The sequence below is a fragment of the Gilvimarinus agarilyticus genome, assembly GCF_000832015.1.
Lineage (GTDB): Bacteria > Pseudomonadota > Gammaproteobacteria > Pseudomonadales > Cellvibrionaceae > Gilvimarinus > Gilvimarinus agarilyticus.
Genome location: NZ_JXCJ01000001.1, coordinates 1074970 through 1132640 on the forward strand (window position 1 = coordinate 1074970; position 57671 = coordinate 1132640).

Here is a 57671-nt window from a genome sequence, read left to right on the forward strand (position 1 = left end):
GCATGCCAAATTTTGTCGCGGCGCGGTCGATGGTTTCGGGGGCTATCCCCTCGTCCATTAACACCATGGCCTCAAGTAAATAGGGCGTTAGGGCGCGGTTGACTAAAAAGCCCGGCGTGCCGGTAACCGGCGTAGGCAGGCGTTTGATTTGGCCGGCAAAGGCTAGCGCTTTTTGATAGGTATCATCTCCCAACTTGTTGTGGCGTACGATCTCTAGCAGCTGCATTTGGGAGACTGGGTTAAAAAAGTGCAACCCAACTAAGCGGCTCGGGTCTTGTAGCTCTTGCTGCAATTCATCCAGCGGAATGCTCGATGTGTTGGTGGCGAGAATAGCGCCGGGTTTTAATAATGGCTCTACCTGGTTGTACACTTGCCGTTTGATGTCGATTTTTTCAGGTACTGCTTCAATCACGATGTCAGCGTGACGAGCACCGTCGTGGGTTAAATCGGGAATTAAACGATCCAGTACGGCGCGCTTGTCAGCCGCCCCCATGCGTTTTTTATCACACAGTGCAGCGGTACGTGCTACCGCTTTACCGATGATTTCCGCTTTCATGTCAAACAGCGTAACCGTTAAGCCCTGCAGTGCGCACCAGCCAGCAATGTCACCACCCATGGCGCCGGCACCGATCACATGAACGTGCGTAGCCTTTGTTACGCCCTCTACGCTGCTGGCGAGCTTTTTCATCTTTTCTTGCAAAAAGAAAACCCGCACCAGGTTACGCGAGGTGTCGGTAAGCAATAGCTCAGAAAAAGAGTCGACCTCGGCGGCGAGCATCTGCTCGGGGTTGCCGTCGGCGCTTTGCCATAAGTCCACGAGCTTGCCCGGCGCCGGGTAGTGTTGTGGTGGTGCTTTGGCAGCGGCTTTTTCGCGCATTTTTTTCGCGATAAAGTTGCGGGCAGGCCCGGTATTCATGAGCTTTGATTTAAAGCCGGGTTGTTTGTGCTTTAGTTTTCCGGCAATGGCGGCATCGATAGCGCCATACACATGGCGCTCGGGCACGAGCGCGTTGATTAATCCTAAGCTCTTCGCGCGTTTATCGCGCACGGTTTTGCCGGTAAGCATCATGGTCATGGCTTCGACCGGATCGATTAGCTTGACGCTGCGGCCGGTGCCGCCAAGGCCTGGGTGTAAGCCCAGTAAAATTTCCGGAAACCCAAAGCTTGCGCCAAACACACCAATGCGATAGTCGCATACCAACGCCAGCTCTAAGCCGCCGCCAAAACAGTGGCCGTGTACCACGGCGACTTTAGTAAAAGGCAGCGCAGCAAAGCGGTTGGCAACGGCGTGGGCGGCGTGCAGCTTATCGCGCGCGGCATCGATGGTGTCGATTTGACGAAACTCTTTAATATCCGCGCCCACACAAAAGCTATTCGCTTTTGCGGAGCGCAGCACGAGCGCTTTAGGTTTGTCGGACTCAAGCGCCATGACGACTTCGTTGAGCTCTTCGAGTGCGGCTTGCGATAACACGTTTACGTCGGCATCGGCGCAATCAAACATCAGCCACGCCACGCCGTCGTCGGCTATACGTAATTGCCAGTGCTGCCAAGGGTTGGTCGCGTCGCTGCTGGCGTTGGTGAAGGGGCCAATGGCTTTTGCCCGATCGCTCAGGGTTTTAAGGACTAGTCCGTTCATAGTAATCTCCTGGCTTAGAGCATTTCGATAAGCATGGCGCCGGCTTGGCCGCCGCCGATACATTGAGTGGCGATACCGCGCTTGAGGCCTTTTCGCTCTAACGCGTTAACAAGGTGCAGCACAATGCGGTTGCCGCTAGTGCCCACCGGGTGGCCCAGGCTAACAGCGCCGCCGTCAATGTTAAGGCGATCTTGATCGAACTCACCCAGCACATGGTCGATACCAAATATGCTCTGGCAAAAGTCTTTGTCGTTCCAGGCGGCCAGGCAACCCAATACTTGCGCGGCAAAGGCTTCATTGAGTTCAAGTAGGTCAATGTCATCGAGCGACAGCTGGTTACGCAGCGCCAGTCGGCCGGCACTAACCGCAGGGCCAAGGCCCATAATCTCGGGCTCGAGCCCAGACCACTCGCTATCGCGGATAACCGCTTTAGGTTTTAAATTGTATTTATTAACGGCTTCTTCTGAGGCGAGAATCACCCACGAGGCGCCGTCGGTAATTTGCGAGCTATTGCCCGCCGTTACTTTACCGTAGGGCCGCTCGAACACCGGTTTTAATTTGGCTAAATGCTCAACCGAGCTGTCCGGGCGGACGCCATCATCTAAGCTGTAAACGCTGCCGTCATCGGCCACCATCGGCATTACTTCGTTGTCGAGCCAGCCGGCTTTTTGCGCCTCGGCAAGGCGCAAGTGGCTGCGTACGGCATACTCGTCGGCTTCGCGGCGACTGATATTGAATAAGTTGGCGACCACCTCGGCGGTTTGCCCCATATTGAGCTCTACCACTGGATCGGTAAGGCCTTTTTTAAGGCTGATCTCGGGCTTTAGATAAGCGGGCTTAAGCTTCATCAAGTGCTTGAGCTTAGCGGGTACGGAGCGGGCTTGCCCCAGCTCGGCGAGCCATTTGGTGGCTTCGTCCTGCAGTATTAGCGGGGCGTGACTCAGCGCCTCGGCACCACCGGCCAGAATGAGGTCATCGTTGCCTTCGCGGATGTAGCGAAACGCTGTTTCTATTGACTGCATCCCCGAGCCGCAATTAATTTGCATGGTAAACGCGGGCATGGTTTCACCCAAGCCTAAGCGCAGTGCGGCAATTCGGGCCGGATTCATCTCGGCGGCAATGACATTCACGCAGCCTAAAATTACCCGGTTAAAGTGCTCGGCGGCTACAGGTTGGCGCAACAGTAGAGGTCGGCCGGCCTGTACGGCTAAATCGACGGGGGTAAAAGGCCCCGGCTTACCGCGCGCTTTAATAAAAGGAGTGCGGGCGCCGTCAACGATGTAAACGGGGCGGCCGCCTTGATTATTGGCCTGAGGTTGCAAACTCATAGGGTATCCTTTTGTGGTTCACTCACAGGTTTTCAGTATGGCAGTAAAACATTGTTTTTGCAGTCAATGTTGTGCGTTTAAACAGCGCATGCCGCGACTACTGGGTTAACCCTAAGCAGGGCTATATAGCACTATTGCTTAGCAGGATTAGTGCCGATGTGCTTGCGTTGCCTGGGGCTGGCGTTGCTGGGCGTCACAGCCCCGGTAATAGCCTTTTCGCTTTGCAAAATTTACCAGCGTTGCAGGGTTTGCCACGATTTTACCGGCTATCTGGGCGGGGGGCGCTCACTAGCAGGCTGTTGAAAAACCCCTTACGTCCTCAGCCTGGAAGCCCCGTAGGGCGAGGTCTGAAGCGTGCAGCTGCTGTGCAAGTAAGAGGTTCGACATCAGTCTGCTAGGGTTAACCGCGTGTGGCATGGTGTTTGCGGCTCTTCGGTTAGCTCGACAGGCGGGTAACTTGTCTCTAAGCCCCGCCTGACTATCTGTAACTTAGTGAAGTAGGAGAGCGTTATGAAAGTTCAAGACGTTATGACCGAGAAGCCCGAGTACTTAGACGTGAATGCCAGTATTCGTGAGGCGGCGATGGGAATGCGCGAGTCCGGCCGCGGTTTTACGCCGGTGGCCGATCACGAAAAAATTGTGGGCATTCTGACCGACCGGGATATTGCGGTGCGGGCCATGGCCAACGGTAAAAGCCCTGATGATAAGGTGGGCTCGATAACCAGCGGCAAAGTGCTTTATTGCTATCAGGAGGATCAGCTGGCCGATGTGCTGCAGAACATGCAAGACCAGCAAGTGCAGCGTCTGGTGGTGCTGAATAACCCCAAGAACAAAGATTTTGTTGGGGTGGTGAGCTTAGCTGATATCGCGAGCCACTGTACTACTGATGATTTGAGTCGCCGTGTGGCCAATGCCAGTCGCCACTATCATTAGTGATAGGGTTTTAGGGCTTGGGGCGCTTTGCCAGCCAGCGGTCCAGCTCGTTGGCAAAGCGCTGGCGGTCGGCCTGCGACAACGCGGGTGCGCCGCCGGTATCAACACCACTGGCTCGTAGGTTTTCTAAAAAATCCCGCATGTTAAGGCGGGCGCGAATATTCTCTCGGGTGTATAACTCACCGCGACTGTTAAGTGCGGTGGCGCCTTTGTCGATGACATCGGCGGCCAGCGGAATATCCCCGGTGATGACTAAGTCTCCCGCCTGTACCCGTTGATGAATTTCATTGTCCGCTACATCAAAGCCGCGCGCGACCTGACGAAACTGAATGTAAGCCGAGGCCGGCACTTGCAGTGGCTGGTTGGCTACCAGTGTGGTTAATACCTGGGCGCGATTAGCGGCGCGAAACAAAATCTCTTTCATGGCCACGGGGCAGGCGTCGGCATCGACCCAGATCTGTGTGCCGTTAGCGGCCGGTTCTGTCATTTAAATATCCACTTTACCGCGCAGCTGCTTGGTGCGCCCGCGCTGGGTCTTTTTGTCCATACGCTTTAGCTGTGAGCCACGGGTGGGTTTGGTGGGGCGCCGTGATTTACGTTGCACACCGGCCTGCTTAACCAGCGCCTGTAAGCGCGCCAGCGCATCGTCCCGGTTTTTTTCCTGGGTACGAAACTGCTGCGCCTTGATGACGATAACGCCCTCTTTAGTAATGCGCTGATCCGTCATCTTAAGCAATTGCTGCTTGTAAACATCCGGTAGGCTTGAGCGGCGGATATCAAAACGCAGGTGTACCGCACTGGACACCTTATTGACATTTTGGCCGCCGGCCCCCTGGGCCCGGATCGCAGTCAGTTCGATCTCCCAGTCGGCGATTTGAATATTGTTACTGATAAATAGCATGGCGCTACGTTAGCCGAACATGGCGTCAAAATAAAGCGATGAGGCAAAAATATCGCTATTGTCGATTGTGGTTGTACGCGGAAGTCAAACTTCTATTGCGTGCCAGGTCACATCCCGGAGATGAGTTCGGCGTCGAAATTGCGTGGTTTAGCGGTAATCGTCTAAGCGCTATAAGCCTTAATAAATTTATACTCTTTAAAACCCCAAAACGGCACTAGCAGGTGATTTTTAGCTGGTATAGCATAATGGTATCGTGCAGTGAAAACTCCTTTCACTTAGTTATCAATACGCCTTCAGCGTTATTGGCACGTACCCCTTATCAAGAGCTCATCCAGAAGCTCTGCTTACGGTCTCTGTACGGGATCCTTTGATTGTCGATTATGGCTGCTCGAGTCTGAGCCCCCTGAGCGATATTACGCGCGTTACCTTTTAATTAATGATGGTTTCTCTACTCCTGGAGATGGTGCGGAATATGAAACTCTTGCGGGTGTTTTTCATCATGTCGGGCGTTGTCTGTAGCGTGGGTGCAGCAGCAGATGTTCTGTTGCAAATGGCAGATGATCAAGCGGTTGTCGACAGCTACGTCGAGGTCAGCCCACAGGCAGAATTTGATTTGGTGTACGACGTGAGCGTTCCGCTGAATGCACCTCCGGGTATGACGTTTACGGCTCACTACTTTTTTATCAACGGCAACTATGTCGCCAAACGCAATACGCTGCCAACGGCGGCGGGCCAGAGTTGGCGCTTGACACACCCCGCTTCGCTCGGACTGTACGTTGGCGAAAAGGAGCTACTGAAAATTTGTATCGGCGACATTTCGACTGTTGCCGATCATCCATTGCAATACTGCCATGAGGTGGTTATACGCGGTCGGGTGGATAGTGCCACATTACATAGTCGCTATGTCACCAGTCAAAGCCTCGCCGACGGACAGAACTACAGTGGATGCGATACTGCTTACCGCTGTGCATTCTATAAAGATGTCTTCTTTGGCTCTGATCAGCCTTGGGTCAACGACTACCGCACTTCGCCGGACTTTCCCGGGCCGATGGGCGAGCCCGCAAGTCGTCATATTAATAATCTGAGCTTTGATTTTTATTACCCGAACCCTTCCGGGGGCGGTGCCATCGACAACAGTGCCGCTAAAACCCTGATTGTTGTAGGCCACTCGGCGAGTAAAAGTAAAGAGTCTATTCGGGTAGGTTCGGCAAGTGTGATTAAGTTCTTACTCGCTAATAACTATGCTGTGGTTTCGCCTGATTTTCGTCACCCATTAAAAGAATTAGATGACGATGATAATCCCTTGGCGACAAAAGATATGGCAACGTTGGTGCAGTTTTTAAAGCGCTACGCCACGGTGTTTAATATCGAGCGCAACAGGATTGTACTGGCCGGAAACTCGTTGGGCGGGGGCGTTGCGGTCAATTCGGCGTTTGGCGATGTTGCTCAGCTCAACAGTTCCGATCCTATGTTGCACGAATCCTCGCAAGTGGCCGGAGTGTGGGTGCTCGATTCGGCGACGGTGTTTTCACCTAACTGGGTGCGGTCGACCTTTTTAGAGATGCCTACCGAAGACACTCTCCCGTGGAATAACGCCTACCTATGTTACTACCCCGGGATTGATGACGGTGGTGATTACTACAAATACGGATTCGCTGTGGGAGAGGTCGATGTTAATGCCCCGTTTATTGGTATGTACTATTTAGCAGAGCCCGCTGATTTAAGTATGGGAAAACTCGGTGTCGACGATATTCTATTTTGCCCCACCAGTACCTCAGGGGGAAGCCACGACATTATCCATTTGCCCAATTTTGGCGAGCAGATGTATCAAGCGTATAGCGCTTTGGGTATCTCCGACCGGGTGACGCTCGGTTATTCAAAAACCAGTACTAACTATTACTACGACCTGATCGACTTTGTGAACAGATTACCGCCTTAACTGTGTGGCTAACACATAGGGGAGGATGTGGATTTTTTGGATTAATGGATCTTAATAGAGGTCGGAAGATGGGTGTGATATTTGGGAGGGTAATTCGCGCGATTTTCTCACCGGGGCTGATGATTTTACTGATTGTTAGTGCGGCAGCGCCGGCCGAGACTGTAAAAATACAAACGGTGGCGGGTTTAACAGTGGTTGATCGTTTTGCCGTGGTACCGCCACAAGAATCATTTAGGTTGACCTACGACGTGAGCTTGCCAGCAGAGCCGCCGGAGGATATGAGCTTTAACTTTCATTATTTTTATCGCAACGGGAAGTACTTAACCAAAACCTCCCGCGGAGAAGGCTTGGGCTGGGCTATAAATCATCCGGCGTCCCTGGCGTTGGCTGTGGGTGAGCACGAAATCTTGGAAATATGTATCGGCGATGTGGCGACGCTTGCGCAGAAGCCGCAACAATACTGCCAGTCGGTAGTGCTTCAGTCTGACGTTAGCCGCACTACATTGGACTTACATTACGTACAAACCGCGGACCTGGGTGACGGATACAGCTACGTAGGTTGCGCGGTATTTGGCTGTGCCTTTTATCAGGATGTATTCTTTGATAGTGATCACCCGTGGACAAATGACTATCGCGTAAGCCCCGACTTCCCCGGGCCAAGGGGCGAGCCTGCGGGGTATCACCGCAATAATTTAACGTTTGATTATTACTATCCGGGCTCCGGCAACGCAAAAATAGATTCCTCCTCACCTAAAACACTCATTATTCTCGGCCATCCTGCCAACAAAACTAAGGAGATATTCCGGGTTGACTATGCATTGGCTATCGAATTCTTAATCGACAATAATTATGCAGTAGCGGCGGTGGATTTTAGGCACCCGTTAAAAGAGTTTGACGCACACAGGCAGCCTGTTGCTAAAGATGATATGGCCCGAACCGTTCAGTTTTTTAAACAGTATGCGACAGAGTTTAATATCAACCCTAACAAAATTGTACTCGCCGGAACCTCGTTAGGAGGTGGCATGGCTGTGTACACAGGGTTTAGAGAATTACGTGATCTATCGAGTGCTGATCCGATTGCGCGGCAATCGTCTCGGGTCGCGGGTGTGTGGGGCTACGATGCCTCTACGTCGTTTTCACCCACCTGGGTCAGGCAGAACTTCCTAGAGCCTCCGACCCCTACGACACCGGCGGAGCTGAATGCCTACTACTGTTATTACTCGTATTTGGAAGATTACGGTAACCTGCAGTTGTTTGGCCACGCTTTGGATTTAGTAGATGCAGCCGCACCGAAAATTGGTTTGTATTATGCCGATGAGCCAGTGGATTTATCAGAGCATAAGCTAACCGTCGAGGATGTACGTTATTGTCCCGATAATACGTCCTCAGGCACTTACGATTTAGTGCATCTACCGAATTTTGCTGAGGCGATGATAGACGCCTACCAGGCCCAGGGCCTAGGGGATCGTATTGAAGCAGCCTACGGACAGCCGATTACACAGTACTATTATGACCTTGTAGGCTTTGTGAATGGCTTGTAAGCAATCGCCCGCCTCTGGATAACCTAAAGGCGGGCTAATATTGCGCCACCCTTGAGTGGGCAGCAGAGTTAAGCGGTAGCTTTTAATTGTCACTCAGAAATGGGTAGTCGATATAGCCGGCGCCGTCACCGCCGTGAAAGGTGCTCGGGTCGGGCTGGTTTAACGCCGCATTTTGCGCAAAGCGCTCGGGCAAATCCGGGTTGGCGATAAACTTAACCCCAAAGGCGACGGCGTCGGCTTTGCCTTCGGCCAGCCATTGGTTCGCCTGATCTTTTTCAAAGCCTTCGTTGGCAATGTACACACCGCCAAACAATTGTTTTAAGTCAGGGCCCAAGCTGTCGTCCGCCTCGTGCTCTCGGCTACAAATAAACGCTAGTTGGCGTGTGCCCAGCTCGCGAGCGATATAGCCAAAGGTTTCGGCGGGGCTGTCATCGCCCATATCCTGGCCATCGCCGCGTGGTGCCAGGTGCATGCCGACCCGGCCGGCGGGCCACACCTCTAGCACGGCGTCGGTCACCTCAAGCATCAATCGCGCGCGGTTTTCGAGGGAGCCGCCGTAACGATCGGTGCGCTGGTTGGTGCTGGTTTGTAAAAACTGATCCAGCAAGTAGCCATTGGCGCCATGAATTTCTACCCCGTCAAACCCGGCTTTTTTGGCGTTTTCGGCGCCCTGTTTGAATTGTGCGATTACCTCGGGAATTTCTTCCAGCTCGAGTGCTCGCGGGGTTACGTAATCTTTTTTCGGGCGCACTAAGCTCACGTGGCCGGCCGGTTGAATGGCGCTGGGGGCGACAGGCAATTCACCATCCAGATAAAGTGGGTCGGATATACGTCCTACGTGCCACAATTGCAGCAGTATTTTGCCGCCCTTGGCGTGTACTGCATCGGTAATTTTTTTCCAGCCCGCCACTTGGGCCTCAGACCAAATGCCCGGCGTGTCTGGGTAACCTACGCCCATGGGGGTTACCGAGGTCGCCTCGGTTAAAATCATACCGGCGCTGGCGCGCTGGCTGTAGTACTCCAGCATTAGCTCGTTGGGCACCCGGCCTTCACTGGCGCGACAGCGGGTGAGCGGCGCCATAATAATGCGATTGGCAAGCGTTAGCTCGCCGAGGGTAATTGGATCTTGCAGGCTGGGCATGGTAGCTCTCCGTTCTGGTTGGGGCTAAAGTTCACGCAAGGCAGGTTTCTATCGGTTGCCTGATAATAGATATGGGGCGCTTGTTGGTCATATCAATCCTTGATCAGCATGGTTAACGAAACTTGATTGTCGCTCTGCGCCGCTAAATGCGGTTGTATCTGTTGCGCTAAAAGGTGACGCCAAGATAAACGTAGGCACTTTTTTTACCTGTGTCGGATTCGCCGTAGGCTAGGTAGGTGGGGCCTAGAGGGCTGTCCCAGCCTAAAAAAGCGCTGCCGCTAATAATCAAATCGCTGTAGTCGATTGCATCTTGTTCAAGCCAGGCGTTGCCCATTTCGTACGACAAGCCAAAATACAGCGGAAGATCGAGAATACGGTAGTCGTTGTCGGCGATCCGGTAGGTATAAATTACGCTGGCAAAGCGTGTGTGCTGGCCGCTAATCGAGTCGGCGTCGTTACCTGATAAGTTTAAAAAGCCCCCGAGGCTGGCGCTTCCTATCAGTGAGAGTGGGTCGTCGTTAAAGGTGCTGTGCATGATAATACGACTGCGAACGCTGTGTCGCCCCAGCGAGAAAGCTCCGTTAAGGTCCAACTCTGCTTGCGTGGCCTGACCTTTTTCACTGAGCACTGAAATATTAGTGCGCTTGACGCTGGTATTAAACTTCCAGCCTTGGCGGGGGAAGTTGGCGTTATCCAGGCTGTCAAAGTCCAACGAGAAAATGCCGCCGGCCTCGCTGTAGTCCACCTCGGATTGTTCTAGCTCGGCGGCGATAATGGCCGGCAGCGTTAAATTACCGTCACTGTAGGTGAAGCCGGCAAATAGATCCAATCGATCAAAAGCGTCCCAGCCGATGCCGCTTACGGCGCCGTATTCGTTACCAATTACCTCTCCTAGCGAGGCGCTGTCGATGGTGTAGGAGAATACATCGAGCTCGGCAAACACCTCACCGCTGGCGTAAAATCCTGATGTTTTAAGGGGCCAGTAGAGTTCGGTGGCAAAGTTTTTCTCGGTGCCAAAGGCGGCCGTTGTGTACCACTCGGCGCCATAGGATGATAAATTTGTGCGCCGATACGAGGCGCCCACCTGGTAGCGGCTAAACGATTTTAAGTTATCTTCGAACAGTAATTTAAAATCTAAATAACCTGGGCCCCACTCTTTTTCATCGATCACAGAATTTAGTCGGGTTTTCCCCGCTTGCTTGTCGATACTGGAGCGCGCTCTGGCGATGGTGCCTTGACCGTAGAGCCGCTCAATACCTTGTCGAATCTCTTGGGGGGAGTATGCCTCGCCGGAGGAAATACCCATACGGTGTAAAATATAATTGTCACTGAGCCTGGTATGGTTAGTCAGCGCGATATCGTCAATGAGAATTTTTTTATCGCTTAGCAAAAAATCGGCGGGTGTTTTTGGTCGGGCCGTTGCGTTTAGCTGGGCGATACTTGGGCTGCTTTCAAAAGCGGCTGCGCTGGCAAGATACCCTTGGTCGGCCGCGTCGGCGGCTTTGTCAAAGCTCAGTAAGGTAACGTCGGTGAGTTGCGGGCGAATCAGTACGTCTTGCTCGCCCAGTAATTGAGTTTGTTGGTGCACGTTGTTCACGGTTAAAAAACTGGTGAGCTGGCGCAAAATGCTAAGACCGGATTGCAGCTCGTCGCGGGTCATGGCCGGCGAGCCGATGTCCACAGCAATAACCACATCGGCGCCCATATCTTTGGCAACGCTGATGGGTAAATTATTGGCAATGCCGCCGTCCACCAGCAGCCGACCATCGCGCTCGATGGGGCGTACTACCCCCGGCAGCGACATAGAGGTTTGCAGCGCGGTGGTAAGATCACCGCGATCGAGTATAACCTGCTCGCCGGTTTCGATGTTGGCGGCGACTGCGCGAAACGCAATAGGGAGGTCGTCAAAGCTGTTAAAGATGACGTGGGTGCCCATTAGCTCGTCCAACAGGGATTTCATGCCCTGACCTTGCAAAAAGCCTTGCGGCAGCTTCAAGCTCGTGCCGTCAAACCCTAAATTCAACTGGATGGGGAATTCGTCCATCTGTCGTTTGCGGCGGTTGGGTATTTGGCCGCGGGGTAGATCGTCGTGGTAGCCGGCGTCCCAGTCGGCTTGCTCAAACAGGTGCAGGATTTCATCGTCGGTTTTGCCGCTGGCGTATAACGCCCCGACAAAGGCGCCAATGCTGGTACCCACAACCATATCGACGGCGATCCCGCGCTCTTCCAGGGCCCGGATAACCCCAATATGGGCGCCGCCACGGGCACCGCCGCCGCCAAGTACCAGTGCCACACACGGCCGCTCGAGTTCGGCGGGGCAGGGGGGTGGGTTGGCAAACGCTTTGGCCGAGCACAGGCAAAGTAGAGCCAAAACCGTGGTTGCGATTCGAGTCATGCCGCTCCTGGTAGATTTTTAAACGTACCGGCTATTAAAGAATGTTCGCGTTTAAATTACCAGTGATGCGGCGCAACTAATGCCCCGCCGGAAAAAATGCCCGCTGGATTAAGTCGTGGCCTACCGGGTCATACTCGCCAAGCTCTTGCTGATCAAAGGGGTAGTGATAGTTATTGTAAAAATAAGTCTTGGCCAGCTCGGCAAAATACTCGCGCTGGTTGGTAAGGGCGTAGGCCTTGTCGATCGACTTGCCGCCCTTAGTTTTGGCCTGGTAATACAGCCGTTGCCGATTGGCGTTGATAAACGCCTGCTTGGTCGGGTGGTACAAGGTTGGGCGGTGGTAGTAATAATACGCGTGGCTTAGTTCGTGTATCGCCGTGCGGGTGGCCTGTGTGTCGTTGTAGCGGTTCACGTAATCGTCGGCCGAGCGCACAATAATAGCGTCGTCAAAACGTGTGGACACATGATTGCCTTTACGGAAATACCACTGGCCACCTTTGCGTCCACCGCTGCTGGATTCATCACCTAAAAAAATATAGTAGCGGATGCCACTCATCTCGGCGCGCGCGCTGGCCGGAAAGTAAAGCTTTGCTTTGTTGATGATTCGCTCAAGCTTCTGCGCCGCCTGTTGGGCCAGCGTAGGGTTGTTGTCCCACAGTGATTGCTCGACGGTAATAGGGATGCTGAAGCCGCTTAGCTCTTTGTAGTGACGGTAGCGGTAGTTGTGATACTCCTCGCTGACCACTTCACCAAACTGCGAGTGAATATTGGCGCTCGGCAGGTCGAGCTCGTCGGTTTGTTGTGCGCTGAGGCAGTTGCGGGCGCTATCGGTAAAGGTGATGTTGCCGCTGGCATCTTCGCAGCGAAACATCGATTGGGCGTGGGTGGCTAGGGGAATAACGAGTGCCAGTACCAGGGCCAGCTTACGGTACGGTTTGTGGCAGCGGGTAAATAAAGCCATGCAAGTCATTTCCTATGAGCTTACGCAGCGAGGCGAACACCACCGGTAAATAAACGTGGTGCTCGCCCGTGCAGGGTTACCCTTTAAGCGGCTTGTACTTAACCCGCTTAGGTTGGGCATCGTTGCCTTTACGCTTCACAAAATCTTCATGGTAATCGGTGTAGTTACCTTCAAAGAAGACCGCCTCTGAGTCGCCTTCGTACGCCAGAATATGGGTGGCAATCCGATCCAAAAACCAGCGATCGTGCGAAATAACCATCACGCAGCCGGGGAAGGCTAAAATCGCGTCTTCCAGTGCGCGCAGGGTCTCAACGTCCAGGTCGTTTGATGGTTCATCCAGCAGCAAAACGTTGGCGCCTTGCTTTAGGGTGTTGGCCAGATGCAAGCGGCCGCGCTCACCACCGGATAACTCGCCGACGCGTTTTTGCTGATCGGAGCCTTTAAAATTAAAGCGCCCCACGTACGAGCGGCTTGCTACTTCGTAGTTGCCGATGCGCAAAATATCTTGCCCGCCCGAGATTGCCTCCCACACGGTTTGTTTGTCTTGCAGGTTCTCACGGCTTTGCTCTACGTAAGCGACATTAACCGTCTCGCCCAAAGTAATGGTGCCGCTATCGGGTTGTTCGGTGCCGGCAATCATACGGAACAAGGTCGACTTACCTGCACCGTTACCGCCGACAATGCCCACCACGGCGCCTTTGGGTACGCTCATGGTTAGGTTGTCAATCAACAAGCGATCGCCATAGCCTTTGCTGACGTTTTCCAGTTCGATAACTTTATCGCCCAAACGCTCACCGGGCGGAATGTAAATCTCGTTGGTTTCGTTGCGGGTCTGAAACTCCTGGCTTTGCAGCTCGTCAAACCGTGCCAAGCGCGCTTTGCTTTTAGCCTGGCGGCCTTTAGGGTTGGTGCGCACCCACTCAAGCTCGGCTTTAATGGCTTTTTGGTGCGAGGCTTCGGCCTTAGCTTCTTGCTCCAGGCGCTTTTCTTTGGTCTCCAGCCAGTTCGAGTAGTTGCCCTCGTAGGGGATACCGTAGCCGCGGTCCAGCTCTAAAATCCACCCGGCGGCGTTGTCCAAAAAGTAGCGATCGTGGGTAATGGCCACCACGGTACCGTTAAAGTTTTGCAGAAACTGCTCTAACCAGTGAACACTCTCGGCATCCAGGTGGTTGGTAGGCTCATCCAATAGCAGCATATCCGGGCGCGATAACAGTAACCGGCACAGGGCGACACGGCGACGCTCACCACCGGATAGCTTGGTGACATCGGCGTCCCAGGGCGGCAGGCGCAAGGCGTCGGCGGCGATTTCCAGGGTGTTGTCCAGATTGTGGGCATCCCACGCCTGAATGATATCTTCGCAGCGCGCTTGCTTTTTGGCCAACTCATCAAAGTCGGCATCGGGCTCGGCGTAAGCGGTGTAAATACCCTCCAGCTCGGCCAGTGCATCCACGGCCTCGCGCATGCCGTCTTCCACATTACCGCGCACGTCTTTTTCCGGGTCGAGCACCGGCTCCTGCGGCAGGTAACCGATTTTAATGTCCGGCATGGGGCGGGCTTCACCGTTAAATTCGGTGTCAACGCCGGCCATAATGCGCAGCAGGGTGGATTTACCCGAGCCGTTTAAACCCAGTACGCCGATTTTGGCGCCGGGGAAAAACGACAAAGAGATGTCTTTTAGAATTTCACGCTTAGGCGGGACGACTTTGCCCACCCGATTCATGGTGTATACGTACTGTGCCATTTAGCTTGCCTCGTGCTGGCCGCCAGCGGGCGGAGAGGGCCGGAGTCGGCCGATTGCAGATAAACGCGCAAGTTACCGAAAGGCGCCGGTGTTTTCAATCTTTTATGGCCTGCTGGCAGCCGGAATGGGGTAGAGCCGCTGCCCCACCGTTTTCACGCTTGTTCGCTGAATATGGCATAGCGCCCTAGTGAGCTCTTCATTTACCTAAACGGCGCGCAAAAAAAAGCGAGCCTTTAATGCTCGCTTTTAACGCCAAGAGCTTGTAAACCAAACATTTCATGCGCTCTTGCAAAACCGCTAGCGGCAGATACATAACAGTCTGATCTGCCTGATTCCATGTATTAATTACAGAGAAACAGTAGGCATTAGTTCATCTGAATCAAACCTCGCCAGTGTCCATTACGGGTTACTGCTCGGAAGCAACGCCTGCTCCGGCCTAAACAGTGTATTCGCGGGCGGATTCGTTAGCGTATTGCAGCCGTCACTATAACAGGCAAGATGACACGTAATATCGCCAGTATTCGCTGAGGGATCAAAGTTTAAACACTCCTGCCTGCCTGCCGTATCCAGTGTGTAAAGTCTGTACGCCTCTCTGGCATTGACACAGCGCCGAAACTCTAGCACCCGGTCGCCGATCTTGATGATATCGTTCATAGCATAGGGCAAGGTATCCGGGCACCGGTACGTCATTGCCAACACCAGGTCAAGGTCTGTACAGGGCACCTGATTGGGTAAGTCACCACACTGCAAAGCATCTGTGCCCGGCAGATTCAAGTCGGTATTAATCTGAATGTCGCCACTCGCCTGAGCAACCCGGCCGACAGAGTCGGTCACGCTCAATGTTACGGCCAATTTATACTCCTGAAACACTCGATTGTAAGGATCAACGTCAGGAAGCGTGACCACCGGGTTGTTACCGGTTGCCTGTATATCGCCCGCTGTGATCGCCGGTGTTGCGGATATGATGGGATGGATATCCCAACCATACTGGTATGGCGGCGTACCGGCCGTGGCGCGCCCCTGCAAGGTCACGGTAAGGTCTTCAACTTTAACCACCGACGGCAAGCTGACCGCCGCAACCGGTGGTGGCCCCGTTGGAATTGGCGGCGCACTTACGGTAACAACTTGCGAAACCGCCACACTGTTACCAACTCGGTCGAGTGCCAGTATCTGAAACTCCAATACATCGTCCGCCGCGCCGGCAGCCAAAGTTGGGGCGGTAAACGTCCAGTTACTTTGCCGCTCGGCAGGCTTACTGGAGTCCGCCCCCTGCAAGGTGGCAGCTGAACCGTGCACCTGCGTAATAAAGTAGTGGTAGTGATCCTCATGGGGGAACTGCACCCCACCGGTTGGGCTGGGGGCGCTGATCGACACCAACTGGCCGCTGTCTACAGTCATAGGCGTGAGGGTGCCTACATTGAGCGTTGGCGCCAGGTCATTGACCTGAACTAACACATTGCGCTCGACGTTTTGGGCGCCATCGTCAACATGCACATGAAATTGCAATAACGTAGGMCCACTTACAGCAGGCGCTTCAAAGGTAGCCACTCGGCTATCGGCGTTTCCTAGCCGTATATCCGGCCCTCCCGACACCTTAAGATATGTCCACTCATACTGATACGCAGAGCTACCCTTACCCCCAGCGACGTTTGCCGCTAAATTCACGTTATCGCCTTCGGAAACCACCAGACCTTCAGCTCCACCGCTGAAGATGAGTGGGTCATCGTGGCGCGGAACACGTTGTGGCGGTAAAACTTGTGGGGGCTCGGCCGGTGCGGGAGCAATCGAAGGTGGCCGCACCACAACCACAGGCAGGGCTTGTGTAATTGTGGCGCCTTGAGCATCAAGGCCTGTGATCTCAAAAGTCGCGTGCGCACTGTCCTTCTTAAGTGCTGGAGCCGTCACCGCTATATCAGTGAAACCACTGCCCGCCGGGACAGTTTCTACTGTCATGGCCGGTCCTGAGGTTTGGGCCACCGTTAGGTTACTCAACATTGTATTGAGTATCGTCACGCGCTCACCGCTAATGATCAGCCGTTCTGACAGAGGGGTTACCAGCAGCGGAATATCGCCCGTACTGGGAAGGGGTTCAGGTGTCACCTGAACGCTGGCCTGCGCAGTGCGCTGCGTGCCATTGGCATCCGTGAGCGTCGCCTCAAACGACAGGGTTTCTGTTGCGCTGACCACTGGTAAATCAACGGTTACCAAATTCAGTGCCGTATCGGACAAAGATGCCTGCGTACCGCTTGTTTGTGCCCAAGACCAATTATAGGGCTTAACCCCACCTCCGTAGGTCATACCCAGCTGCACGGTTGTGCCGCCCGTTGCAATCAAGACGTGCGGGGCCAGCAGGCGTAACGCCTGTGGTGGCACCTGTGGCGGATTCAGTATCGGATGAGGCACAGGCGCGACTTGTGTATCCGGGCGAGATTGCAACGGCTGCTCAACCTGTAATGGGTGTAGCTGGGGAAACGCAATAGGGAAGGGTTGCGGTACAGCATCCGGAACTTGGGGGGGAGCTGCAACAGGAACCAGCTGAGGGGTGGGCGGCTGCACCTCTACGCTATGATGAGCAGTCGCAGTATCACCAGTCGTTGGGTTGTGTGTTTGTACCTCAAAGTGTAAGACTCCGCCCTGAGGCAAGTTGGGTGCTACAAAACTTGGGTTCGGTGTGTTAGCGTCCGTTAGGCTCACCTGGGGCCCTGCAGGCGAAATTTGTTGCCAAGTATAATTCTGCCCTGTGCCACTGCCACGAGCATGCAGCGACACGTGATGCCCCCCTTGTACCACCCGATGAGGACTGCCTACAGTGACAATGTCGCTTTCCTCGGGCAATACCGTGACTGCGATTTTACTGGGCAAGCCCGGCCCTTGAGAATCGGTAATTCGCAACTCAAACGATAACAGTGTGTTGATGCTCACTACCGGAGCTGTGAAGGTCAAGGTCGCGGTACCTGCCCCCTGCAGAGTGACTTTCGGGCCGCTCTCCTGGCTCCAGCTGTAGGTGACGTCTCCCTTGGCCTGTTCGACAAAAGCATGCAACGTAGTAGTTAGCCCCGAGAACACCTCTTGCTGATCACCGCCGGCGATAACCGCTTTCGCTTCAAATGGCAATGTCTCGATCCGGCGAGCCGCGGGCACCCACGAAGATCTATCGCCACAGGATTCCCCGGCTTCATCGGCACATGCATTGACGCTATAACAGTAGGCTTGTGGGGCGGCTAACGGAGGGTAATCGTCCAGTAGCGGTGTGTTTGTTATCTGTCTAGCTCCACTACAACTATCGCTCGTTACCCCGGCACACAAATCTTCAGTCTCTCCCTCCGGCGCCTCGCAGCGCAGAACAGTATAAACCTTGGCATTTTCGACTTGCGACCAGGTTAGCTCCACACCATCGACGCTTCCCTTCGCCTGAACATTTACCGGAGCCTCGGGTAGCTCCTCGGGCAGCTCAGGTAACGGTGGATTAACCGGAATCTCTTGGTGCGAATCACTACAGGCACTAAGAAGCAGCGTCAAAAGTGCTGCAACCGGCAAACGCCATCGGGAAGGGGCAGTGTTCATCTGTTATCACTCTTTAGGGAAAGCGTAAATATAGCAAAAAGGCCAACTACCGTACACTTAATGTCTAGAGTCAATGGGGCAATGTGTTGGTTGTTGTCCCTCTGCTGCAGAACGGGCGAAAGCTCCGTTTAGTACGAAAACGCTGCTATCAGATCTTGATTTCCGAGAAGGTGCCTGATGCCGTGACAGGCTGTCGCCACAAACTTGTAACAATCGCTTAGTAGGCTCTTGCGCACAAAAATCAATCTGGAGTCTGTTATGAGAAAGAGTTTTCCTTACATCCTGGCGGCGTGTAGTGCCTTGGCGCTGGTTGGCTGTGGTAGCGATGATGACGATGAAAGCAGCGAAATTGTCGTCGAGACCCCAAACTCAATCGAACTGCAATTTGCCGGCCGTTACAGCGCGGGCCAATTTGACGAGAGCGCGGCTGAGATACCCGCTTACGACGCCGCGAGCCAGCGCCTGTTTGTGGTTAACGCCGAAAAAGGCATGTTGGATGTATTGGACTTATCGGACCCAGCCAACCCCAGCTTGATTGATACCATTGCTGCCAGCAGCGTGATTGCCGACGGTGAAGTTAACTCGGTGGCGGTGCGCGACGGTATTGTGGCCGTAGCCATTGAGGCCGACATTAAAACCGATACTGGTGCGGTGGCACTGTACAACGCCGATGATCTGAGCATGATCGCGAGCGTAGCCGTAGGTGCGCAGCCCGATATGCTGATTTTTACCCCAGACGGCAATTATGTATTAGTGGCCAACGAAGGCGAGCCGAGCGACGATTACCAAATCGATCCGCAGGGCTCGGTGTCGATTATCGACATCACGGATATGGCTAACCCTAGTGCCATGACCGCTGGGTTTACCAGCTTCAACAGTCAGCGCGATTTGCTGATCGCGGACGGCGTGCGCATCTATGGCCCCAACGCCAGTGTCGCCCAAGATTTAGAGCCCGAGTACATTGCCGTATCGGCCGACAGCCAAACCGCCTGGGCGGTGCTGCAAGAGAATAACGCTGTTGCCCGTATCGATATTACCTCGGCTCATGTGCAACAAATTCTCTCGCTCGGTTACAAAGATCACGGCCTTGATGGCAACGGCATTGACCCGAGCGACGACGGCCAGATTGCAATTGCTACCTGGCCCGGTGTGCGTGGCCTGTACTTGCCCGATGCGATTACCGCCTACGAAGCCAATGGCATGACCTACCTGGTTACCGCCAACGAAGGCGATGCGCGCGCTTGGGGTGAAGATAACGACGACTACTGGGCTGGTGACTCCAGCAAAGGTTTTGTCGAAGAGTTTCGTGTAAAGCACTTGGTACACGCCGATGGCTTTGATCGTCGTGCCAACGATGACTTGCCACCACAACTGCGAGAGCTGGCGGCCGGTGCACTGCTTAACCCAACCACCTTTAGTTACTGTGGCGCCACCGCAGGTGACCCGGGCGATTGTCGCGATGATGAAACGCTTGGACGCTTAAACATCACCTGGACCGAAGGCTATCGCCAGCATGCCGATGGTTCACCGGTTATGTTTGATGCCGCCGGTAACGAGTCGAGCGACGGCGACCGCATTATGTACGACAACCTTTACAGCTACGGCGCGCGCTCGTTCACTATTTGGGATGATGAAGGCCAACTAGTGTGGGACTCGGCCGATGCTATAGAGCAGCTGTTAGCCGGCGACGATTGCATGTTAAGTGCCACGCGCGACATCCCGTGCAAGGACTTCTTTAACAGCGCCCACGACGAAGGCAGCGCAATCGATAGCCGCAGCGATGCCAAAGGCCCCGAGCCCGAAGGTTTAACCATCGGCAGCATCGGCGATAAAACGTTTGTGTTTGTTGGCCTGGAGCGTATGGGCGGTGTCTTGGTATACGACATCACCAACCCCGACGCGCCCGTGTATCAGGATTACTTAAACACCCGTGAAGACTGGGTAACCGAAGACGCCGAAAGTATTTTGGCCAGCATCGGTGACCTGGGCCCAGAGGGCTTAGTGTTCATCTCCGCCGAAGACTCACCCACCGACGATGCGTTAGTGGTAGTGGGGAATGAGGTGAGTGGTACTACGGTGATTTACAAGATCGCACAAACGTTTTAAATCGTTTTTGATAGTTCTAAAAAAGGGGCGTCGACTTGAGTCGACGCCCTTTTTTAATTCAAGAGTCCTGTACTGATCGTCTTTTTAGTTAGCTAAACTTTGACGCGCTATAGGGCGTTGATTGCGCCACTAAGCGCACCGAAACGCTTTGTCGTTTTTTGGGGGGGCGCTTTTGCATCATGTTTTATTAAGCGCACTCGCTAGGGTTCTTGCTGCGGCTCACTAGTGTGTGAGTGCGGTAAGTCATTGGGAGTCAGGCGTAGTTGCCTGCAGAGCTTTTCTTGCTCCAGGGTGTGGTCACCCTCCATGGCAATACATGCGGCCAAGCGCATAAGTAATAGCTCGGGGTTAACTTGGCCACTGGTGGTGGAGTAAGTTGCGCCGATGCGCTCTCGTAAGGTTAGCGGTACGCGCCATTTGATTTTTAGTCGGTTGCCATATTCGGCGGCGTATTTTTTGAGTGCGCTTGCTATCTCGTCGTCGCTCGCTTGTCCGCCCGAGTCGATGTAAAGCTGCACCGCATCCAGTACCGCGCAATCTCCCAAACGAACCATTAATCCGGCGGTATAACAGTTGGCGACGTTAAGCTTTAATTGTTTGGCGAGCAACGCTGCGTACTCGGCCAGTTGCTGTGACTCTCGGGCGAACTGCTGCGCCAGCGTTTGCAGCGGCGCATGCTGCAAACGAGACTCACCCGCTAGCGAGAGCGCCAACACCTGGGTTAACGCCATATCGACGCCCACCGCTGAAATAGCCTCACGCAAGGTGGCAATGGCACGTCCAGCACGCGTCATAAGGCTGCTATTGGCGAGACCTATAAGGCGCGCGGTAATGGCTGGGTCGCGCTGCCATTGTTGCGCAAGCTCTGATGCTGAGGGTTGATCTGCCTGGGTAATAGTGCAAAGTGCCGCCTCGGTGCCAGGCATGATGGTAAGGCGTTTAAGCACTTGTTCGACGTCGCCGACAAAAGCGTCAAGTGGAGGAACGTCTGGGGCATCGTCGATGTTTATGGGCGCGTTATGGCCCGCAAAGTAAGGTTTCAGCCGTTCCATGACAATGTCCGGCGCGAATGGTTTGACAATAAACTCGTTAACTTTATATCGGGCGCTGTCGGTAACGGTTGCCCGGTCGCCGCGGCCGGTAATCATAACAATGGGTAGGTCGGTGTCTTTGGCTCGAATCGCTTTGACGAGCGCTGAGCCCGTTTGTTGGTTGGGCAAATTCCAGTCGCACAGTAATAAATCGATAGGGTTTTTCTGCCAAAGGGATAGCCCTGCCTCGACTGTTTCGGCAATGTGGATATAGACACGACTATCGAGTCCACGCAGCAGCGTTGCTAGTAGCTCTTGCATGGCTAGATCGTCTTCAACAATTAAGACGTGCATAAACTAGTCTCGGGCTCGGTGAGTGTGCGTATTCGTCATTAGTGTTGCCGTAGCCCGTTGTGTTGCCCAGTCGGGCTTATTTATTGCCCCAAATCTTCGCCACCGCCCGGTCCTCGCCCAGTAACCCCACCAGCAGCCCATAGCTGCCCGCTAAGATAAAGACGACCACCGGGAAATAGTAGCCCGGGTCGGCATCGGCGGGAATTAGCCATGCGGCCAGTGCGCCTAACCCGACAAAGATTACGCCAAAAAACAGCAAAATTTTGCGGCTTAATGGTTTGTAGTGGTAGGGCTCGGTACCAGACTCGAGCCCATTTAACAGTGGTGCGAAGATTTTACGCAGGGCGTTTTTCACGGGGCGGCTCAATCTTCGGCTTCGATGGCATTTTGGTAGCCATCGGCGTCCAGCGCGTCATCCAACTCAGACAGGTCGGTTGGCTTTACTTTAAAAAACCAGCCGTCGTCGTAGGGCGATTCATTCACTTGTTCGGGCGAGTCTTCCAGCGCTTCGTTTACGGCGATGACTTCGCCGGTCACGGGCGAGTAGATGTCCGAGGCGGCTTTTACCGACTCGACGACGCCGGCTTCTTCGCCGGCGGCCACATTGCTGCCTACCTCTGGGGTTTCGACGTAGACGACGTCGCCCAGGCTGTCCTGGGCGTGATCGCTGATGCCGACGGTGACCGTGCCGTCTTCTTCAACACGAGCCCACTCGTGGCTGGGCAGGTACTTTAATTCTTTGCGAATATCGCTCATGGTTGTGTCCTTAAATAGAAAGTAGGCTCAAAAAGTGTAGACCTAAGTGATCGATTAAACGAGCGCCTCGCCGTGGCGCACAAAGCTGGGTTTAACCACCTCGACGTTAACGGTTTTGTTGCGCAGGTTGACCTCGGCGGTGTCGCCAATGGTGCCAGGCACGCGGGCCAGGGCAATGGAGAAACCAAGAGTGGGTGAGAAGCTGCCGCTGGTAATCATACCCGAGGCGTCGTTACCCACGACGCTGACCGCCTGGCCGGCACGCAGTACACCGCGTTCGCGCATGACCAGACCAACCAATTTGGTATCTGGCCCGCCGTTGGCCTTTATGTCTTCGAGAGGCGCGCGGCCAATAAAGTCGCGCTGGTCGTCCTCGAGGGCGATGGTCCAGCCCATGTTGGCCACCAGGGGTGAGGTGGTCTCGTCCATCTCGTGGCCGTAAAGATTCATGCCGGCCTCCAGGCGCAGGGTATCGCGCGCGCCCAAACCGCAAGGTGCTACGCCGGCCTTGACCAGAGTTTGCCACAGCTGGCAGGCGGCATCGCCGCTTAACATAATCTCCAGGCCATCTTCACCGGTGTAGCCGGTGCGGGCAATAAACCAGCCCTCGCACTCTACACCGCAAAATACCTTGAGGTTGCTGATCGCCTCAGCTTGCGCATTGCTCGCGGCAGCTTGTACTTTGTCGATGGCCTCGGGGCCCTGCACGGCGATCATCGCCAGTTCGGGGCGCTCGGTAACGCTGACGTCAAACTCGCTGGCATGCTCGTTCATCCATTTTAGGTCTTTGTCGCGCGTGGCGCAGTTGACCACCACGCGATACCAACCGTCGAGGTTGTAAACGATTAAATCGTCTATCACGCCACCGGATGTGTTGAGCATGCCGCTGTATAAGGCTTTGCCGGGCTTGTCATCGAGCCGCGCGACATCGTTGGCCAGCAGCTTGCGCAAGTAGGCGCGGGCATCGGCGCCCGTGACGTCGACAACGGTCATGTGAGATACGTCAAACAGGCCCGCAGCGCGGCGCACCTGATGGTGCTCTTCGATTTGCGAGCCATAGTTGATAGGCATATCCCAGCCGCCAAAATCCACCAGTTTGCCGCCGGCGGCTTTGTGCAGATCGTATAGTGCGGTTTTGTGTCCCATGGAGTCACCCTCAGCGCTGCGCAGGTGGCAGCCTTAAAGAGCGCTATTTTAGCGCGAGCGGGGCCGCTATAACCACCCGTAGAGCGTATTAGTGGATAGAATTCATGGCTTTTGTGCCTGTGGCGGCCCGGAAGTTCACTCGCGCAGGGCGCGAATTTATTGCTGAGTGCACTGGCGCGCAAAATAGCGTGTTTGTCACGCGGGCGCCCGCCACAAGTGCTATGCTCTGGCTTTACCCGATTACTCAAGGAGATGGTGGTGAAAACGCTATTAAAGGTTCTGGTCGTGTTGCTGTTGTTGGTCGTGCTGGCCGTTGCCGCATTGTTTTTTTGGCTGGACCCCAATATCTTTAAGCCGCGCATCAAAGCGCTGGCGGCCGATCAGGGTATCGCTCTGGAGATTGCCGGCGACATTGGTTGGCAGTTTTGGCCCAGCATCGGCATCGAGGTCGAAGACATTAGTGTTGCCGCCCTCAGTACGCCCGACGAGCAACTGGCGCAACTCGGCAGCGCCAGTTTACTGGTTGCTACCCGGCCGCTGTTTGATCGCGAGCTACAGGTCGAGCACCTTATTATCGATGGCGCGGAGCTAGCCTTTGAGGTAGATAGCTCGGGTGCCAGCAATTGGAACCGTCTGGCTGAAGAGGCTAAGCGCAAAGCGGAACAAGCCGGTAGCCGCGCTGATCAAATACCAGCAGATGCCGTAGCGGCGGTGGATAAAGGCGAGCGCCAAGCTGCCCCAGAGGTGACCCCCGAGGCCGATACTAGCGCCGCCAGTGGCGGCGAGCTAAATCTGGCGGTAGAGGCCATTAGTATTACCGATGCCGCGGTGCAATACCGCGATGCCACCACCAACCGCAGCGCGGACTTCACCATAGGGAGCCTTAAGCTCACCGACTTTAATGTCGATAACCGCCCCTTTGCGCTAAACGCTCAGTGGCAGGCCAATGTGAAAGATCCCGCTATGTTTGCCGAGCGCACGTTACAGCTAGGCGGCGAGCTTAGCGCCGAGGTGCAATTGGCCGCCGACTTGTCGCAAGTGTCGATTGCCGCCGGTGAGCTGGCACTGGATATCAGCGGCCTTGGTGAAAAGGCTTCGCTTAACGCCGGGTTTGATATGCAGTTAGAAAACCCCACGCAAGAGCTGGTGTATCGCGGCCAGTTAGCGCTATCGCCGGTTAATCTCAAAAAACTGCTGGCGAGTTTGGGGCAGAGCGTACCCATAACAGCAGAGGCCGACGCGCTGACGCACCTAAGTCTAAACACCAGTGTGTCGGGCAGCACCAGCTCGATCAGTCTTGCGCCGATTACTCTGGAGCTTGATGAGACGACCGTAAATGGCGAGCTGGCCGTGACGGACTTTAATCGTATGGCGGTTGAGGTCACCCTGACCGGGGATCGAATTAACGTCGACCATTACTTGCCGCCTAAATCCGAGCAGCCTGAGGTGGCAAAAGCAGATAAAGCACCGGCTAAACCCAAGGCGTCGGATAATGCTGGTACACAAGCGAAACCCGCCGGCGATGAGCCTTTAATTCAGCTCGATACGGTGAGGGCGCTTAACGCCCGGGTGCGTATCGATTTGGGTGAGGCGATTGTTAGCGGTTTAACCACGCAAAATTTGCGGTTGCGTTTAAACGCCGCCAACGGTTTGGTGCAATTATCGGAGGTGAGTCTTGACGCTTATCAAGGGCATTTGCAGGCATCGGGCAAGCTTGATGGCCGAGGCCCCACGGCACGTATCAGCAGTGTGGCAAAGATGAATGGCCTGAATGTGGCGCCACTGCTAAGCGACTTAGCGCTGGATGAAAAAATGCAATTAACGGGTTTGATGAATCTGGACGCTACGGCTAATACCAGTGGCCTGACCATGAACGAATTGATGCAAACGGCGGTGGCCGACGCCCAGTTTGATGGGGTGCAAGTGACGGTGGCCCCCATAAACGTCGAGCAGTATTTTTGTCAGGCGATTTCGTTTGCCAAAGATTTACGCGAAAAAGATGAGGCCGATACGGGCGCCAGCTCTGAGCCCTCTGCAGCGCAAAATGTAAGCGAGCAAGATTGGCCCGAGCTGACGCAGATGCACGATTTGCAAGGGCGGGTAAAACTGCGCGAGCAAGTCATCACCATCGAAAGTTTTACCGCCGGCGTCGAGCAATTATTGCTGGGGCTAAATGGTCAGGTTGATTTGGCCGGGCAAACGTTTGATTTACGTTTACCGCTAACCTTAGAGCAGCGCTCCACCAGTGAACAGGGCTGTACGGTGAATAGCAATTATTGGGTTAACCGCAGTTTGTCGCTGTTGCGCTGTCGCGGCTCAATCACCGAGCTTGCCCCGGCTAAAGATTGTCGGCTGGATTCAAAAGCGTTAGAGTCGCTGCTCGGTGACTACACCAAGTATCGCCTGCAAAAAGAGTTGACCCGCAAGCTCGGCGCCGATGAGGCCGACGGCGATGAAGAAACCGACCCGACCAAAGCGGCCGTTAAAGGTTTGCTTAACCAATTTTTAAATAAAGACAAAAGTCAGGACAAAAAACAAACAGAATGACCGATAATTTTTCGGCGGCCGTGCTCGATTGGTTTGATCGACATGGCCGCAAACATTTACCCTGGCAGCAAAACATCACTCCCTACCGTGTCTGGTTGTCTGAGATCATGCTGCAGCAGACCCAAGTTACCACGGTTATCCCTTACTTCGAGCGTTTTACCGAGCGCTTTCCGAGTGTTGCCGATTTAGCTGCGGCACCAGTGGATGACGTACTGCACCTATGGACCGGGCTTGGCTATTACGCCCGCGCGCGCAACTTGCATCGCTGTGCCCAGCAAGTGGTGAATGATTTTGCCGGAGAATTTCCCTCCACCGTAGACGAGCTAGCCTTGCTACCCGGTATTGGCGAGTCCACCGCCGGCGCCATAGTCAGTATCGCTTTTGGTAAAACCGCCACCATCTTAGATGGCAATGTGAAACGGGTGCTCGCCCGCTATCACGCTATTGAAGGCTGGCCGGGCCAAAGTGGGCCGTTAAAGGCCTTGTGGCAGGTTGCGCGGCAGCACACGCCAGCCGAACGCTGCAACCACTACACCCAGGCGATGATGGATTTAGGGGCTACTGTGTGTACCCGCACCAAACCTCAGTGCGAGCGTTGTCCATTGGGCGATGGTTGCGTGGCACGCGCCACTGGCACCCAGTTACAGTACCCGGGTAAAAAGCCGAAAAAAGACAAGCCGGTTAAAGCCACCTATTTGCTCATGTTGCGCGCCCCCAGTGGTGATCTCTTGTTGCAACAGCGACCGCCGCAGGGTATCTGGGGGGGGCTATGGAGTTTTCCGGAGTTGGCGTTAGAGCAGTCGGTTACGCAATACTGCGATCAGCATTACGGTGCGACGGGCGAGATCGAGTACTGGGATAGTTACCGCCACACGTTTAGCCACTATCATTTAGATATCACGCCGGTGCTAATACAATTACCCGAGCCGGCGACCGGCGTTATGGCGCCCGGTAAGGCGCTTTGGTATAACGTCAGTCAGCCGCCCAATGTGGGGCTCGCTGCGCCGGTAAAACGCCTGCTCGAGCAGCTACACCAATTGGCGCCACTGTCTGTTAACATGGCGCGGTAGATTTTTGCGTAGACATCAGGAGATTTTATGAGCCGAACGGTCATGTGCCGCAAGTACAAACAAGAGTTGCCGGGCCTTGCTCAGCCGCCGTTTCCTGGCCCCAAAGGCCAAGACGTTTACGATAACGTGAGCCAAAAAGCCTGGCAGGAGTGGATGAGCCACCAGACAATGCTCATCAACGAAAAACAATTAAACCTTATGGACACCGGCACCCGGGTCTATCTTGGTGAACAAATGACCAAGTTTTTGTCTGGGGAAGACTATGATGCCGCCGAAGGCTATGTTCCCCCCACAGAAGACAAATAATTTGCCTTTGACCCCTTGACTCAAAGCGACTCAAACGGTTTAATACGCGCCTCTTGTGACAGCGGCTGCACAGCTGCCAACGCAAAGCCCAGATAGCTCAGTCGGTAGAGCAGTGGATTGAAAATCCTCGTGTCGGTGGTTCGATTCCGCCTCTGGGCACCATACAAGTTAAAAGGCTCGGTCTTCGGATCGGGCCTTTTTTGTATCTGCGGGTTTGGTTCGGGCGTAATCGATTCAGCTTTTTAGGGGGGAGCGGTTGATCTGAGTCTCAGGCCAGGCTGCTCTACCTACGTTTTAGCGTTGGTGCTTCTCCTCCTTTTGTATTTCCCCGCCGCTATTCCATTCGTTTTTAATCCGCTCGTTGTTTTATTGGGTTAACCTGCCAGTTTAATGTCACGGGGTTTGTGTTTGGTGACTAAGGTGCCGAAGCAGGCTTTGGCCAGTTTACGGTTGTTGCGGCTTACGGGTACCCGCTGGCCGTTACTCATAATGCAGCAGGCGTCTTTGCCGGTTACGGCTAGGCGCTCGACGTGGGCTTTGGCCACCCAGTGAGAGCGGTGCACCTGTAGGCCGTCATCGTCAAAAGCCTCGGCGTAATATTTAAGGCTGCCGAGAATCATGGTTTTACCCAACGTTGTGTAGACATTGAGGTAGTGTAAATCTGATGAGATGAGAATAAGGTCCCGCCCCAAAATTTCGGGCAGGGCCGCAAAAAATTCATCGCGGCGAGCTTGCCGTTCATTGTTTAGCGTCTCATCGTTGGGGGGATCTTCCGGCGGTGTCGGTGGTGTGTTGAGTGTGGGCTTATTCAGCAATAGCGGTAAGTTGACTAAGCTCCAACCTGCCAGCACCAGCGGTAGCACCTGAAAAAACTCGCTAATCACGGCGTGCCAAGGGCCTTTCAAGGCGTATCGATCCCAGAAACTGTCGGGTGGGTCGGGCGGTATAAGTGAAGGTAATAACGCCTCAATGGCAAGATACGGCGCAGTGGCAATGGCGGCGCCTAATACACCGGTGGTTAGTAGTAACAACCACAGCGGCCAGCGCGCTGGGTGGGCGCGGCGTATGAGTAAGCTGACCAGTAGTATGGCGCACAGAGCGATACCAATATGCAGTATCCAAAAACACAACCGCGCAAGCAGCCCCAGGCCTTGAGAAGCCTCGGGCTCGACGATAGTAAACAGTAAACTCAGCAGCGCGCACACGCCTAACAAACTGGTGCGAATGGGGGCGACGCCTAATATAGTCCGGTCTATCACATGCATCGGCGGTTAAGTCCTTTTGCCTGATTTGTGCCTCTATTTTGGCAAATAACCCCGCAATTGTAAGGTTAATTTCATAAACGGTTGTTTTATTTCATCGGTGGTGGCGCGGTCAGCGGCTATCTCCTACTGTACTAATGGCCGTGTGTAAGCGGTTATTCGTCAGTGCTGCATAATTATCACCATTAATGCAGCGAGTAAGAACCGGGCGAGTCCCACTCCCGTATAGTCCGTCAGGTCATCCATTCTGGGTTTAAGGATAATACTCACTATGAACATTGGTACGTTTCGTCCCCTTTGGGTAGCAGGACTCTTTATGACCGCGGTAGTCCCCGCGGTGGCGGCCGACTTACTGGTCGAGGTTCAGAATCAAACCACGCTGCGCAGCTTAGCAAAAGCCCGGGTGGTGGTAACCGACCGGGCTGGACGCCAGCTTGAGGCTGAAAGTAGCCCTCAGGGCCGCGCTCGCTTTAGCGACTTGCCGCCGGGTTTATACGAGGTGCTGATTACCCAACCGAGTTACAACAGTGTGCGGCTGCCGAGTGTGCGTGTGGTGGAAGATAAAACCACACCGATTAATGTCGCGTTGTTGGCGGCCCCCAGTGGTGTGGAGGAGGTGCTGATTTTAGGTAGCAGTAGCCAGGGGCAATGGCTGAGTTCGGCCGGGGCGACAGAGCTCGATCGCGAGGCGCTGCGCAGCTCGGCCGGTAGTGGCGGGGATGTGCTGCGCGCGCTGGATGGTTTGCCTGGGTTGTTCTCCGATGGTGAATACTCCAGCTTTACCGTGCGAGGTAACGGCCCGCGTGATAACCAAATATTGGTGGATGGCGTACCCTTTGATAGCGTGGTGCACTTTAGCGACAATTTTGGCGAGCTAGAGGACGTAGAGGGCGGCGGGCGCTACAGCGTGTTTGCGCCTAATACCATTGGCAAAGCGGACTTTCAGCCCGGAGGCTGGTCGGCTGCTTACGGTGGGCGAGCCGGCTCTTTGTTGCAGCTAGAGGTGGCCGAGGGTAACCCCGAGACACCCTCGTACAGTGCCCGGATCGATATAGCCGGGCTCGAGGTGGGCTACGATGGGCCGACGGGGGTACTGGATAACACCAGCATGCTGTTTTCGGCGCGGCAACTTAATTTTGGCCGGCTGTTTGAAATGGTGGGGCTGGACGACGTGGGTGAGCCCGAGCTTACCGATATCATTTTAAAAACCACCACCGAGTTTGACAGCGGTGATACGTTTAATTTTCTGGCGATTTACGCCCCGGAAGAATACACCCGCGACATTAACCATGTGCTGGCCTCGGACGAAGACGAGCCGGGTAATTTTGAAGATGTTGGGCTGGTTTCTCAATCGGCGGACAACACTTTAGTGTCACTTAGCTGGACGCACTTATTGGGTGAGAGCGCCGACTTAACCAACCGTTTGTACTATCGCCATTACGGTGAAGACTCGCAAAGCGGTGAGGCCTATCCGGATTTAGTCTCACTGGATACGCCGGCGTCTGATGTGCCGCAGCGCTTTCCTATTATTACCTCAAAACGCGATGAATCTGAAATCGGATGGCGGCTGGACTTTGGCTATGACAATGTCCTGGGGCGCTTCAATGCCGGGCTGCGAGTATTGCAGCTGGACTTAGACCTTGGGTTGGCACTGGACGATGACTGGATTCGCTACGAGTACGATCAATCTGATTATCGCCCTTCGCCCGAGCAAAAGTATATTGTGTTAACGCCCGAGTCTCTCGATTCCAGCTATTCCGATAAATCCGTGCAGTACGCAGGCTACCTTGAGCAAAACATGGCGATGGGGCCGGTGGATATGCGTGCCGGGCTACGTTTTGATGCTGACGAGCTGACCGGCCACGATGCCGTTTCGCCGCGCTTAGGTGCATCCTGGCCCTTGGGCGAGTCTGTTACCTTAACGGCGACAGCTGGCCGTTACTTACAGGCCCCGCGCATCGATGAGCTGGCGATTGACTCGGCCAACACGGACCTCGATTTTGAAAAAATTGATCAGCTAACCGTGGGCATGAGCTACCGCTACAGCGATAACATCGAGATTTTTATTGAGCCTTACTATCAATCTATTAGTGATCGAATCGTTCAGCTCGATGGAGTCAATCAAACTTACGGCAATACTGGCGAGGGCACCTCGTTTGGGGTAGATACGGCGATAACCCGCTACTTTGCTAATGGCTGGTCGGCCAGTGCCACGTATTCGTACAACGACGCCGTTTATAAAGACTCGGCACAAGGCGAAGAATACGATGCCGATTACAATCGCCCTCACGCGTTTAGTTTGGGTGGCGTGTGGGAGATCAACCAACGCTGGAAAGTTTCCAGCCGGGTGAAATGGGCCTCGGGCCCGCCGTTTGGTGATTTTATTGTCAACGATAACGTATTGGGTGACGGTGAACCACTGCGCTACAGCAAAGAGACTATTAGCAATAATACCGAGCGCTACGGCAGCTACAGCTCGGTTAATGTTCGAATCGATTACCGCCGCGACTTAGGTCCGATGGATGTGATTGCTTTTGTCGACATCATCAATTTATTGGGGGCCGAAAACCCCAACAACAGCGAGTTTAACGAGCGCACCGGCGAAGATGCCCCCGAGGAGGGCTCGATGTTGCCACTGCTAGGGTTGCGGTTTGAGTGGTAAGGCGTGTTGCGCCCCCGAGATGACGGCGAGTAATCATGTGCCGTCACCTCGGGTTGCCAAGTGGTGTTAAGGTGCGGGGCTTATTCTGTTAACACCACTAATGTTTGCCCAGGTTTAACACCGCCACCGGGCTTTTTAAGCAACTGTTTGACTTGACCGGCGACAGGGGCGGTGATGTTGATCTCCATTTTCATGGATTCCAGTATCAGTAACGTTTGCCCCGCCTCTACAGTATCGCCTACCTCGACGTTTAATTGCCAAACGCTACCCGATACTGAGCTGTCGACTGGTGTGTCGCCCTCACCGAGGTCGAGTTCGTCTTCGCTATCGGTCTGCTCCATAGGGGTGAAGTTAAATTGCCCATCGCGGTGCCAGCGGGCCAATTCGTCATCAAACGCTTGTTGCCGTGTAGCGTTAAAGCGCTCGATCTCGACGCTGTCGGCGGCGATATTTGCCTCGTAATCGGCCAGGCTAAACTCGGTGTGTTCGATGGTCAGCGGGTATTGCCCACGGGGAAAATCTTGGCGAATTTGTTTTAGCTCATCACTGCTTACAGGGTAAAACTTGACCTGATCAAAAAAGCGCAGCAGCCAGGGCTGTTCAAACTCTTTGGTGGTTCGGTAGCGGTTCCACATTTGCAATGTGCGGCCCACAAACTGATAACCGCCGGGGCCTTCCATACCGTATACGCACATATAGGCGCCGCCGATACCCACAGAATTTTCGGCTGTCCAGGTGCGCGCCGGGTTGTATTTGGTGGTCACCAAACGGTGGCGTGGGTCCATGGGGGTGGCTACTGGTGCGCCAAGGTAAACATCGCCTAAGCCCATCACCAGATAGGATGCCTCAAAGACGATTTTTTTCACATCATCGATGCTATCCAGTCCATTAATACGACGGATAAATTCTAAATTCGAGGGGCACCAGGGCGCGCCGGGGCGTACGCTTTGTTGGTATTTTTCGATTGCCAGTTGGCAGGCTTCGTCATCCCACGATAACGGAATATGCACGATGCGCGAGGGAACACTTAGGTTGGCAATTTGCGTCGCCAAGTAGCGCTCGCCTTGTTGCAAATGCGCCAATAGAGATTCCAGCGATAAGGCTTGGCTGTCGTAATGAATTTGCAGCGAGCGAATACCCGGCGTGAGCTCACGCATGCCTTGCAAAGGATTTTCTTGCAGCCATTGCATTAAAGCGTGGGCACGAAAGCGCAGTTTAATGTCTAGCTGCAGCGGGCCGTACTCGACCAACAAGAAGTGATCACCGGCGGCGCGATAGCAAATGTCTTCGCCGACCTCGTCAGCGCTTAGCTCGCCAACAATGGGTGAGGGCAGGGCGTCGGTGCTCACCTTGTCCTCAAAGGCTAAAGGAAGAACCTCAAGCGAGTTAATGGTGTTTTGTTGCCAGCGCTCTATATCAACGGCCTGTGCCACGGTAACCGGTACAAATCGAATGGTGTCGCCGGCGCGTAATTGCCCCAGCTTCCAGTGGTCGGCGGTGATAACCGTGGCAGGGCAGACAAAGCCGCCGAGCGAGGGACCGTCGGGGCCTAGAATCACGGGCATGTCGCCGGTAAAGTCGACGGTACCAAAAGCGTAGGCGTTGTCGTGAATGTTGGACGGGTGCATGCCTGCCTCACCGCCGGTGGTGCGGGCCCATTCGGGTTTGGGGCCATTCAGGCGCACACCGGTACGGCTGGAGTTATAGTGCACTTCCCAATCGGTGGAAAAAAATGTTTCGATATCGCTGGGGGTAAAAAATTCAGGTGCGCCGTGGGGGCCGTAAATAACGCGCAACTCCCACTGGTTGCTAATGCTGGGTTTAAGGGCATCGGGCAAGCTATTGGCTGCGCTATTGTTTGTTGGGTTGGCGCTAGCGTGGCATTTTAAAACATCGCCGGCTAATAACGCGCGACCGTTGTGGCCGCCAAATTGGCCGAGTGTAAACGTGGATTTTGAACCTAGGTAATCTGGGCAATCGATACCACCTGCAACCGCCAGATAGGCGCGTGCACCTTGTTCGCTAACCCGGCCAAGGTGTAGCGTTTGTCCGGCCGATACCGTAAACGGCTGCCAGTTTGGTACGGCATTGCCATCGAGCTTGGCGTCGATCTCGGCACCGGTTAATACGCACCGGGTATCAAATCCGAATTGGAGTGTTGGCCCCTGTACGGTAATTTCAAGCGCGGCGGCATCGGCGGCATTATCGAGTAAGCGGTTGGCGATCCGGAAACTGTAGTTGTCGAACGGGCCCGAGGGCGGTACACCAATGTCCCAGTAGCCGCTGCGGCCGGGAAAGTCCTGGATTGTGGTTTGCGTGCCGCCACTTAAAATATCAATGCGTGCCTCAGAGAATGCACGTTCATTTAGGTAGCGTGTGGTAATTTCACCCTTAATAAAAATCGGTTCGCGCAACAGCTCCGTGACATAGTCTTTGTTAGTTTGAATACCGTACAGTGAGCTGCCTAACAGACTGGCTTCGAGCAAGTCTACGGCTTGATCCCGGTTGCTGGATTTAGCGATAACTTTGGCCAGCATTGGGTCAAAGTAGGGTGAAATCTCTAAACCGGATTCGATCCAGTGGTCGATACGCAGTACGTCGTCTGCTTTGCGAAAGGTCTCAGGCCATTTAACCTCACTTAATAACCCCGCACAGGGCTGAAAGTTTTTTACCGGATCTTCGGCATACAGCCGTACTTGGATGGCGTGCCCTTGGGGGATAAGGGTGCTGTGCTCTTGAGCAAGGTCCGCTAGCTGGCCGGCGGCCAGACGAATCATCCAGCTGACCAAGTCAGCACCCCATACCTCTTCGGTGACGCCGTGCTCTACTTGAAGGCGCGTGTTTACCTCTAGAAAGTAAAACTTTTCATCCTGCGCATCGTAAATATACTCAACGGTTCCGGCACCACGGTATTGTACGGCGGCTAATAGATGTGCGGCGGTTTGGTGCATTTGTTCACGCACAACTTGTGGCAGGTTGGGGGCGGGGCACTCTTCAATGACTTTTTGATTGCGTCGCTGGCTCGAGCAGTCGCGCTCACCCAGGGCTACGGCGTGGCCTTTACCGTCACCAAAAACCTGTACTTCAATATGACGTGCCTGACCGATAAATTTTTCTAGAAATACGCGGTCATCTGAGAAGTTATTAGCCCCGAGTTGGCGAACTGCGTCAAAGCTTTCGCGCAGCTCGGATTCACTGTTGCACAGCTTCATGCCAATGCCGCCGCCGCCAGCGCTGCTTTTAAGCATAACCGGGTAGCCGATCCCGTCGGCCTGTGCGCAGGCCTCGTCCAAACTTAGTAGCAAGTCGGTGCCTGGTACCAGCGGCACCTGATTTTGTTCGGCAATTTCGCGGGCGCTGTGCTTTAAGCCGAATACTTCCATCTGCTCAGGGGTAGGGCCGATAAAGGCAATCCCTGCCGCTTCGCACTTGGCGACAAAGCCTGGGTTCTCACTTAAAAAACCGTAGCCGGGGTGAATGGCTTGCGCCCCCGTTTTTACGGCGATGGCAATAATTTGCTCTTGATCGAGATAGGTTTGGCTCGCGCTACCTTCACCTAAACTGTAGGATTCGTCCGCGTGGCTAACATGCAAGCTGCCGGCATCGGCCTCAGAGTAAACCGCAACGGATTGGATGTTCATTTGTTTTAAGGTGCGGATAATACGTACGGCAATGGCACCGCGATTGGCAATCAGTACTTTGCTAAACATGAGCTTCTCCCGCGGGTCGTCCCGGGCTGTGCGGTTGGGTAGAGGTCGTCCTCTACGGCACGTCAAATTAAAAATGTGTGTGACTAAGGTGCGGCAATCACTAATCCCAGATAATCATTTCTACCGGTGTCGGGTTGTAGCCGTTACACGGGTTGTTAAGCTGCGGGCAGTTGGACATCAGTACCAATACATCCATTGTCGCTTGCATCTCGACGTACTTGCCGGCACCCGAGATGCCATCGGCAAAGGTTAAACCGCCGTCGGCGGTGACGGGCACATTCATAAAAAAGTTAATGTTATGGGTAATATCCCGTTTGCTTAAGCCGAATTCCGGGTGCTCGGCAATGGCCAACATCCAGCTATCGCGGCAAGCGTGCATGCAGCGCTTTTCTAAGTCGTAGCGTACGGTATTGCTCTCGGTGGCACAGGCTCCGCCCAGTGTGTCGTGTCGGCCACAGGTGTCGGCGGTAATTTCCAGCATCGGGTTGCCGAGGTTAGAGCGCAGTACGCTGCCGGCGCTTAGGTACACTTGAGCTTGCTCGCGAATGGTGTCCATGGCGCTGTAACGCTCCGATGGGTCGGCGGCGTTAAAAAACAATGTGTCGGCGGCTTGGTTGCCTTCGATGTCTAAGATGCGTAATGTTTGGCCGCGCTTTAGCGGGGCTAAGTAGTAATCACCGGCGCCAATTACGTGCCGAGCGCTGGCGTTACTGACGTCTAGTTTACTGGCTACAATAGTCATGGTCTCTCCTGTTAGACGCCGATGTGGTAGAGCGCGTTATTGGCAAATCCGCGCGTGTTTTCGGGGCGAGCGTTTAGGCATAAATCGTCATCGCTTATGGCCTCGGCCTCACCCAGTTCAATTTGGATGGGCGCTCGTGGGTATTCGTCTGAGCTGTCTAGTGGGTGAGGGCAGCTGTGCATCAATACCAGCGTGTCCATCTCAAAGCGCAGTGTGGTGCTAGCGTTTTCACTTTTAGCGCCCTGATCAAGAGCGAGTGCACCGTTATCGTCGGTGTAAGCCTTGCTAAAAAAGTTAATGTTAGCGGCCATGTCGGCGCGGCCCAGCCCGTATTTGGCAAGCTCCACTAAAAATGCGTCAAAGCCATTTTGCTTCCAGTCGTTGCGCTCGGCTTGATAGTCCCGTGCTCCCCAGCGCTGGGCAATATGTTGCGCATTACTATTGCCGCACACGGTGTCGTGCCAGCCAAAAGTGTCCTCGGTAATTGAGGCGAAAATACGCCCCATATCAGAGTACAAACAGTGGCCCGCCGTTAGCTTAAAGGTGTGCTGGCACTTTAGGGTGTCGGGTGCGTTGTAGCGCTCGAGTAAGTTGCGCGGGTTGTAAAATAGCATAGCTACATTGCCGTTTCCGGTGAGATCGGTTAAGCGCAGCGCACTGCCGCGGCGCACTTCGAGTGACCAGTGGCTGGCGCCCGGTAATGTGGTGGTGTAGTCAATAGTTTTTAAGGTCATGGTGTTTCTCCGCTTGCGCTGGCTACCTCGTTGGTGTCGGCCGGGTTAAGGGATTGTTGTATTTGGTTGAAGGTGTCGTGGGGCATATCGCCTACGGGTAAGTCGTAGGTTATCCGTGCGCCATAGGCGTTGGGCGCTTGCGGGTCGTGGCGTACTTTGTCGAATACCCACAGGCGCGTACCCAGATAAAAGCCTTCGGTTAAGTCGTGAGTGACCATAAAAATGGTGAGCTGATGCTCGCGCCACAAATCCAGAATAAGCGCGTGCATGTCGGCGCGAATGCCTGGGTCAAGGGCGCCAAACGGTTCATCCAGTAGCAGGATGCGCGGCTTACGAATTAATGCTTGAGCAATGGCCAGACGCTGACGCATACCGCCCGACAGCTCGTGTGGATATTTATTGGCGGCCGGGCTAAGGCCCACCCGCTCTAGCAGTTGACGGGCCTCTTCAAGCACGGCTTTTTTACGACCGCCAAATAGCTTGCCGAGCAATGGGGATTTTTCAAACTCCCTGGCGATAATAACGTTTTGCAGTACCGTTAGGTGCGGAAACACTGAGTATTGCTGAAACACAATGCCGCGAGCTTGATCCGGCTCGGTGGCGATGGGTTGGTCGTCCAGCAATAGGTCTCCCCGGGTTTGTGTCTCCATGCCCAACAACATTTTTAAGAAGGTACTTTTGCCGCAGCCAGAGGTGCCAACAAGCGTGACAAACTCTCCAGCCTCGACATTTTTGTTGAGGTTCTCGAGTACGATATTGTCGCCGTAACTCTTCCAGAGGTTTTTAATTTGCAACATGGGGGGCGTGGTGCTCATGTGTTGCCTCCTGCGTGATGCCAGCGAAACAGTAGTCGGCTGCTGTTGGCCAACAGCCAGTCCACCATAAACGCCAGGAAGGTTATCCAGGCTACGTAAGGCAGAATCACGTCCATCGATAAATAACGGCGCACTAAGAAGATGCGATAACCCAGGCCGTCGGTGGAGGCGATACCCTCAGCGGCAATTAAAAACAGCCAGCCGGCGCCCAACGATAAGCGGATGGCGTTAATAAGTCGGGGCAGTAATTGCGGTATTAAAACGCGCACAAGAATGTGCCAGGTGCTGGCGCCTAGCGTTTGCGCTTTAATCAACTGCTCTTTCGGAATCTCTTGGGTGCAACGCTGAATATCCCGTGCAATAAAGGGGGCAACACCAAAAATGATTAAGGCCACTTTAGACAGCTCACCCAACCCAAATACAATAAAGAGTATGGGGAGCAGCGCCATGGGCGGCACTAGGGAAATAACCGTTAGTAGCGGGGCAAATGGCGCGTTTAGGGTAGGAAGTGCGCCTGTAAGCAAGCCGACAACAAAGCCGATAACAGCCGCGATGCCCACGCCGAGTGCCAGGCGCTGCAAGCTAGAGGCGGTGTCTTGCCAAAACAGGTACTCGCCAGTACGTTTGCTGGGCTCGAAGGCCAACCGATGCATTGCATCCCCCATTTGCGCAAAACTGGGTAACAGCTTGTCATTGGGGTTGACCTCTAGGCGTGCGTCGGACGCAATCACATAGATCAATAAAATCAAGGCAAAAGGCGCAAGGCCGAGCAGCACTTTTAATGGCCGCGATGGTGTCAGATTTACCAGACGTTTCATAAAGGTGTCCCGCTCGGGGGCAGGCGCCCCCGTGGTGTCGGTGATTATTAAAGTTTGCCGTCGGCGGCCATTTGCATGTAGGTAGTATCAAACCGCAGCTGAATGTTGCCAGAGTTGCCGTACACATCATTGGGGCCGGCGATGCCGATAAAGCCTGCGTCGGGGGCGCCTTCACCCAGCAAACCGTGGTCGAACGAGAACTCAGCGACTTTGGCCATGGTGCTCAGGAGCTCGTCGCTGTTAACCAGTGCCAAGGCATCACTTGGTTGATAAAACATTTTGGTGCTGGCTAATTGTGATTCGTAACCGGCCAGATCGGTACCAGAGGCTTTGCCCATAGCGGTACGTGCAGCGACCCCTGTGGCGTTGTCGGCACTCATGGTTTGCATAATTTCATACCAGGCGCCTACCAGTGCTTTACCCAGCTTTGGGTTGGCGGCCAGTGTGTCGGTGTTGACGACTAACAGGTCCATGATTTCGCCCGGGATTTGCGATGAGTCAAACACCTTATTAGCGTTGGGTTGCTGCAAGATTTCGTTTAAGAGTGGGTTCCAGGTCGTAACCGCATCAATAGAGCCGGAACTGTACAGGGCGACTAAGTCGGCGTCGGAGGTGTTGACTACCTGTACGTCAGCCTCGGATAAGCCGACGGTATCCAGCGCCCGGGCCAGAAGATAGTGTGATACAGATAGCTCGACCAGGTTAACCCGCTGGCCTTTAATGTCGCTGAGTGAGTCTTTGCCTTTGAGTACGACACCGTCATTGCCGTTGGAGAAGTCCCCGACAATTAACGCCGTGCTATCGATGCCGCCGGCCGCGGGTATCGTCAAGGCGTCCATGTTGGTCATGGTGCAGGCGTCAAACTCGCCGGCGGTGTATTGATTAATCGACTCGATATAGTCGTTGATTTGCACAACCTCGATGTCGATGTCGTACTTGTCTGCCCACTTATCGACGATTTTTTGCTCGGCGCCGTAGCCCCAGGGCATCCAGCCAACGTAAATGGACCAGCATACTTTAAAGGAATCGGCGGCCTGAGCTTGTGCCGAGAGTAGTAATGCCAGGGCGGCAATAGAAAGGGACTTCATACAAACCTCCGGAGGTCGTTTTGGTTACACATAACTCGCTTGGCGATCAGGCCAATAAGTCTCCCGGGCTTTTGTCCCGCCGTGTAACCTCGACAGAGTCGGAGGTCGAAAGCTCTCGGACCAGTCGCTATGCCTTTATTAACACAGCCGGAACCCTAGCTTTCTATTTTCCTAATTGTCTATGTCCTGATCACCGTTGGTTGTGTGGACATGTCGTACGAGTGATAAAGAGCAATATGGGTACCAACTGTAAAAACATAGCGCTCAGCCCTTTTCTGGCGGGCCCGTGGGGGGGAAGTGTGGGAGTGAGGTGATTTCTAAAGAGGTGTATCATGGCGCATTTATGGTGCGGTTTTGGCTGGCGAGACCCATAATGGTGCAAGTTTCGCCTATTAAAAGACTTGCTGTGACGTGGCGCACAAATGTGCGATTATTGTACGGTTAGATTATAATGTTAAAAAATGTCAACTAGCGGTGATTGAGCTGTTCACCGGATCGCGGTTCAATACGGTCGGGCGTTTTTATCCGCCAGCAGGCTGTTAGATCGTTCAAGCGGGTGAGCTAATGGATACTATGTCTATGTCTAGGGATAAAAGTGGTGGCGGAATAAATATGAATAGCCCCGACACCTCCTACGAAGTACTCTCTGAAGCTCAAATCGAGCGATGCCTTAAACTCTGCACAAACGCAGCGCAGGATTATTTAACACAGACTTTTCCAGCTTTTTGGGGCGAGTGGGTCACGTCGGTCGAAAAGCGTGAAGAACATGCGCGCTCGAATAAAGAGCAGGTGGCCCTGGCCGAAATAGGCAAACAATTACAGGCATCGGGCAATGCTTGTCTCAATCAGTATCAGAAGTACCTGAAGCAGAGCTTTTCCGATTTTTCGGCGCAGCAGCTGCATGTTGCCAGTGGGCAGGAGCGTTTTAGCCAAAATATTGGCTTATCCCTGGTGGACAATGCTGAGCTCGAAGAAACCATAGCGATTACCTCTATATCTCACCGTGCTGACGCTCAGTTTGCCGAGTCGCTTTGGACATTACACCAGCGCTTAGCTTTACTTAATGGCGGGCGTAAAATCGATGAGCGCAGTAACCCGGTTAGCCCCATTCAATTTTGCGACAGCCTGCGCCGGGTGCTTGTCGAGCTAAACTTTGATGCCCGAACCAAAGTGCTTGGTTATAAGCAGTTTGAGCAGGCGGTTATCAAGCCGATTGGCGGGCTCTACCAATCGCTCAATGAGCTGTTGGTGGCCGAGGGTATATTGCCGAATATCCGCTACAGCGCCAGTGGCAATGAAAGCGAAACCGCCCCGGAACAGAGCGCGCCTGCGGCGCCAGACGCTGAAGAATCCGCGGCCGGTGAGCCGCAGCCTGAGCGGCGCGGTCGCCGGGCAACCGATCAACTGATGGCGCCGGGTGCCAGTGATGACCCTCAGCAGTACCAGCAAGGGTTAGTCAGTGCGATTCGTTTATTGCAAACTCACTTGGGCGGTGGGGTGTCTTCGCCTGGGGCGGCTGCATCGGCAGCGCCGCAGAGTGGCGCCGCAGGTGGTTTTGCGCCTTCACATGGTACACCGAGCATTGCTGGTGCGGCGCCAAACGCCGGAGTTGGAGGGGCTTCAGCGCCGGTCGTGGGAGCTATTCAGGTACTGCAAGCGCAAATGGCTCAGTCTACCCAGAGTTTGCAACAGGCCGAGGCGGGCGACATACAGCCATTGGCGGTTGCGGCCGTATCTGAGCAACTGACGGCGGAGCTTAAAAAGCAAGGCGCCGATAGTGTATTAAACGATGATATGAACACTATCGAGCTGGTGGGGTTGGTGTTTGCTTACATTCTGAATGATGAGCAGTTACCGGACTCTGTTAAAGCTTTACTGAGTTATTTACACACACCGGTGTTGAAATTAGCGTTTATCGATAAAGATTTTTTCGATAACGTTGATCATCCTGCGCGCCTGCTGTTAAACCAAATGGCCGAGGCGGGCAGTCGCTGGGTAAGTAATGACGGTACCAGTCAGTACAATATTTTTGAAAAAATAAAAACCACTGTATTTCATGTGCTGGAGTACTTTGTTAACGATGTAAAAGTTTTTGCTGAAGCGCGGTTGGAGTTTAGCTCCTACGCGCGCAATGTGTCGCGCCGCCAAGAGTTAATGGAGAAACGCGCACTAGAAAAAGCCCGCGGCGAAGAGAAACTGCGTGAGGCAAAAATTCGCGTCAATAGCGATATATCTGCTTGTATCGATGGCAAAGCTTTACCATCGCCCATACTGTTACTTTTGCTTTTGCCCTGGTCAGATTATTTGTCCTTTATTATTTTGCGCTATGGCGCCGACTCGGACAGTTATCAGCAAGCGTTAGGCGTTGCCGGTCAGTTGTTGTGGAGTATTGAGCCTAAATCTCTGGAGGCAGATCGTTTAAAACAGATCGAGGTGCAGGGTGATTTACTGCATACCTTGCAGTCTGGGTTTGAAACGATTGGTTACGAGCAAAATAAATCGCGTAAGCTCATTGATGCAGTCAGCTCTTTACAGCGTCTGGCGCTTAAAAGTCGGCAAGTGGAACCTGCGCCCGAGACGATGCGCAATAAACTTGAGAAAATGGCAGCCGAGAAGGCCGGGCAAGTAAAGCAAGACGATCGCCCTGTGACGCCAGAAGAGGCCCAGTTGATCGAGAAGTTAAAGCTGATCGAGTTTGGTACCTGGCTGGAAAACGACAAAGGGCAGCGTATTAAAGTGGCGTGGTACAACCACAAAACGATGCACTATATGTTGGTAGATCAGCAGGGACGCAAGGTCTCTATGACTTCGGCGAAGCACTTGGCGCGCGAGATGATCGCAGGTAAGCTGCGTGTGATTGCCGGTAGTGCCAAGCCGTTTTTCGAGCGCGCCCTGGAAAATATTTATCACAGCCTCAATGCCCGTGCGTCGGGTGAGCTGTTGCAAAGCGAGTAATTTATGGCAGACCCACTATCTCCCGATGCCGATGGCCGCACTACAGCGCGTAGCTCGGTCGCCCAAAGTATCGACGTGTATGATAATACTCGTGACGCCTACCTGGGGCGCATCGTTAACCTGCACAGTCAGGGGTTGATGGTGATTGGCGATCAGCCATTTGAAGAAGATTGCCTGTATCGGCTGGACTTGCACTTGTCGGAGCCTGTGAATGAGCGCAATAGCATCCAGCTAGGTGTGGATTGCCTATGGGCGAGAAACGCTGAAGATAACGGCAAGCACTGGGCCGGGTTTAGTATTATTGATGCCTCGCCCCAGGCGCTGGCCGATATTGAAGCTTTGACGGCCAGCGGGGGCGAGCAGTAGCGCTAACAGCGCGAGTTATTGTTTGTTTATTGCTGAGCTTATAACGTCGCGAACACGTCGGCGGCTTTACTGATGGTGGCGTCAATGTCGGCATCGGTGTGGGCCCCTGAGACAAAACCCGCTTCATAAGAGGCGGGAGCCAAATACACTCCACGTTCTAACATGCCATGAAAAAAGCGATTAAAACGCTCCGTGTCGCACGCCATTACTTGGCGATAATTCTCAACGGTTTCTTCTTCGGTAAAAAAGCAGCCAAACATACTGCCCGCGTGATTGGTGGTTAATGCGATGCCCGCCTCGCTTGCCGCTTGCTTTAAGCCTTTTACCAGTCGCTCTGTTTTGGCGAATAATTTGGGGTAGAAGTCGCTCTCACCCAGCTGCGTTAAGGTAGCAATGCCCGCCGCCATGGCCACCGGATTACCCGATAGTGTGCCGGCTTGATACACCGGGCCGCTTGGGGCGATGTGATCCATTATCTCGCGCTTACCGCCAAAGGCACCCACGGGCATACCGCCACCGATGACTTTGCCGAGCGTGGTTATGTCGGGGGTGATGTTGTAGCGCCCCTGTGCGCCACTGGGACTGACCCGGAACCCCGTCATAACTTCGTCGAAAATTAGCAGGCTTTGATGCTCATCGCACACATCGCGTAAACACTCCAGAAACCCCTCAACGGGGGGGATGCAGTTCATGTTGCCGGCCACCGGCTCGACGATCACGCACGCAATTTTGTCGCCTTGCTCGGCAAAAAACTCGCGTACCTGGGCGATGTCATTGTAGTTAAGCGTTACCGTATGGGCGGCCAATACTTTGGGTACGCCGGGTGAGCTGGGTACGCCCAGTGTGAGTGCGCCGGAGCCTGCTTTAATGAGGAGTGAGTCGCTGTGGCCGTGATAGCAGCCCTCAAATTTAACGATGGTGTCGCGCCCGGTGTAGGCACGCGCGAGGCGGATAGCGCTCATGGTGGCTTCGGTACCGGAGTTAACAAAGCGCACCTGATCCATGGTGGGTACTCGCTGGCACACTAACTCCGCCAGAGTGGTTTCGGCCTCGGTTGGTGCGCCGAAGGTAAGCCCGCTTTGGACGGCCGTCATAACGGCGTCGATAACCTTGGGGTGGTTGTGCCCCAGAATCATAGGGCCCCAGGATTGCACATAGTCAATGTAGCGTTTGTCATCGACATCGGTAATGTAGGCGCCGCTGGCGCTTTTAAAAAATATTGGCGTACCACCCACTGCTTTAAAAGCGCGCACCGGTGAATTAACGCCGCCGGGTATCCATTGGTTGGCTTGTTGGAAAAGGGTTTCTGAACGAGTCATGGCTCAGTGGCTCCTGATGGGGTGAAGGATACTGAAACCCGAGGGGGTACAGTGGCTACTATTGAGTGAAAGGTGTGGGCAAATTCCCGTGGGTTTGCACTGTGAAACGCATCGTGACAAATGGCCGTGTAATCAGCGCCAGCTTGCAGCACTTGCCCGGCATTGTGCAAACCAATACCGCCAATGGCTACCGTGGGTAATGTTGGCCACCGCTCGCGTGCGGCACTCAGAATATCAAGCGTGGCTGGTTTGGCGCCGGGTTTCGTATGCGAGTTAAAAAAGCGGCCAAAAGCCAAATAACTAGCGCCGTTATTAGCGGCAGTCTGGGCGAGGGTTAAACTCGCGTGACAGGTAATGCCGATAATGACGTCTTCACCTAATTTCTGCCGGGCATCAAGTAGCTGAGTATCCGATTGCCCCAGGTGAACACCCTGGGCGCCGCATTGCCGGGCCAGTTGCACGTCATCATTAATAATAAGGGCGGCGCCGTATTGTTGGCACAACTGCGCCAGTTGCCGGGCTTCGCGTTGGCGGCGTGCGTGGTCGGTGCTTTTGTCGCGGTACTGCAGTAGTTGGCAGCCACCGTCGAGCAGCGCATCGACGACCTGATAAAGCTTTTTCTCTCGAAACTGCGCGCTATCGGTAATGGCGTACAAAGGGTGAGTGATGTGGCTAGGGTTTGTCATGGGCGCAGTTTACTGGGGCGGTTAGCGCATCGCAAAATGTTTTTGATGGTTAGGGCGTCGTACTTAATGCAGGCGGCCCTGAATTTTCCCGTTGCGATCGGCCCAGTAAAGGCGATTGGGAATGCTGTGGCCCATGCCCAGCCGGCGGCTCGCTTTAAGGCATTGCCAGGTGTACTGCTGACCCTGCTCTAGCGCATCGCTTAGCAGTAAACCGTGAGCAAGATAGGTGCAAATACTGGCGGATAGCGTCGCACCACTGCCGTGACTGAATACGCTGAGTCGCGGCCAGCAAAATGAGCGCATCGGTTGCCGGGGCAGATACAGGCGGTTTTCATAATCGTTGGCTGTGCGTCGGGCACCGGTAATTAATACCGCGGAGCAGCCCAGGGTTAAAATCTCCTGGCCACAGGCATCGACTGTGTCTGCTTGGCGAGACAGTTGATGTGCCTCGACGATGTCGGGGGTGGCCACGTCAGCCAGTGGCAGCAGCAGAGACTTCATGGCGTCGACAAGGTGCTCGGCGTCGTCAAAGTGATCGGCCGAGGCGTTGGCGATCGAGAGCGAGGCAACCGGGTCGAGCACCACCGGTAAGTCGTGGTAGTCGCGTAAAATACTGTGCACGGCCTCAATTTGCTCCACCTGGCAAAAGTACCCAAGCTTTATCGCCGCGACGGGCATATCTTCTAAAATGGCGCGGGTTTGTTCGATTAACAAATTGGCGGGCGTTGGTTGTAAGTCTACCATCTGGCGGGTGTCGCGAGCGCAAAGGGCCGTCACCACGGCGCAGCAATGAGCGCCTAAGCTCACGGCCGTTTCTATATCGGCTTGGATGCCGGTACTGCCACTCGGGTCATGACTCGACAGCGAGAGCACAACCGGAGTGCGATCACTAAACTCTGACATGGTTGCCACCTTGCAAAGCGAAAACGTGTCATGAGTCTAGCACAAGCGTTTACGGGTAAAGGTGCGCAAGCGCAGACTAAAAAGGTTTTACCACGACCAAAATCACAATAGCGATCAATGCGAGCACTGGCAGCTCGTTAAACACCCGAAAATAGCGATCGCTGCGGGTGTTGGCGTCGCGGGCAAATCGCTTCACATGGGCGCCGCACATATGGTGGTAACCCACTAACACAATGACCAGAGCGAGCTTGCACCAAAACCAATAAGTGACCTTGATTAGCTCCCACTGATAATGCACCAGTGCGCCGCCCAACACGAGGGTGGCAAGCATCGCCGGAGTCGCGATGGCGCGGTACAGTTTGCGCTCCATGACCTTAAAGCGCTCGTTGCTGGTGTTGTCGTCACTCATGGCGTGATAGACAAACAGTCGCGGCAGATAAAAGAGGGCGGCAAACCAGCAGATAACCGCGATTATGTGAAACGCTTTGATCCAGAGCATCTGAGTTCCTGGGGCTGACGAAAGCCACCATTATGACAGCCTGTGTGCGTTTGCGCAGCGTCCACGCCTGCGGCTGGCAATTTAACCGGCGGCCTCTTATGATAGAGGCCTTTTGTACAGTGGCTTTGGGCGCAGTTACGCGCTGTGAGCGGAGTAAATAGAGGGGCTGAGTGTGATTAAAGTAGGAATTGTCGGCGGTACGGGTTATACCGGCGTTGAGCTGTTACGGATTTTGTCCAAGCATCCGGAGGCCGAGGTGGCCGTTATTACCTCGCGTGCCGAAGCGGGCATTCCGGTGGCGGATCTGTATGCCAACCTGCGTGGTCACGTCGACTTATGCTTTACTGAGCCCGATGTTGAGACACTGGGCGCTTGTGACGTGGTATTTTTTGCCACGCCTCACGGTGTGGCGCAAAACCTTATGCCTGCGCTGCTGGCCACGGGCACCCGGGTTATCGACTTGTCGGCCGACTTTCGTATTCGTGACCCAGAACTTTGGGCTCATTGGTACAACCAGGCCCACGGTTGCCCGGAGCTGATCGGCGAGGCCGTTTACGGCATGCCAGAGGTGCAGCGCGAGGCGATTAAACAGGCGCGTTTAGTGGCGTGCCCCGGCTGTTACCCAACGGCGGCGCAGCTTGGTTTACTGCCACTACTTGAGAATAATCTGGTCGACAGCGAGCAGCTGATCATTAACGCTGCCAGCGGTGCCACGGGCGCGGGGCGCCAGGCAAAAGTCGACTTTTTGCTTACTGAGGCCAGCGAAAGCTTTAAGGCCTACGGCGCATCAGGCCACCGGCACTTGCCCGAAATCGAGCAGGCGTTACGGGATATGCAGCCCGCCGGCAGTGTACCGGCCAAAGTGACGTTTGTGCCACACCTGCTGCCCATGATTCGCGGTATTCATGCGACCACCTACGCCCGTGCGCTGGACGCCGATAGCCTGCCAAATTTGCAGGCACTGTACGAAGAGCGCTTTGCTGACGAGCCTTTTGTCGATGTGATGCCCGCCGGCAGCCACCCTCAAACACGCTCGGTAAGAGGCTCGAATGTGTGCCGTATTTCCGTGTTCCAGCCCCAGCAGCGCGATACAATTGTGGTTTTGTCGGTTATTGATAACCTCACTCGTGGCGCCTCTGGGCAGGCGGTGCAAAATATGAACATTATGTTTGGTTTGGCAGAAGATGCCGGGCTGGATATCGTCGCGCTGTTGCCGTAAACCAGGTGTTGTTATGAACGGGTTGTTCTTTTGAGTGCGGTAAAAGGCAGCAAACAGTATTCGATGAAGGTCGTGCCCCGGCGCCCGGGGCGAACGCTACTGCTGATCTTATTGATTGTAGTGTTGCTGGCGGCGGGTGCCGTGGGTGGCTATCTATATGGCTACTGGGTTGGTATGGGCGGCAAGCCTTTTGCTTTGGGCCAACGCGATACACTCAAGGTGCAGCTGCAAGATAGCCGCGCTGAAGCCGAGCAGTTGCGTCAGCAAGTGGCAAACTTAACACTGTCGTCGGAAGTAGATCGGCAAGCCAATAATAGTGTTCGCAAAGAGGTTATTGAGCTGCGTGAAGAGATTGCCAGCCTTGAGGCCGATATATCATTTTATCGGGGTTTAATGGCTCCGGGAGATGACTCTAAAGGCCTTAAATTAGGCGAGGTGCAACTGGTCGCGCGGGCCGAGCCCGGCCATTACAACTACAAAATTGTGGTTCAGCAGTTGGCGACTCAGCACTCGGTGATATCCGGAGAGCTCAACATTACTTTGGTGGGGCGCCGCGATGGTGAGCTAGAGAGGCTTGGCCTTTATCAAGTGTCCGATGCTGTTGATGCGGAAGACATTAAGCTGCGCTTTAAATATTTTCAGAATGTCGAGGGCGAGCTGAGCTTACCTGAGGGGTTTACGCCCGAAAAAATAGAGTTGGTTGCCCGGTCTACGGGTAAAAACGCGGCTGAAGCGAGCAAAACGTTTAATTGGCCAGAGCCCAACGAATAACAATCAAATACCTATAACCTAGGTGGAATTAACATTATGGCATTTAACAGTAATCACACTCTCATCTCTAAAGGCACCCGTATCGTCGGAGATATTTATTTTGCCGGCGACCTACAAGTTGAGGGCACCATTCAGGGGAATGTGCTGGTGGATGGTGGCGGAGATGCCAAGTTGGTCGTGGCCGAAAAAGGTGTGGTAGAAGGCGAGATCCGCGTGCCTCGCGTGGTGATCAACGGCAAGGTAGTGGGTAATGTGTTTTCTGGCAAGCATGTAGAGCTGGCCTCTAAGGCGGTGGTGGAAGGTAATGTGCACTACCAGCTTATCGAAATGGTGAAAGGCGCGCAGGTTAACGGAGCGTTAGTTTACGGCGAGCAAAGCGGCGAGCAGGCCAAAACCGGTTCCACTGGCTCTATTGATCTGGACGGCGACGAAGTTCCCGCCAGCTAACACAGTAATAGTTGACTGTTTTACTCTGGTATTGGGATAATGCCGCTTAGTACACCCTTGCCCGAGTTATTGGAGTTTTACCATGTCGACCCCTGAAGTTTTCACCCCCGCTTTGCTCTATGTTAGCCCCGGCGCCGTGGCTAAGGTAAAAAGCTTGGTCGAGGAGGAGGGGAACGACGAGCTAAAACTGCGCGTTTATGTGACGGGCGGTGGCTGCTCGGGATTTCAGTATGGCTTTACATTTGATGATGTGACCGCTGAAGACGATACCGTGGTCGAAAAAGATGGCGTTAAAGTCGTCGTTGACGCCATGAGCTACCCCTACCTAGTGGGCGCAAACGTCGACTATACCGAAGGGCTGCAGGGCGCTAAGTTTGTCATCAGCAACCCTAACGCGGCAACTACCTGCGGTTGCGGCTCGTCCTTCTCGATTTAATTTACGTTTTTTACGCCGCCTTACGCTGGGTAAACCGCGCCGAGTGGTGCTGCCCGGCGAGCGCCTGTGGCGCTTGGCAGGTTACCGGGCAAGCCTTTTAGGCGCCGCTGCGCCAGCCAGGCAAAAGCCGCCGCCTCTACCCAATCTGGGTCTATCCCTAACTCTGCCGTGCTTTCTACGCTAAACCTTGGCAGGAGGCTGGCAATGTGCTGTTTTAATAACGCATTGTGCGCACCGCCCCCGCATAGGTACAGCTCACCTCCTGCGTCTGCCTTGGGGCACTGTGTTATATGGCGGGCAATAGTCTCGGCGGTAAACAGCGCGAGCGTCGCTTGCACTTGTGCCGGCTGTAGAGTTGTAAAATTTTCTAGTTGAACGTCTAGCCATCCCAAATGGAAGTCTTCCCGGCCGGTACTTTTGGGGATGGGTAGGCTGAGGTATGGGTGCTTAAGCAGCTGTGCGAGCAACTCTGGGTTGGCTTCGGCGCTGGCGCCCCATTCGCCATTTGCATCATAAGCCAGGCCTCGATGGCGTAATATCCAGCCGTCCATCAGGTTGTTGCCGGGGCCGGTATCAAACCCAAGAGTTTGCGCCCCGGCTGCCAGCCAGCTGATGTTGCCAATTCCGCCAAGATTAACGATCGCGCGATTGTGTTGCGGGTGGGCGAATACCGCGGCGTGAAAGGCCGGCACCAGCGGGGCCCCTTGCCCTCCCTCGGCGATATCGCGCCGGCGGAAATCGGCCACGGTGGTAATGCCTGTGCGCGCGGCGATAATATTTGGGTCGCCAATTTGCCAGCTGAAAGGCTGTGGATTACTGCCCGGTGGGCGATGACGAATGGTCTGCCCGTGGCTGCCAATGGCGCTAATGCGTTGTGGGGCTAGCTGGCACTGGCTGAGTAATGTGTTTGCTGCTTCGGCAAACAGCTCCCCAAGGTGCGAGTCCATGGCGCCAGCCGCTTCTATCTCATTTGTATTTGGCCCGCTGCATAGCGCGTGAATTTGGCTTCGCAGGTGGGCGTCGAACGCTACACTGTGGTGAGCCAGCAATTGGCACTGCGACTCGTCGATAGCAAGCAGCGCGGCATCTATCCCGTCGGCGCTGGTGCCGGACATGAGCCCGATATACAGCTCGGTTTCAGGGCTGATGTCACCAAGTGTGTTCATACGGGCGCCTGTTGCGTTATTAGTAGTGTTGTTCTTGGGGCGAGTCTAGCCGCCTGTGCGGCAAGAGGCGGGCGCGCGAGCGCGCCCGAGTGTGTTAGTTGATGGTGCTGTCGCTCTGGCCCAGCGCTAAACGATTGGAGTTGTAGTGCTGCTGCAGTTGGGCAACTTTAGGCTCTGTCTGGGCACGAAACTGCGCCATCTCGGCTTTGGGCACCGATGCCGCTTTAGGCAGCTTTTGCACAATGGTGCGAGGGTTGCGGTGCACACCATCGAGCAGGAATTCGTAATGCAGGTGTGGGCCGGTGGCATAACCGGTGGCTCCCACAGTACCAATAACCTGGCGCTGCTTAACGCGCTGTCCGGTTTTTACCAGCTTTTTATGCAGGTGTAGGTATTTGGTTTGTATGTTGTTGCCATGCTGGATAAACACATAGTTGCCGTTGGGCTTTGTGTAGCCAGCGGCGACTACGCGGCCATCCCCTGAGGCCCAAACCGGCGTGCCTGTGTCGGCTGCGTAATCGGTGCCGCGGTGGGGGCGTACAGTCTTAAAGATAGGGTGCAGACGCTTGGGATTAAAGTTGCCGCTGATACGGCGAAAATCCAGCGGTGCCAGTAAAAAAGCTTTGCGCATACTCTCGCCGTCGGGGGTAAAGTAATGACTGTCACCGGCGGCATTGGTGTAGCGCACCGCCTGAAACTTGTGGCCTTGATTGGTAAACTCGGCGGCTAAAATGGCGCCGGTGCCGATTTTTTCGCCCTCAAGGAATTTCTCCTCGTAAAGCACGCTGAAGTGGTCGCCTTTGCGAATATCCAGTGCAAAGTCTACATCCCAGCCAAAAATGTTGGCCAGTTCCATAATCAGGGCGTCGTGCATGTCCACCGCCTGGCCGGCTAAAAATAGCGAGCTATTGATCGTCGCTTCTTTATAAGCCGTGCGGATTTCAGGCTGTTTAATCTCTTCTACGCTGACAAAGCCTTCTTCATTGCGCTCAAAATGGGTGCTGCTCAGGCGGTTGGTAATATGGCTGAGCTTTTGCAATTGGCCGCTGTCATCGAGATAAAACACAATCTCGTGGCCCGGCATAATGCGGGTTAACCCTTTGGCTTCTTTGCAGGTGCTGGTGAGCTCGTAAACGTGGCCGTCGTTAAGGCCGGCGCGCTTAAATAGGGTGGATAAGCTGTCGCCCGAGCGCACGGTAAAGGATTTTTGCGCCAGTGTTGGGGCGCTTTTTTGGACTGGCGCCGGCGTCGCTACTGGGCCGGTGACTAGTGGAGCCGCATCGGCGGCAGGCTGGGCAACTTCTGGCGCCTTTGTCTGAGGCACGGGTTCGGCCGGGCTTTTAGTCTGCAGGGGCTCTTCGGGGACGCGATCTAAAGCTGGGTTTGGCAGCGTTAATTTGACTGACGCGTTGTCAGGCGCGGTTTTGTTGGCGTCGTCGATACCACTGCCAGCCCATACGCCCAAAGCAAAAATCAGTGCTCCAGCGGCGGCCATATGGCCTTTAGGGAACTGTGAAAATGCCCTAAAAGCGCGAGATAGTGTATGTTTTTCAGGGGGTTGCATGAATATTCTAAACCTAAATAAAGCATCAATTGCGCTTAGTTATATCAGAAATGGCCTTTAAGATCGATCTTTTGTGATCGTTTTTTGATCTTTTGGCGGCTGTTTTTATCGCTGGATGGTTAGTCTGTGACCGAGCTAAAAAGTTGCACGAATAGCGCTCGGGGTTTGTTTTTGTGACCGGTTCGGGTATCTTTGCCCGCCTATTGGCACGGCGTGGCGCCGTGTTCGTGTTTCTTCATACAGACTAATCGGGTGAATAGTTTCATGACGACGATCGATGCTTCGCTATTTGACGACCTGCAAAAACGCGGGTTGATTGCACAGACCACCGGTGGCGATGTGCTGGCGGATTATTTGGCATCCGGTAGTCGTACCCTTTATAGCGGCTTCGATCCTACCGCCGATAGTCTCCATATCGGTCATCTGGTGCCACTGTTGGCGCTAAAGCGCTTTCAGCAAGCCGGCCACAAACCCATTGCGTTGGTAGGCGGCGCTACTGGTTTGGTGGGTGACCCCAGCTTTAAGGCCGCCGAGCGCAAGCTCAACACCCCGGATATCGTCGCGGGCTGGACCGATAAGCTCAAGGCTCAGGTGAGTCGCTTTATCGACTTTGATAGCGGTGAAAACGCCGCCGAGGTAGTCAATAACCTCGACTGGGTCGGCGACATGAATGTGCTCGACTTTTTGCGCGATGTGGGCAAGCACTTCTCCGTCAATAATATGATTAACAAAGAGTCGGTAAAGCAGCGTATCGATCGTGAAGGGGCGGGTATCTCGTTTACCGAGTTTACCTATATGTTGCTGCAATCTTACGACTTTGCCGAACTCTATAAGCGCCATAACTGCACGCTGCAGATTGGTGGCTCGGATCAGTGGGGCAATATTACAGGCGGCATCGATTTGGCGCGCCGTATGTACAGCGGTGAAACCTACGGCATGACGCTGCCACTGGTGACTAAATCGGACGGTACCAAGTTTGGCAAAACCGAGAGCGGCACCGTGTGGCTCGACCCGGCCAAAACGTCACCTTACGCTTTTTACCAATTCTGGTTGGCGACTGCCGACGCCGATGTTTATAAGTTTTTGCGTTATTTCACCTTCCTGCCGCTGGCCGACATCGCCGCCATCGAGGAAGAGGATAAAGCGGCTCAGGGGCGGCCTCAAGCCCAGAGCGTATTGGCTCGGGAAATGACCGCGCTGATTCACGGCGAGCAAGGTTTGCAGGCGGCCGAGCGTATTACCGAGGCGCTGTTTTCCGGGAGTTTGGATCAGTTAGATGAGTCGGACCTGGAGCAGCTGAAGTTGGATGGCTTGCCTTCGTCTGAGCTCGCGCGTGATCAGTTGGGTGACAAAACACTGACCCAGTGGCTGGTGGATGCCGAGATGGCGGCCTCTGGTAAGCAGGTAAAAGATGCGTTGGGGCGCGGCGCTGTGACGATAAACGGTGCGGCGATCAGCTTTGAAGAAAACCTCGATGCGGCCGCGTGTTTTGCCGCCGAGCGCGCCAAGTTTGGCCGTTTTTATGTGGCCAAGCTGGGTAAGAAGAAGTATCACCTGTTTCAAGTAGGTTAAACCCTCTGCGCCAGCTCTGGCCGGAGCTGGCCGTTTTATCCCGTTGCGAAAGCTGTGTATGCTGAGTGCCTGAGTCGCAGTGCCTCTTGCTTGGTCGAGTGCGCTGTGCCGCATTGAAGCAGCAACTCTCTGGGGATATCAACCATGTTCATTCAGCGAGCGGTGCGTTGGCTCCGCGTTTTTAGTGTTTTGGCTGTGGTAACCTTCACTGCGGCTTTTGCCCGTGCACAGGTTACCGTCGAGGCCGTAATAGTGCAGCCTGAAGCCGTTGTCGAGCCGATACCCTTAACCGGATCTGTCAGCGCATTGCAGTTGTCGTCGCTGTCGGCCGAGGTTAGCGGGGTGGTAAAACGTGCGGATGTTTATGCCGGGGACCACGTGGCGGCGGGGGAGCCGCTGCTGCAGTTGGATTCGGAGCTTACGCGGCTGGCGCTGGATGGGGCCGAGGCTCATGTGGCCCGGGCTCAAGCTCAAGAGGCCGAGGCGCAACGGTTATTGGCTGAGGCTCAGGATTTGGTTCGCGAGCACAATATCGCCGCCACCGAAGTTGGTGCCCGCCAGGCGGCGCTCGCCAGTGCCCGAGCCGATCGGCAGGTGGCGGAGGCCGATCGCGCCCTAACTCAAGCACGCCTGAAAAAGCATAGCCTGACGGCGCCTTTCGCCGGCACTGTGAGTGTTAAGCATACCGATGTGGGCGAGTGGGTGGAGCCGGGCACAGCGTTACTTGAGTTGGTGTCTACCGAGCAATTGCGGGTAGATTTTCAGGTGCCTCAGCGATACTTTCACCGTATTAACGAGCAAACCCGGGTCGTAATGACACTAGACTCGGCGCCAAACGAAACCTTTACCGCTGTAAACCTTCGCAAGGTACCGCTCAGTCGCCCAGGGGCTCGCACCTTTTTGTTGCGAGCATCGCTGCCGGCTGATGTCCCGCAATCCATCCCTGGCATGGCGGTATCGGCCACCCTCAATCTCGACGCCGGGCGCCGCTCGGTTACGGTCCCCCGGGATGCATTGTTGCGTTACCCGGATGGTCGCACCGTGGTGTGGGTGGCGGAGTCGGATAGTTTTGGCGAGGAGGTGGCTGTCTCTGAGGTGCAGGTTACCCCGGGGGTGGCTTTTGCCGGACGGGTTGAGATAACTCAAGGGCTGAGTGGCGGGCAGGTGGTAGTGACCCGCGGCAACGAGGCGCTGCAACAGGGGCAACGCGTTCAGCTGCGCCACTCGAATCAATCCAACTGAGTGAGGCCAGACTATGTTTGAGGGCATTGTTCGCCACGGAATTCTGGTCACCGTTACGGTGTTAATCATCAGTGTGTTGGGGATACTGGCGGCGCTGCGCATACCGGTGCAAATGATCCCCGACTTAGAGGTGCGCACAATCAGTGTTCGCACCCAGTGGCCCGGTGCGACGCCGCAGGATGTGGAAAAAGAGATCCTGATCGAGCAGGAGGAATACCTGCGCAATATCCCTTACCTGGAGGAAATTACCTCGTCGGCCAGCTTGGGGCAGGCGAGCATTGAGCTGGAATTTCCTTTTGGGGTAGATATAACTGAAACTCTGATTCGGGTAAATAATGCTCTGACTCAGGTGCCTTCGTATCCGGTGAATGTGGATGAGCCTCAAGTATACGCAACCTCATTCTCCGCCAATTCGTTTATGTATTTTCGTATCTCGCCGCTGGATGGTAACCCCCGTGGGCTCGATATGGACATGATGCGTGATTATATCGAGGACAATGTGCGCCCGCGCATGTCTAGCGTGCCGGGGGTGTCCGAGATTAGTGTCGGTGGTGGTGCCAAACGACAGGTACAAATTCGGCTTAACCCAGATACTCTGGCTCAGCGCCAGTTGACGTTGGCAGATGTGCGCACGGCTATCTCTTTGCGCAACCGCGATATCTCTGGTGGCGAGGTGACCAGTGGCAAGCGCCGTTACCTTTTACGGACCTTGGGGCGGTTTGATTCGGTGCAAGAGCTGGAAGCGCTTATTGTTAAGCGTGACGGTGACAGCGTGACCCGCCTGGCGGATGTGGCCGAAGTACGTTTTGATCATTTTAAAATTCGCGACAAATCCTTTGTGAATACCAAGCCGGTTATTAGTTTGTCGGTGCGCCGTGAAAGTGGCTCGAATGTGTTGGCCATTAAAGAGGCGATGATGGCCGAGGTAGAGAGCATTAATCGCGAGCTGCTTGAGCCCGAAGGGATGATTCTTGAGCGCACCGCCGATGATGTGGTTTATGTGAATGACTCGATCATTAACGTGTGGAAGAACTTAGTGCTCGGGGCGCTGCTGGCCACCGTCATTATGTACGCTTTTTTACGCTCGTTTCGCGCCACGGCGTTGGGTGTTGTGGGTATTCCTATCTGTACCATTGCAGCGTTTATTGGCCTGTTGGCGGCGGGTCGAACGATTAATGTAATCTCTCTTGCCGGAGTGGCCTTTGCCATTGGCATGACGCTCGATAACTCCATTGTGGTGCTCGAGAGTATCGAGCTCGAACGCCAGCGGGGGTTAAAGCGTATGCAGGCGGCTGTCGAGGGCGTTAAAAAAGTTTGGCCGGCCGTGCTTGCTTCTACGTTGACCACGATTATGGTGTTTTTGCCCGTGGTGTTTATTGCCGAAGAGGCGGGTCAGCTTTATTCCGATATCGCTATTGCGATCTCTGCCTCTATTTTTGTTTCGATGCTGGTGGCGATTACGGTGATTCCTACCGCGAGCGCGCGGTTGTCATTGCACTCAAAAAATCACGATACCCGTTGGCGCCGTGTGCTGACCGATAAGTTGTCGTGGTTGTTTGCCACATCTGGCCGGCGTATCAGCTGTTTGTTGTTAACGGTGCTTGCCAGCGGCGCTATTGTGCTGTTCCTGACGCCTCCTGCTGAATACCTGCCAGAGGGGGAAGAGGCAAAAACCTTTGCCTCGATGAATGCTCCGCCGGGTTACAACCTTGAGACAATGGAACAGATTGCCTTAGAGGTGCAAGATTACTTTATGCCGTTTGTGGATGATGAGCCCGAAGCGTTTGCGCGCGGCGAGACTGAAGTCCCGGCGATGAAGTATGTAAACCTCGGGGTCTCGGCGAGCGGTATGCGCATTATCTCGGAGACAAAAGATCCCGGGCAGATCGAGCCGCTGATGGATGCCTTAGTGGAAAAGTATGAGAGTTACCCGGGCATGCGCGCCTTTGCCGCCCGCGGCTCCATTATTAGTAGTAACGATGGCGGTACCCGCAGTGTTAATTTAGAGATATCCAGTCCTAACCTGGCTGACGCCTATCAGGTTGCTCGTGATGCGCTTGCCCGGGCCGAAGAGATTTTTGACGGCCCCCGTATCCAAACACAGCCTTCTAGCCTGTCGCTATCACAGCCCATGTTGCAAATTAGGCCGCGCTGGGAGCGTGCTGCGGAGCTTGGTATGAGCGCCGAAGATATAGGCTTTGCGGTGGCAGCCTTAACCGACGGCGCCTTTGTCAGCGAGTACTTTCAGGGCGACGATAAAATTGATATGTATCTCTACAGCAACCGTGGTCCGGGAGTGGAACTGGAGACGCTGTCGCAGCTGTCGGTTTATACCCCCTCGGGCGGTACGCTACCTTTGACAGAGCTGGCCGAAATAGAAGAGACGGTTGATACCAATGTGCTGCGTAGGGTGGATGGCCGCCGAACCGTTACCTTGAATATTATCCCGCCTCGCTCGGTGGCATTGGAAACCGGTGTGGCCCGGGTACGTGAGGAGCTGGTCGGCTGGCTTAAAGAGACCGGTCGGGTGCCCGCGGGTGTGTCACTTAATATCGCCGGCGCGGCCGATCAGCTCGATGCGACCCGAGAGTCCCTTAGCTCCAACTACTTAGTGTCCCTCGTGGTCGTTTATCTGTTGATGGTCGCTATTTTCTCGCACTGGGGCTATCCGCTGCTTATTATGACGGTAATTCCACTTGGTATTGCCGGCGGCATTGCTGGCTTGGCAGTAATGAATGGGTTGGGGGCGTTGCTGCAGGCCCTTGGGCTTGGCGGCTTTCAGCAGTCGTTCGATATGATCTCCATGCTCGGCTTTTTGATTTTGATGGGCACTGTGGTCAATAACCCGATATTGATTGTGCACCGCGCCATCGAAAATGTAGAGCGTTCGGGTATGGAATGTGTCGATGCTGTGCGCGAAGCGGTGCAGTCGCGCCTGCGCCCCATTGCCATTTCATCCGTTACCACTATCTTTGGTCTGGCGCCGCTGGTGTTTTTGCCGGGCGCAGGCAGCGAGTTGTATCGGGGCGTGGGGGTGATTGTAATGGCAGGTATCGTTGGGGCTACGATGGTGACGCTTACGACCCTGCCGTCGGCAACGGTCATGGTGTTGCGCTGGACTAGGCGGGGCAAGGTGGCCAACCCCGGTGCTTAACGGGCGGTCTCAGTGGCAAGAAGAGGCGGCGCAAGCCGCCTTTTTTGTGCCTGTAGTTTGCGCATTTGYTTGGTCGGTTTTTACCCGATTTAGSCGGYGTTAAAGAAAGTGTAAAAATAATGTGATTTGGGGCTTGTGCGATTCG

Annotated in this window: 43 protein-coding genes, 1 tRNA gene and 1 riboswitch (1 of these 45 running past the window's edge); of the genes, 18 read left to right on the forward strand and 26 right to left on the reverse strand. The window is 54.5% G+C overall.

From position 1 onward, the window contains the following. Positions 1-1636, reverse strand: the 5' portion of a protein-coding gene (locus SD69_RS04700; RefSeq protein WP_041522293.1) for a 3-hydroxyacyl-CoA dehydrogenase NAD-binding domain-containing protein. It extends 473 nt beyond the left edge of the window; only the first 1636 of its 2109 coding nucleotides appear in the window; the start codon lies at positions 1634-1636; its stop codon lies off the left edge, out of view. 14 nt (positions 1637-1650) lie between these two features. Further along, on the reverse strand, positions 1651-2964 hold the full coding sequence (locus tag SD69_RS04705) for an acetyl-CoA C-acetyltransferase (protein WP_052480897.1): 1314 nt from the start codon (positions 2962-2964) through the stop codon (positions 1651-1653). A 510-nt stretch (positions 2965-3474) separates the two neighbouring features. Between SD69_RS04705 and SD69_RS04710 the strand changes: the two genes are divergently transcribed. After that, the gene (locus SD69_RS04710; protein ID WP_041522294.1) at positions 3475-3897 is read left to right on the forward strand and encodes a CBS domain-containing protein; all 423 of its coding nucleotides are present in this window, start codon (positions 3475-3477) and stop codon (positions 3895-3897) included. A gap of 10 nt (positions 3898-3907) precedes the next feature. On the opposite strand, the gene SD69_RS04715 is transcribed toward SD69_RS04710, so the two are convergent. After that, a complete protein-coding gene (locus SD69_RS04715; protein ID WP_041522295.1) occupies positions 3908-4384 on the reverse strand; it encodes a YaiI/YqxD family protein in 477 nt (158 codons plus the stop codon). Continuing rightward, a complete protein-coding gene (gene arfB / locus SD69_RS04720) occupies positions 4385-4798 on the reverse strand; it encodes an alternative ribosome rescue aminoacyl-tRNA hydrolase ArfB (RefSeq protein ID WP_041522296.1) in 414 nt (137 codons plus the stop codon). It abuts the gene before it with no gap. Between the two features lie 472 nt (positions 4799-5270). On the opposite strand from arfB, the gene SD69_RS04725 reads away from it, so the two are divergent. Together SD69_RS04725 and SD69_RS04730 are read left to right on the forward strand one after the other, a co-directional pair. Continuing rightward, positions 5271-6737: an alpha/beta hydrolase family protein gene (locus tag SD69_RS04725; protein ID WP_041522297.1), complete on the forward strand. Its 1467-nt coding sequence runs from the start codon at positions 5271-5273 to the stop codon at positions 6735-6737. Positions 6738-6805: 68 nt separating this feature from the next. Then, positions 6806-8278 carry an alpha/beta hydrolase fold domain-containing protein gene (locus SD69_RS04730; protein ID WP_198144054.1) on the forward strand — a complete coding sequence of 491 codons (1473 nt, stop codon included), beginning with the start codon at positions 6806-6808 and terminating at the stop codon, positions 8276-8278. 82 nt (positions 8279-8360) lie between these two features. Here SD69_RS04730 and SD69_RS04735 read toward each other — a convergent pair whose 3' ends face one another. The 5 genes from SD69_RS04735 to SD69_RS04755 all read right to left on the reverse strand — a co-directional run bounded on the left by SD69_RS04735 (position 8361) and on the right by SD69_RS04755 (position 18080). Then, positions 8361-9419: an alkene reductase gene (locus SD69_RS04735; RefSeq protein ID WP_041522299.1), complete on the reverse strand. Its 1059-nt coding sequence runs from the start codon at positions 9417-9419 to the stop codon at positions 8361-8363. Positions 9420-9585: 166 nt separating this feature from the next. Further along, a complete protein-coding gene (locus tag SD69_RS04740) occupies positions 9586-11814 on the reverse strand; it encodes a patatin-like phospholipase family protein (RefSeq protein ID WP_041522300.1) in 2229 nt (742 codons plus the stop codon). A gap of 76 nt (positions 11815-11890) precedes the next feature. Continuing rightward, positions 11891-12775: a DUF4124 domain-containing protein gene (locus SD69_RS04745; protein WP_041522301.1), complete on the reverse strand. Its 885-nt coding sequence runs from the start codon at positions 12773-12775 to the stop codon at positions 11891-11893. Between the two features lie 76 nt (positions 12776-12851). After that, complete coding sequence (gene ettA / locus SD69_RS04750) at positions 12852-14516, reverse strand: energy-dependent translational throttle protein EttA (RefSeq protein WP_041522302.1); 1665 nt, start codon at positions 14514-14516, stop codon at positions 12852-12854. A 399-nt stretch (positions 14517-14915) separates the two neighbouring features. Next, a complete protein-coding gene (locus SD69_RS04755; protein ID WP_041522303.1) occupies positions 14916-18080 on the reverse strand; it encodes a PKD domain-containing protein in 3165 nt (1054 codons plus the stop codon). A 258-nt stretch (positions 18081-18338) separates the two neighbouring features. Here SD69_RS04755 and SD69_RS04760 point away from each other — a divergent pair, with 258 nt between their 5' ends. After that, positions 18339-20186, forward strand: coding sequence for a choice-of-anchor I family protein (locus SD69_RS04760; protein ID WP_041522304.1), 1848 nt, complete (start codon positions 18339-18341; stop codon positions 20184-20186). Between the two features lie 200 nt (positions 20187-20386). Here SD69_RS04760 and SD69_RS04765 read toward each other — a convergent pair whose 3' ends face one another. From SD69_RS04765 to gcvT, 4 genes are all read right to left on the reverse strand, one after another. Beyond that, entirely contained in the window at positions 20387-21571 is a 1185-nt protein-coding gene (locus SD69_RS04765; RefSeq protein ID WP_041522305.1) for an HDOD domain-containing protein, read from the reverse strand. Positions 21572-21647: 76 nt separating this feature from the next. Then, complete coding sequence (locus SD69_RS04770; protein WP_041522306.1) at positions 21648-21926, reverse strand: hypothetical protein; 279 nt, start codon at positions 21924-21926, stop codon at positions 21648-21650. An 8-nt stretch (positions 21927-21934) separates the two neighbouring features. Next, positions 21935-22327, reverse strand: a complete 393-nt coding sequence (gcvH, locus tag SD69_RS04775; RefSeq protein ID WP_041522307.1) for a glycine cleavage system protein GcvH — start codon at positions 22325-22327, stop codon at positions 21935-21937. 54 nt (positions 22328-22381) lie between these two features. Beyond that, positions 22382-23473, reverse strand: a complete 1092-nt coding sequence (gene gcvT, locus SD69_RS04780) for a glycine cleavage system aminomethyltransferase GcvT (protein WP_041522308.1) — start codon at positions 23471-23473, stop codon at positions 22382-22384. Positions 23474-23731: 258 nt separating this feature from the next. Between gcvT and SD69_RS04785 the strand changes: the two genes are divergently transcribed. The 4 genes from SD69_RS04785 to SD69_RS04800 all read left to right on the forward strand — a co-directional run bounded on the left by SD69_RS04785 (position 23732) and on the right by SD69_RS04800 (position 27558). Further along, positions 23732-26020 carry an AsmA family protein gene (locus SD69_RS04785; protein WP_041522309.1) on the forward strand — a complete coding sequence of 763 codons (2289 nt, stop codon included), beginning with the start codon at positions 23732-23734 and terminating at the stop codon, positions 26018-26020. After that, entirely contained in the window at positions 26017-27090 is a 1074-nt protein-coding gene (gene mutY / locus SD69_RS04790) for an A/G-specific adenine glycosylase (RefSeq protein ID WP_041522310.1), read from the forward strand. Before SD69_RS04785 ends, mutY begins: the two co-directional genes overlap by 4 nt. 27 nt (positions 27091-27117) lie before the next feature. Then, complete coding sequence (locus SD69_RS04795; RefSeq protein WP_041522311.1) at positions 27118-27396, forward strand: oxidative damage protection protein; 279 nt, start codon at positions 27118-27120, stop codon at positions 27394-27396. An 86-nt stretch (positions 27397-27482) separates the two neighbouring features. Further along, positions 27483-27558, forward strand: a tRNA-Phe gene (locus SD69_RS04800). Positions 27559-27770: 212 nt separating this feature from the next. On the opposite strand, the gene SD69_RS04805 is transcribed toward SD69_RS04800, so the two are convergent. Further along, positions 27771-28661 (reverse strand): LytTR family DNA-binding domain-containing protein, encoded by an 891-nt coding sequence (locus SD69_RS04805; RefSeq protein WP_041522312.1) that lies wholly within the window; start codon positions 28659-28661, stop codon positions 27771-27773. A 313-nt stretch (positions 28662-28974) separates the two neighbouring features. Between SD69_RS04805 and SD69_RS04810 the strand changes: the two genes are divergently transcribed. Beyond that, entirely contained in the window at positions 28975-31320 is a 2346-nt protein-coding gene (locus tag SD69_RS04810) for a TonB-dependent receptor (protein ID WP_052480898.1), read from the forward strand. An 80-nt stretch (positions 31321-31400) separates the two neighbouring features. Here SD69_RS04810 and uca read toward each other — a convergent pair whose 3' ends face one another. From uca to SD69_RS04840, 6 genes are all read right to left on the reverse strand, one after another. Next, positions 31401-35030, reverse strand: coding sequence for an urea carboxylase (gene uca / locus SD69_RS04815; protein ID WP_041522314.1), 3630 nt, complete (start codon positions 35028-35030; stop codon positions 31401-31403). Positions 35031-35130: 100 nt separating this feature from the next. Continuing rightward, a complete protein-coding gene (locus SD69_RS04820) occupies positions 35131-35772 on the reverse strand; it encodes an urea amidolyase associated protein UAAP2 (RefSeq protein WP_041522315.1) in 642 nt (213 codons plus the stop codon). A gap of 11 nt (positions 35773-35783) precedes the next feature. After that, on the reverse strand, positions 35784-36506 hold the full coding sequence (locus SD69_RS04825; RefSeq protein WP_041522316.1) for an urea amidolyase associated protein UAAP1: 723 nt from the start codon (positions 36504-36506) through the stop codon (positions 35784-35786). Further along, on the reverse strand, positions 36503-37321 hold the full coding sequence (locus SD69_RS04830; RefSeq protein ID WP_232301153.1) for an ABC transporter ATP-binding protein: 819 nt from the start codon (positions 37319-37321) through the stop codon (positions 36503-36505). Before SD69_RS04830 ends, SD69_RS04825 begins: the two co-directional genes overlap by 4 nt. Beyond that, entirely contained in the window at positions 37318-38139 is an 822-nt protein-coding gene (locus tag SD69_RS04835; RefSeq protein ID WP_041522317.1) for an ABC transporter permease, read from the reverse strand. Before SD69_RS04835 ends, SD69_RS04830 begins: the two co-directional genes overlap by 4 nt. 47 nt (positions 38140-38186) lie before the next feature. Next, positions 38187-39227, reverse strand: a complete 1041-nt coding sequence (locus tag SD69_RS04840) for a putative urea ABC transporter substrate-binding protein (RefSeq protein ID WP_041522318.1) — start codon at positions 39225-39227, stop codon at positions 38187-38189. A gap of 58 nt (positions 39228-39285) precedes the next feature. Then, positions 39286-39397, reverse strand: a riboswitch (guanidine-I (ykkC/yxkD leader). Positions 39398-39839: 442 nt separating this feature from the next. Here SD69_RS04840 and SD69_RS04845 point away from each other — a divergent pair. Both SD69_RS04845 and SD69_RS04850 read left to right on the forward strand, forming a co-directional pair. Beyond that, positions 39840-42182 carry a DUF1631 family protein gene (locus SD69_RS04845; RefSeq protein WP_198144055.1) on the forward strand — a complete coding sequence of 781 codons (2343 nt, stop codon included), beginning with the start codon at positions 39840-39842 and terminating at the stop codon, positions 42180-42182. A gap of 3 nt (positions 42183-42185) precedes the next feature. Beyond that, positions 42186-42548, forward strand: a complete 363-nt coding sequence (locus SD69_RS04850; RefSeq protein ID WP_041522320.1) for a PilZ domain-containing protein — start codon at positions 42186-42188, stop codon at positions 42546-42548. A 38-nt stretch (positions 42549-42586) separates the two neighbouring features. On the opposite strand, the gene hemL is transcribed toward SD69_RS04850, so the two are convergent. The 4 genes from hemL to hemJ form a co-directional block, all read right to left on the reverse strand. Next, positions 42587-43867, reverse strand: a complete 1281-nt coding sequence (gene hemL / locus SD69_RS04855; protein WP_041522321.1) for a glutamate-1-semialdehyde 2,1-aminomutase — start codon at positions 43865-43867, stop codon at positions 42587-42589. After that, positions 43864-44553, reverse strand: a complete 690-nt coding sequence (thiE, locus tag SD69_RS04860; RefSeq protein WP_052480899.1) for a thiamine phosphate synthase — start codon at positions 44551-44553, stop codon at positions 43864-43866. The genes hemL and thiE overlap by 4 nt, the downstream gene beginning before the upstream one ends. Positions 44554-44616: 63 nt before the next feature. Further along, positions 44617-45456 (reverse strand): bifunctional hydroxymethylpyrimidine kinase/phosphomethylpyrimidine kinase, encoded by an 840-nt coding sequence (thiD, locus tag SD69_RS04865; protein ID WP_041522322.1) that lies wholly within the window; start codon positions 45454-45456, stop codon positions 44617-44619. Between the two features lie 76 nt (positions 45457-45532). Then, positions 45533-45955, reverse strand: a complete 423-nt coding sequence (gene hemJ, locus SD69_RS04870) for a protoporphyrinogen oxidase HemJ (protein WP_041522323.1) — start codon at positions 45953-45955, stop codon at positions 45533-45535. Between the two features lie 172 nt (positions 45956-46127). On the opposite strand from hemJ, the gene argC reads away from it, so the two are divergent. From argC to erpA, 4 genes are all read left to right on the forward strand, one after another. Then, positions 46128-47174: an N-acetyl-gamma-glutamyl-phosphate reductase gene (gene argC / locus SD69_RS04875; RefSeq protein WP_041522324.1), complete on the forward strand. Its 1047-nt coding sequence runs from the start codon at positions 46128-46130 to the stop codon at positions 47172-47174. 30 nt (positions 47175-47204) lie between these two features. Beyond that, on the forward strand, positions 47205-47945 hold the full coding sequence (locus tag SD69_RS04880) for a DUF6776 family protein (RefSeq protein ID WP_052480900.1): 741 nt from the start codon (positions 47205-47207) through the stop codon (positions 47943-47945). A 36-nt stretch (positions 47946-47981) separates the two neighbouring features. Beyond that, a complete protein-coding gene (locus SD69_RS04885) occupies positions 47982-48392 on the forward strand; it encodes a bactofilin family protein (protein WP_041522325.1) in 411 nt (136 codons plus the stop codon). Positions 48393-48474: 82 nt separating this feature from the next. Beyond that, on the forward strand, positions 48475-48828 hold the full coding sequence (erpA, locus tag SD69_RS04890; protein WP_041522326.1) for an iron-sulfur cluster insertion protein ErpA: 354 nt from the start codon (positions 48475-48477) through the stop codon (positions 48826-48828). Positions 48829-48848: 20 nt separating this feature from the next. Here the strand turns inward: erpA and SD69_RS04895 are convergent, their stop codons facing one another. Beyond that, positions 48849-49994 carry an anhydro-N-acetylmuramic acid kinase gene (locus tag SD69_RS04895; protein ID WP_052480901.1) on the reverse strand — a complete coding sequence of 382 codons (1146 nt, stop codon included), beginning with the start codon at positions 49992-49994 and terminating at the stop codon, positions 48849-48851. Positions 49995-50088: 94 nt separating this feature from the next. Next, entirely contained in the window at positions 50089-51558 is a 1470-nt protein-coding gene (locus tag SD69_RS04900) for a peptidoglycan DD-metalloendopeptidase family protein (protein ID WP_157471615.1), read from the reverse strand. Positions 51559-51822: 264 nt separating this feature from the next. On the opposite strand from SD69_RS04900, the gene tyrS reads away from it, so the two are divergent. The 3 genes from tyrS to SD69_RS04915 all read left to right on the forward strand — a co-directional run bounded on the left by tyrS (position 51823) and on the right by SD69_RS04915 (position 57526). After that, positions 51823-53130 (forward strand): tyrosine--tRNA ligase, encoded by a 1308-nt coding sequence (gene tyrS / locus SD69_RS04905; protein ID WP_041522328.1) that lies wholly within the window; start codon positions 51823-51825, stop codon positions 53128-53130. Positions 53131-53274: 144 nt separating this feature from the next. Then, positions 53275-54372, forward strand: coding sequence for an efflux RND transporter periplasmic adaptor subunit (locus tag SD69_RS04910; RefSeq protein ID WP_041522329.1), 1098 nt, complete (start codon positions 53275-53277; stop codon positions 54370-54372). Between the two features lie 13 nt (positions 54373-54385). Further along, entirely contained in the window at positions 54386-57526 is a 3141-nt protein-coding gene (locus tag SD69_RS04915) for an efflux RND transporter permease subunit (RefSeq protein WP_041522330.1), read from the forward strand. The last annotated feature ends 145 nt before the right edge of the window (positions 57527-57671 follow it).

Excerpts from the sequence above, each read along its gene's own strand:
- SD69_RS04705 (WP_052480897.1), bottom strand. The coding sequence starts at position 2,964 with ATGAGTTTGCAACCTCAGGCCAATAATCAAGGCGGCCGCCCCGTTTAC.
- SD69_RS04710 (WP_041522294.1), top strand. The coding sequence starts at position 3,475 with ATGAAAGTTCAAGACGTTATGACCGAGAAGCCCGAGTACTTAGACGTG.
- SD69_RS04715 (WP_041522295.1), bottom strand. The coding sequence starts at position 4,384 with ATGACAGAACCGGCCGCTAACGGCACACAGATCTGGGTCGATGCCGAC.
- arfB (WP_041522296.1), bottom strand. The coding sequence starts at position 4,798 with ATGCTATTTATCAGTAACAATATTCAAATCGCCGACTGGGAGATCGAA.
- SD69_RS04725 (WP_041522297.1), top strand. The coding sequence starts at position 5,271 with ATGAAACTCTTGCGGGTGTTTTTCATCATGTCGGGCGTTGTCTGTAGC.
- SD69_RS04730 (WP_198144054.1), top strand. The coding sequence starts at position 6,806 with ATGGGTGTGATATTTGGGAGGGTAATTCGCGCGATTTTCTCACCGGGG.
- SD69_RS04735 (WP_041522299.1), bottom strand. The coding sequence starts at position 9,419 with ATGCCCAGCCTGCAAGATCCAATTACCCTCGGCGAGCTAACGCTTGCC.
- SD69_RS04740 (WP_041522300.1), bottom strand. The coding sequence starts at position 11,814 with ATGACTCGAATCGCAACCACGGTTTTGGCTCTACTTTGCCTGTGCTCG.
- SD69_RS04745 (WP_041522301.1), bottom strand. The coding sequence starts at position 12,775 with ATGGCTTTATTTACCCGCTGCCACAAACCGTACCGTAAGCTGGCCCTG.
- ettA (WP_041522302.1), bottom strand. The coding sequence starts at position 14,516 with ATGGCACAGTACGTATACACCATGAATCGGGTGGGCAAAGTCGTCCCG.
- SD69_RS04760 (WP_041522304.1), top strand. The coding sequence starts at position 18,339 with ATGAGAAAGAGTTTTCCTTACATCCTGGCGGCGTGTAGTGCCTTGGCG.
- SD69_RS04765 (WP_041522305.1), bottom strand. The coding sequence starts at position 21,571 with ATGCACGTCTTAATTGTTGAAGACGATCTAGCCATGCAAGAGCTACTA.
- gcvH (WP_041522307.1), bottom strand. The coding sequence starts at position 22,327 with ATGAGCGATATTCGCAAAGAATTAAAGTACCTGCCCAGCCACGAGTGG.
- gcvT (WP_041522308.1), bottom strand. The coding sequence starts at position 23,473 with ATGGGACACAAAACCGCACTATACGATCTGCACAAAGCCGCCGGCGGC.
- mutY (WP_041522310.1), top strand. The coding sequence starts at position 26,017 with ATGACCGATAATTTTTCGGCGGCCGTGCTCGATTGGTTTGATCGACAT.
- SD69_RS04795 (WP_041522311.1), top strand. The coding sequence starts at position 27,118 with ATGAGCCGAACGGTCATGTGCCGCAAGTACAAACAAGAGTTGCCGGGC.
- SD69_RS04805 (WP_041522312.1), bottom strand. The coding sequence starts at position 28,661 with ATGCATGTGATAGACCGGACTATATTAGGCGTCGCCCCCATTCGCACC.
- SD69_RS04810 (WP_052480898.1), top strand. The coding sequence starts at position 28,975 with ATGACCGCGGTAGTCCCCGCGGTGGCGGCCGACTTACTGGTCGAGGTT.
- uca (WP_041522314.1), bottom strand. The coding sequence starts at position 35,030 with ATGTTTAGCAAAGTACTGATTGCCAATCGCGGTGCCATTGCCGTACGT.
- SD69_RS04820 (WP_041522315.1), bottom strand. The coding sequence starts at position 35,772 with ATGACTATTGTAGCCAGTAAACTAGACGTCAGTAACGCCAGCGCTCGG.
- SD69_RS04825 (WP_041522316.1), bottom strand. The coding sequence starts at position 36,506 with ATGACCTTAAAAACTATTGACTACACCACCACATTACCGGGCGCCAGC.
- SD69_RS04830 (WP_232301153.1), bottom strand. The coding sequence starts at position 37,321 with ATGAGCACCACGCCCCCCATGTTGCAAATTAAAAACCTCTGGAAGAGT.
- SD69_RS04835 (WP_041522317.1), bottom strand. The coding sequence starts at position 38,139 with ATGAAACGTCTGGTAAATCTGACACCATCGCGGCCATTAAAAGTGCTG.
- SD69_RS04840 (WP_041522318.1), bottom strand. The coding sequence starts at position 39,227 with ATGAAGTCCCTTTCTATTGCCGCCCTGGCATTACTACTCTCGGCACAA.
- SD69_RS04845 (WP_198144055.1), top strand. The coding sequence starts at position 39,840 with ATGAATAGCCCCGACACCTCCTACGAAGTACTCTCTGAAGCTCAAATC.
- SD69_RS04850 (WP_041522320.1), top strand. The coding sequence starts at position 42,186 with ATGGCAGACCCACTATCTCCCGATGCCGATGGCCGCACTACAGCGCGT.
- hemL (WP_041522321.1), bottom strand. The coding sequence starts at position 43,867 with ATGACTCGTTCAGAAACCCTTTTCCAACAAGCCAACCAATGGATACCC.
- thiE (WP_052480899.1), bottom strand. The coding sequence starts at position 44,553 with ATGACAAACCCTAGCCACATCACTCACCCTTTGTACGCCATTACCGAT.
- thiD (WP_041522322.1), bottom strand. The coding sequence starts at position 45,456 with ATGTCAGAGTTTAGTGATCGCACTCCGGTTGTGCTCTCGCTGTCGAGT.
- hemJ (WP_041522323.1), bottom strand. The coding sequence starts at position 45,955 with ATGCTCTGGATCAAAGCGTTTCACATAATCGCGGTTATCTGCTGGTTT.
- SD69_RS04885 (WP_041522325.1), top strand. The coding sequence starts at position 47,982 with ATGGCATTTAACAGTAATCACACTCTCATCTCTAAAGGCACCCGTATC.
- erpA (WP_041522326.1), top strand. The coding sequence starts at position 48,475 with ATGTCGACCCCTGAAGTTTTCACCCCCGCTTTGCTCTATGTTAGCCCC.
- SD69_RS04895 (WP_052480901.1), bottom strand. The coding sequence starts at position 49,994 with ATGAACACACTTGGTGACATCAGCCCTGAAACCGAGCTGTATATCGGG.
- SD69_RS04900 (WP_157471615.1), bottom strand. The coding sequence starts at position 51,558 with ATGCAACCCCCTGAAAAACATACACTATCTCGCGCTTTTAGGGCATTT.
- tyrS (WP_041522328.1), top strand. The coding sequence starts at position 51,823 with ATGACGACGATCGATGCTTCGCTATTTGACGACCTGCAAAAACGCGGG.
- SD69_RS04910 (WP_041522329.1), top strand. The coding sequence starts at position 53,275 with ATGTTCATTCAGCGAGCGGTGCGTTGGCTCCGCGTTTTTAGTGTTTTG.
- SD69_RS04915 (WP_041522330.1), top strand. The coding sequence starts at position 54,386 with ATGTTTGAGGGCATTGTTCGCCACGGAATTCTGGTCACCGTTACGGTG.